The organism is Streptomyces sp. NBC_00442 (assembly GCF_036014195.1).
GTDB lineage: Bacteria > Actinomycetota > Actinomycetes > Streptomycetales > Streptomycetaceae > Streptomyces.
The window spans coordinates 284,999-342,669 of record NZ_CP107918.1; the positions used below are offsets into that span (position 1 = coordinate 284,999).

45 protein-coding genes (2 of these 45 running past the window's edge) are annotated in these 57,671 nt (G+C 71.3%); 20 read left to right on the forward strand and 25 right to left on the reverse strand.

Features of this window, described 5'->3' with window-relative positions; genetic code table 11:
- From OG432_RS01320 to OG432_RS01330, 3 genes are all read left to right on the forward strand, one after another.
- Positions 1-23, forward strand: the final stretch of a protein-coding gene (locus tag OG432_RS01320) for a transcriptional regulator (protein ID WP_328314957.1). The gene continues 727 nt to the left of window position 1, outside the view; the window shows 23 of its 750 coding nt (coding positions 728-750); the start codon falls outside the window, past its left edge; the stop codon is at positions 21-23.
- 38 nt (positions 24-61) lie between these two features.
- Positions 62-451: a roadblock/LC7 domain-containing protein gene (locus OG432_RS01325; protein ID WP_328314958.1), complete on the forward strand. Its 390-nt coding sequence runs from the start codon at positions 62-64 to the stop codon at positions 449-451.
- 74 nt (positions 452-525) lie between these two features.
- Positions 526-900: a hypothetical protein gene (locus OG432_RS01330; RefSeq protein WP_328306816.1), complete on the forward strand. Its 375-nt coding sequence runs from the start codon at positions 526-528 to the stop codon at positions 898-900.
- Between the two features lie 75 nt (positions 901-975).
- Here OG432_RS01330 and OG432_RS01335 read toward each other — a convergent pair whose 3' ends face one another.
- Complete coding sequence (locus OG432_RS01335) at positions 976-1,551, reverse strand: TetR/AcrR family transcriptional regulator (protein ID WP_328306818.1); 576 nt, start codon at positions 1,549-1,551, stop codon at positions 976-978.
- A 126-nt stretch (positions 1,552-1,677) separates the two neighbouring features.
- Here OG432_RS01335 and OG432_RS01340 point away from each other — a divergent pair, with 126 nt between their 5' ends.
- On the forward strand, positions 1,678-2,412 hold the full coding sequence (locus OG432_RS01340) for an SDR family oxidoreductase (protein ID WP_328306820.1): 735 nt from the start codon (positions 1,678-1,680) through the stop codon (positions 2,410-2,412).
- A 126-nt stretch (positions 2,413-2,538) separates the two neighbouring features.
- Here the strand turns inward: OG432_RS01340 and OG432_RS01345 are convergent, their stop codons facing one another.
- Positions 2,539-3,396 carry a helix-turn-helix transcriptional regulator gene (locus OG432_RS01345; RefSeq protein ID WP_328306822.1) on the reverse strand — a complete coding sequence of 286 codons (858 nt, stop codon included), beginning with the start codon at positions 3,394-3,396 and terminating at the stop codon, positions 2,539-2,541.
- 90 nt (positions 3,397-3,486) lie between these two features.
- Here OG432_RS01345 and OG432_RS01350 point away from each other — a divergent pair, with 90 nt between their 5' ends.
- The 3 genes from OG432_RS01350 to OG432_RS01360 all read left to right on the forward strand — a co-directional run bounded on the left by OG432_RS01350 (position 3,487) and on the right by OG432_RS01360 (position 6,781).
- Positions 3,487-4,671 (forward strand): MFS transporter, encoded by a 1,185-nt coding sequence (locus tag OG432_RS01350; RefSeq protein ID WP_328306824.1) that lies wholly within the window; start codon positions 3,487-3,489, stop codon positions 4,669-4,671.
- A gap of 67 nt (positions 4,672-4,738) precedes the next feature.
- Positions 4,739-5,953: a MalY/PatB family protein gene (locus OG432_RS01355; RefSeq protein ID WP_328306826.1), complete on the forward strand. Its 1,215-nt coding sequence runs from the start codon at positions 4,739-4,741 to the stop codon at positions 5,951-5,953.
- Positions 5,954-6,133: 180 nt separating this feature from the next.
- Positions 6,134-6,781 carry a maleylpyruvate isomerase N-terminal domain-containing protein gene (locus tag OG432_RS01360; protein WP_328306828.1) on the forward strand — a complete coding sequence of 216 codons (648 nt, stop codon included), beginning with the start codon at positions 6,134-6,136 and terminating at the stop codon, positions 6,779-6,781.
- 96 nt (positions 6,782-6,877) lie between these two features.
- Here the strand turns inward: OG432_RS01360 and OG432_RS01365 are convergent, their stop codons facing one another.
- The 6 genes from OG432_RS01365 to OG432_RS01390 form a co-directional block, all read right to left on the reverse strand.
- Positions 6,878-7,555 carry a DUF5825 family protein gene (locus OG432_RS01365; protein ID WP_328306831.1) on the reverse strand — a complete coding sequence of 226 codons (678 nt, stop codon included), beginning with the start codon at positions 7,553-7,555 and terminating at the stop codon, positions 6,878-6,880.
- 39 nt (positions 7,556-7,594) lie between these two features.
- On the reverse strand, positions 7,595-9,532 hold the full coding sequence (locus OG432_RS01370; protein WP_328306833.1) for a RiPP maturation radical SAM C-methyltransferase: 1,938 nt from the start codon (positions 9,530-9,532) through the stop codon (positions 7,595-7,597).
- Between the two features lie 205 nt (positions 9,533-9,737).
- Positions 9,738-11,612, reverse strand: a complete 1,875-nt coding sequence (locus tag OG432_RS01375) for a S9 family peptidase (protein WP_328306835.1) — start codon at positions 11,610-11,612, stop codon at positions 9,738-9,740.
- The gene (locus OG432_RS01380) at positions 11,609-13,063 is read right to left on the reverse strand and encodes an MFS transporter (RefSeq protein WP_328306837.1); all 1,455 of its coding nucleotides are present in this window, start codon (positions 13,061-13,063) and stop codon (positions 11,609-11,611) included. The genes OG432_RS01375 and OG432_RS01380 overlap by 4 nt, the downstream gene beginning before the upstream one ends.
- A 630-nt stretch (positions 13,064-13,693) precedes the next feature.
- A complete protein-coding gene (locus OG432_RS01385) occupies positions 13,694-15,418 on the reverse strand; it encodes an acyl-CoA dehydrogenase family protein (protein WP_328314959.1) in 1,725 nt (574 codons plus the stop codon).
- 282 nt (positions 15,419-15,700) lie between these two features.
- Complete coding sequence (locus OG432_RS01390; protein ID WP_328306839.1) at positions 15,701-16,258, reverse strand: PadR family transcriptional regulator; 558 nt, start codon at positions 16,256-16,258, stop codon at positions 15,701-15,703.
- Positions 16,259-16,480: 222 nt separating this feature from the next.
- On the opposite strand from OG432_RS01390, the gene OG432_RS01395 reads away from it, so the two are divergent.
- A complete protein-coding gene (locus OG432_RS01395) occupies positions 16,481-16,972 on the forward strand; it encodes a DUF5709 domain-containing protein (protein WP_328306841.1) in 492 nt (163 codons plus the stop codon).
- 227 nt (positions 16,973-17,199) lie between these two features.
- Here OG432_RS01395 and OG432_RS01400 read toward each other — a convergent pair whose 3' ends face one another.
- Positions 17,200-17,937: a dienelactone hydrolase family protein gene (locus tag OG432_RS01400; RefSeq protein ID WP_328306843.1), complete on the reverse strand. Its 738-nt coding sequence runs from the start codon at positions 17,935-17,937 to the stop codon at positions 17,200-17,202.
- Positions 17,938-18,546: 609 nt separating this feature from the next.
- Between OG432_RS01400 and OG432_RS01405 the strand changes: the two genes are divergently transcribed.
- Positions 18,547-19,176 (forward strand): DUF3887 domain-containing protein, encoded by a 630-nt coding sequence (locus tag OG432_RS01405; protein WP_328306845.1) that lies wholly within the window; start codon positions 18,547-18,549, stop codon positions 19,174-19,176.
- A 166-nt stretch (positions 19,177-19,342) separates the two neighbouring features.
- Here OG432_RS01405 and OG432_RS01410 read toward each other — a convergent pair whose 3' ends face one another.
- The gene (locus OG432_RS01410; RefSeq protein WP_328306847.1) at positions 19,343-21,175 is read right to left on the reverse strand and encodes a coagulation factor 5/8 type domain-containing protein; all 1,833 of its coding nucleotides are present in this window, start codon (positions 21,173-21,175) and stop codon (positions 19,343-19,345) included.
- A gap of 519 nt (positions 21,176-21,694) precedes the next feature.
- Between OG432_RS01410 and OG432_RS01415 the strand changes: the two genes are divergently transcribed.
- From OG432_RS01415 to OG432_RS01450, 8 genes are all read left to right on the forward strand, one after another.
- Positions 21,695-22,801 carry a DUF1996 domain-containing protein gene (locus tag OG432_RS01415; RefSeq protein WP_328306849.1) on the forward strand — a complete coding sequence of 369 codons (1,107 nt, stop codon included), beginning with the start codon at positions 21,695-21,697 and terminating at the stop codon, positions 22,799-22,801.
- 121 nt (positions 22,802-22,922) lie between these two features.
- Positions 22,923-24,677 (forward strand): discoidin domain-containing protein, encoded by a 1,755-nt coding sequence (locus OG432_RS01420; protein WP_328306851.1) that lies wholly within the window; start codon positions 22,923-22,925, stop codon positions 24,675-24,677.
- A gap of 46 nt (positions 24,678-24,723) precedes the next feature.
- A complete protein-coding gene (locus OG432_RS01425; protein WP_328306853.1) occupies positions 24,724-27,159 on the forward strand; it encodes a glycoside hydrolase family 3 C-terminal domain-containing protein in 2,436 nt (811 codons plus the stop codon).
- 86 nt (positions 27,160-27,245) lie between these two features.
- Positions 27,246-28,286 carry a LacI family DNA-binding transcriptional regulator gene (locus OG432_RS01430; protein ID WP_328306855.1) on the forward strand — a complete coding sequence of 347 codons (1,041 nt, stop codon included), beginning with the start codon at positions 27,246-27,248 and terminating at the stop codon, positions 28,284-28,286.
- A 264-nt stretch (positions 28,287-28,550) separates the two neighbouring features.
- Positions 28,551-29,867, forward strand: a complete 1,317-nt coding sequence (locus tag OG432_RS01435) for an ABC transporter substrate-binding protein (protein WP_328306857.1) — start codon at positions 28,551-28,553, stop codon at positions 29,865-29,867.
- Positions 29,868-29,881: 14 nt separating this feature from the next.
- Positions 29,882-30,874 (forward strand): carbohydrate ABC transporter permease, encoded by a 993-nt coding sequence (locus OG432_RS01440; RefSeq protein WP_328306859.1) that lies wholly within the window; start codon positions 29,882-29,884, stop codon positions 30,872-30,874.
- Complete coding sequence (locus tag OG432_RS01445) at positions 30,867-31,760, forward strand: carbohydrate ABC transporter permease (protein WP_328306861.1); 894 nt, start codon at positions 30,867-30,869, stop codon at positions 31,758-31,760. Before OG432_RS01440 ends, OG432_RS01445 begins: the two co-directional genes overlap by 8 nt.
- 32 nt (positions 31,761-31,792) lie before the next feature.
- Positions 31,793-33,148: a GH1 family beta-glucosidase gene (locus OG432_RS01450; protein ID WP_328306863.1), complete on the forward strand. Its 1,356-nt coding sequence runs from the start codon at positions 31,793-31,795 to the stop codon at positions 33,146-33,148.
- Between the two features lie 8 nt (positions 33,149-33,156).
- On the opposite strand, the gene OG432_RS01455 is transcribed toward OG432_RS01450, so the two are convergent.
- Positions 33,157-33,768, reverse strand: a complete 612-nt coding sequence (locus tag OG432_RS01455) for a DUF402 domain-containing protein (RefSeq protein WP_328306865.1) — start codon at positions 33,766-33,768, stop codon at positions 33,157-33,159.
- A 102-nt stretch (positions 33,769-33,870) separates the two neighbouring features.
- Positions 33,871-34,842, reverse strand: a complete 972-nt coding sequence (locus tag OG432_RS01460; RefSeq protein WP_328306867.1) for a glycosyltransferase family 2 protein — start codon at positions 34,840-34,842, stop codon at positions 33,871-33,873.
- A 104-nt stretch (positions 34,843-34,946) separates the two neighbouring features.
- Between OG432_RS01460 and OG432_RS01465 the strand changes: the two genes are divergently transcribed.
- Entirely contained in the window at positions 34,947-36,947 is a 2,001-nt protein-coding gene (locus OG432_RS01465) for a GtrA family protein (protein ID WP_328306869.1), read from the forward strand.
- A gap of 203 nt (positions 36,948-37,150) precedes the next feature.
- Positions 37,151-38,887, forward strand: coding sequence for an MFS transporter (locus tag OG432_RS01470; RefSeq protein ID WP_328306871.1), 1,737 nt, complete (start codon positions 37,151-37,153; stop codon positions 38,885-38,887).
- Positions 38,888-38,959: 72 nt separating this feature from the next.
- Here OG432_RS01470 and OG432_RS01475 read toward each other — a convergent pair whose 3' ends face one another.
- The 11 genes from OG432_RS01475 to OG432_RS01525 form a co-directional block, all read right to left on the reverse strand.
- Positions 38,960-39,526 carry a DUF4142 domain-containing protein gene (locus OG432_RS01475; protein WP_328306873.1) on the reverse strand — a complete coding sequence of 189 codons (567 nt, stop codon included), beginning with the start codon at positions 39,524-39,526 and terminating at the stop codon, positions 38,960-38,962.
- 201 nt (positions 39,527-39,727) lie between these two features.
- The gene (locus OG432_RS01480; RefSeq protein WP_328306875.1) at positions 39,728-40,372 is read right to left on the reverse strand and encodes a flavodoxin family protein; all 645 of its coding nucleotides are present in this window, start codon (positions 40,370-40,372) and stop codon (positions 39,728-39,730) included.
- Positions 40,373-40,379: 7 nt separating this feature from the next.
- Positions 40,380-41,624, reverse strand: coding sequence for a PP2C family protein-serine/threonine phosphatase (locus tag OG432_RS01485; protein WP_328306877.1), 1,245 nt, complete (start codon positions 41,622-41,624; stop codon positions 40,380-40,382).
- A 191-nt stretch (positions 41,625-41,815) separates the two neighbouring features.
- Positions 41,816-42,286: a Dps family protein gene (locus tag OG432_RS01490; RefSeq protein ID WP_328306879.1), complete on the reverse strand. Its 471-nt coding sequence runs from the start codon at positions 42,284-42,286 to the stop codon at positions 41,816-41,818.
- 94 nt (positions 42,287-42,380) lie between these two features.
- Entirely contained in the window at positions 42,381-42,740 is a 360-nt protein-coding gene (locus tag OG432_RS01495) for a PRC-barrel domain containing protein (RefSeq protein ID WP_328306881.1), read from the reverse strand.
- A gap of 93 nt (positions 42,741-42,833) precedes the next feature.
- Positions 42,834-43,007, reverse strand: a complete 174-nt coding sequence (locus OG432_RS01500; RefSeq protein ID WP_328306882.1) for a CsbD family protein — start codon at positions 43,005-43,007, stop codon at positions 42,834-42,836.
- 94 nt (positions 43,008-43,101) lie between these two features.
- The gene (locus OG432_RS01505; protein WP_328306883.1) at positions 43,102-43,521 is read right to left on the reverse strand and encodes an SsgA family sporulation/cell division regulator; all 420 of its coding nucleotides are present in this window, start codon (positions 43,519-43,521) and stop codon (positions 43,102-43,104) included.
- A 126-nt stretch (positions 43,522-43,647) separates the two neighbouring features.
- Positions 43,648-44,499, reverse strand: coding sequence for a SigB/SigF/SigG family RNA polymerase sigma factor (locus tag OG432_RS01510; protein ID WP_328314960.1), 852 nt, complete (start codon positions 44,497-44,499; stop codon positions 43,648-43,650).
- A gap of 204 nt (positions 44,500-44,703) precedes the next feature.
- Positions 44,704-45,120, reverse strand: a complete 417-nt coding sequence (locus OG432_RS01515) for an ATP-binding protein (protein ID WP_328306885.1) — start codon at positions 45,118-45,120, stop codon at positions 44,704-44,706.
- A gap of 181 nt (positions 45,121-45,301) precedes the next feature.
- Entirely contained in the window at positions 45,302-46,837 is a 1,536-nt protein-coding gene (locus OG432_RS01520) for an SDR family oxidoreductase (RefSeq protein ID WP_328306887.1), read from the reverse strand.
- A 240-nt stretch (positions 46,838-47,077) separates the two neighbouring features.
- Entirely contained in the window at positions 47,078-48,931 is a 1,854-nt protein-coding gene (locus OG432_RS01525; RefSeq protein ID WP_328306889.1) for a transketolase, read from the reverse strand.
- Between the two features lie 396 nt (positions 48,932-49,327).
- Here OG432_RS01525 and OG432_RS01530 point away from each other — a divergent pair, with 396 nt between their 5' ends.
- Positions 49,328-50,686: a cryptochrome/photolyase family protein gene (locus OG432_RS01530; protein ID WP_328306891.1), complete on the forward strand. Its 1,359-nt coding sequence runs from the start codon at positions 49,328-49,330 to the stop codon at positions 50,684-50,686.
- A gap of 190 nt (positions 50,687-50,876) precedes the next feature.
- Here OG432_RS01530 and OG432_RS01535 read toward each other — a convergent pair whose 3' ends face one another.
- Positions 50,877-53,276, reverse strand: coding sequence for a SpoIIE family protein phosphatase (locus tag OG432_RS01535; protein WP_443058538.1), 2,400 nt, complete (start codon positions 53,274-53,276; stop codon positions 50,877-50,879).
- Positions 53,277-53,457: 181 nt separating this feature from the next.
- Positions 53,458-57,671, reverse strand: the 3' portion of a protein-coding gene (locus tag OG432_RS01540) for a HAMP domain-containing protein (protein WP_328306893.1). Its footprint extends 367 nt past the window's final position; the window shows 4,214 of its 4,581 coding nt (coding positions 368-4,581); its start codon lies beyond the right edge, outside the window; it ends in the stop codon at positions 53,458-53,460.

Consider the following 57,671-nt stretch of genomic DNA (forward strand, 5'->3'; position numbering starts at 1 on the left):
ACGGCCTCGAGGCCACGCTGTGATCCGCGTCCGCAGGCAGCGCGCCGAAAGGAGACAGATGATGGCGGCAGAGGCGGAGGTCCTCGCCGAACTGCGCAGACTCCGGGTCCGGTTGCCTCAGCTCAGCGGGGCGATGGCGGCCAGTGTCGACGGTCTGGTGCTGGCCCAGGACTCCACGAGCGAGGCCGAGCCGCTCGCCGCACTGACCGCCGCCGCGCTCGGCGTCGCCCAGCGGCTCACCGACACGGCGGGCCAAGGCGCCTTCCGTGAACTCCTGTTACGGGGCGACGACGGCTATGTGGCCACCTACGCGGCGGGCTCGTCCGCCGTGCTCACCCTCCTCGCCCAGCCCCGCATCAACGTGGGACGGCTGCATCTCGAAGCCCGCCGCGCGGGCGCCCGGATCGGCGACCTGGTCGACGGCAGCCTCGGCCGACTGGAGACCCCATGACTCCCACCCGTCCCCGGGCCGACCGGCCGGGGAACACATCGGACGGAAAACAGCGGAAAGGAAGCACGAATCCCATGGCCAATACGGAAGCCGCGCTCAAGGAATCGATGTCCCTCATCGAGGGGACCATCGGTGTGGCCCTCGTCGACTACAGCAGTGGCATGGCCCTCGGCACCCTGGGTGGCGGCAAGGACCTCGACCTGGCGGTGGCCGCCGCCGGGAACACCGACGTGGTGCGCGCGAAGGTGCGCACCATGGAACTGCTGGGCCTGAAGGACGAGATCGAGGACATCCTGATCACCCTGGGCTCCCAGTACCACCTGATCCGGCTCCTGACCGGACGCAACCACAACGGGCTCTTCCTCTACCTGGCCCTCGACAAGAGCCGGGCCAACCTCGCCATGGCCCGGCACCAGCTCAAGAAGATCGAGGCCGAACTGGAGGTGTGAACCGCGCCGCCGTGCCAGTGCCCTGTGCGGCGCCGTCCTCCTCGGGAGGTGGCGCCCCGCAGGGCGCGGGCGTTTTCAGGCGGACGGCGAGGTCAGCCCGTCGAGCGTGAGCGTGAGCAGCCGTTCGGCCTGGTCGCGCTGGTCCGGAGCGGCCGATGTGAGGGCGATCCCGGCGAGGGCCGCGAACACGTCGGACGGGCGAATGTCCGAGCGGAGGGCTCCGGCGGCGACTCCGGCCTCCATGAGTGCGGTGATCGCCGCCTGGATCAGCGCCCGGCTATGGCCGTAGGGGTCGCTTCCCGAGGCGACGACGGCCCGCAGCGCTTCGGCCATGCCGAGTTTGGCGGTGGCGTAGTCGATGAAGCGGCCCATCCAGGCGCGCAGCGCCTCGCGCGGCGGCATCGAGGCCAGGAGGCCGGGCACGGCGTCGCACAGGCGGGACACCTCGTTGCGGTAGGCCGCCTCGATCAGGGTCTCCCGGGTCGGGAAGTTGCGGTAGAGCGTGCCCGTGCCCACGCCCGCCTCCTTCGCGATGCGCTCGTAGTGCGCGTCCAGCCCCTCCTCGGTGAACACCCGCACCGCGGCCGCGAGGATCTTGTCCCTGTTGCGCTGCGCGTCCGCCCTCAACGGGCGCCCCGTCTCCTGTGCCATCGACGGCTCACTCCCTCGTCCCTTGCTAAGTGGAGGCGCCTCCACTTAATGTGGAGTCAACCGGCGGCGCCTCCGGTTTCACCGTAGAGCATGCGCCGCACCCACTCTTCCCCGGGAGAATCCACCATGTCGCACATCGAGGGCAAGGTCGTCGCGATCACGGGCGCCAGCAGCGGGATCGGCGAGGCCACGGCCCTCCTGCTCGCCGAGCGCGGCGCCAAAGTGGTGCTCGGCGCACGCCGACCCGACCGCCTCGAGGCGCTGACCGCCCGCATCGTGAAGGCCGGCGGCCACGCCGCGTACGCACCCACGGACGTCAAGCGCCGCGAGGATCTCCACGGCCTGGTCGACCTGGCCTGCGACCGGTACGGCAGGCTGGACGTCCTGGTCAGCAATGCCGGCGTCGGCCTGATCTCCCCCATGGACGAGCTGCGCGTCGAGGACTGGGAGGAGATGATCGACGTCAATCTCAAGGGCGTCCTGTACGGGATCGCCGCGGCGCTGCCCGTGTTCCGCAGGCAGGGATTCGGACACTTCGTCAACACCGTCTCCACCGCCGGGCTGCGCATCGTGCCGCGCCAGTCGGTGTACGCCGCGACGAAGAACGCCGTCCGTACGCTCTCGGAGGGCCTGCGCCAGGAGGCCGGCGGCAATCTGCGCGTGACGGTCGTCTCGCCGGGCATGACGCGCACGGAGTTCGCGGACTCGATGACACCGGAGATGAGGAGCGAAGTCCTCGACACCATGGAGAAGATCGCGATCGCGCCCGAGGCCATCGCCCGCGCCATCGCCTTCGCCGTCGAACAGCCGGCGACCGTCGACGTGGGCGACATCGTCGTACGGCCCACGGCGCAGAGCTAGGACGCGCTTCGCCCGCCCAGGCATCCGGCTCGGACCGCGTCAGCGAAGCCGGCTGGCTGGCTGGCTGGCTGCGGATGCCCCTTTGCTCGTCACCGCAGAGCTGACCACCCCTCAGCATCCGTCAACTCACCCTGGCTGCACGGGACTTGGCGCTGCCTGCGCGTCGAGCGCGCGGCGCGTGGCAGGGTCCGCGGGGTGCCGCACGATGAGGTGCAGGCCGGGCTCCTCGGCCGCGGTCAGCTTGGCCTGACGGAACGTCAGCAGCCCGAGCCGCGGGTGGTCGAAGCGTTTGAGTGCCGGCGTGAAGCCCGCCACGTCGTGCCGTTCCCAGCGCGCGCGGAACTCCGGATCGACGCCGGCGACATCGTCGACGATCTCGTCGAATCGCGGATCGCCCGGGTGCCGGTCGGCGGAGGCCCGGAACTGCGCGAGCACCGCCCACGACTCGGTCTCCCAGTTCTTCAGGACCGTGCGCATCGGCCGCCATCCGTAGAACAGCCAGATCATGTTGCGGCGCTCGACGGGCAGTTGGTCGAGTCCGCCGTAGATGGCCGCCTCGGCCTCGTTGTGCGCGAGGACGTCCCAGTGCCGGTCGAGGAGGCAGGCCGGATGGGGGGCCAGTGCGGCGACGGTGGCGCGCAGATGGTCGCCGACGGCCGGGCAGCCGTCGGCGGCCGCGTGCGGATCGATGTCGCTCTCGCCGGCGAGGTCGAAGACGTGACGCCGCTCGGCCCGGGTCAGGCGCAGGGTGGTGGCGAGCGCATCGAGCACCTGGCGCGACGCCGCGATGGGCCGCCCCTGCTCCAGCCACGAGTACCAGGAGACGCTCACGCCGGACAGCAACGCGACTTCCTCGCGGCGCAGTCCGGGTGTTCTGCGCCGGACACCACCGGTCAGGCCGACGTCGCCCGGAGTCAGGCGCTCACGCCGCGAGCGCAGGAAGGCGCCGAGCGCGGCACGGCGTCGTGATGTGTGATCGTCCATGGTGAACGGCAGCCTATTACCCCCACTCCCAGGATGATCCGTGAGTGCCGGGTGGCCGGACCGGCCCCCGGCGGGCCCCACGATCGGATCATGACTACGCGTACTCCAGCGGCGGCACCGGCCGTACGCCCCGACACCCGCGCCCCCCTACCACTCGCCCTGGCCGCCTTCACCGCCAACTTCGACCGGTTCGCCCTCGCCCCGATCCTGGTGACCGTCGCCGCCGCCCTGCGTGTCCCCCTCACCACCACGGTGGCGCTCGCCGGCGGATACGCCCTCGCCTACGGCCTGTCGCAGCCGTTCTGGGGGATCCTCTCCGACCGGGTAGGCAGGCTTCGCGTGATCCGTTTCGCCCTGTGCGTCGCCGCGTTCGCCGGCCTGGCCTCGACGGCTGCGCCCGATCTCGCGACGCTCGCCGCGCTGCGCGTCCTCGCCGGTTTCGCCTTCGGCGCGGTGGTGCCCTCGTCGCTGAGTTTCGTCGGCGACACGGTGAGCCCCGAGCGACGTCAGGGCGCGCTCGCCGACCTGATGGCGGCGCTCGGTCTCGGCAGCGGCCTTGCGGCGCTGTTCGCCGGAGGGGTCGCGACCTGGCTGAGCTGGCGCCTGGTGTTCGCCGTTCCGGCCGTCGCGGCCCTCGCCGCCGCGGCCGCACTGCGCGGCACCACCGAACCGGAACGCGTTCGCGTCGGCAGCGTGGCCGTTCAGATCGTCACCGTCCTGCGGGCCCGCTTCGCCTACGTCGTCGCCGCGCTCGGCGTGGTCGAGGGCGCCGCCCTGCTCGGCGGCCTGACCTTCGTGGCCCCGGCCCTGCACCACCGCGGTCTGTCCGACGCCGCGGCCGGCTCGATCACCGCGCTGTACGGCGCGGGAACGCTCGTCTTCACGCGTGCCGTGAAGGCACTGGCGCCACGGATCACGCCGCAGGCTCCTGCGGCGATCGGAGGTGGGTTCGTGCTCGCGGGGTATGCGACGGCGGCCGTGGCACCCGGCGTGTGGAGCTACGCCCTCCTGGCCACGCTGCTGGGAGCGGGCTGGGCGTTCCTGCACTCGACGCTCCAGGCGTGGGCGACGTCGGTGGTGCCCGAAGCACGCGGTACCGCGGTGTCGTTCTACGTCGCCGCGCTGTTCGTCGGCAGCGCGCTCGGCACCGCGCTGGGCGGCGGGGCTGCCGCCGAGGGGCGGTTCGGGGTCGTGTTCGGCGTGGCCGCCGCCGTGACCGTTGCGCTGACCGTCGCCGTCGTCGTCGGCCGGAGGCGGTTCACCGTCCGCGGGTAAGTCCCCACGACGGCCCGTTCCCATCCCCCGGCAGTCGGTCCACGACCAGGAAAGGCACACCATATCCATGAGCACGAATCCCCCGCCCCGCACACGGACCCCGCTCACCCACTACACGCTCGCCGAACTGCGCCGCCGCACGAGCGTCAAGTGGACCGAGTTCCCGCCCGACGTCCTGCCGATGCGCATCGCCGAGATGGACACGCCGCTCGCCGAGCCGATCGGGGCCGCACTGATCCGCGCGGTGTCCGACGGCGACACGGGCTACGCCTCTCCCGGGCGCCTGCCCGCGTCGTTCGCCGCCTTCGCCGGCCGCCGATACGGCTGGCACCCCGATCCGCCGGCCATGCGGCTGGTCCCCGACGTCATGACCGGCATCGTCGAGACCCTCCGCCTGACCACCGAACCAGGCGACACGATCGTGGTGAACACCCCCGGCTATCCGCCCTATTACTCGCGGCTCGAAGGGCTCGGACTGCGGCTCGTGACCAGTCCGCCGGCCCCGGGACCACACGGGTACGCGCTGGACCTCGACAGCCTTGAGCGCCACTTCGCCGCGGGCGCCAAGGTGTACCTGCTGTGCAATCCGCACAACCCGACCGGGACGGTGTTCGCGCGCGACGAGCTGATGGCCGTGGCCGGCCTGGCCGAACGGCACGGCGTGCGGGTCGTCTCCGACGAGATCCTCGCGCCCCTCGTACATCCGGGACCCCGGCGCCACATCCCCTTCCCGTCGCTCGACCACCCGGCGGCGGCCCGTTCGGTCGCCCTCGTGTCGGCCTCCAAGGCGTGGAACCTCGCCGGGCTCAAAGCGGCGCTGGCGGTGCCGGGGCCCGAGGCCCGCGCGGTCGTCGCCGCGCTCGACGGTGAACTCGACGAGGGATCAGGGCTGTTCGGGGTCCTGGCCGGCGAGGCGGCATTCACCGAGGGCGAGGGGTGGCTCGACGAACTGCTCCGTGCGCTGGACGGAAACCGGAAGCTGCTCGCGGCCGAGCTCGCCCGCACGCTCCCCCGCGTCGTCTGCCGTCCCCCGGCCGCGGGCTTCACGGCGTGGCTCGACGTCCGTCCGCTCGGCCTGCCCGGAGACCCGGCCGAGCGGTTTCTGCGTGCGGCCAGGGTCGGAGTGTCGTCGGGGGCACGGTTCAGTCCCCTCCAACGGCCCGGGGAGCCCGGTTCGGGGCACGGTTTCGTCCGGCTCAATTTCGGGACGCGGCCGGACGTGGTCGTCGAGGCGGTGCGGCGCATGGCCAGGGCCGCGCAACTTCCGCGCCAGGACTCGTAGTTGAGTGTCAGCGAGCAGCGGACCGCGACCGGCTCGCGGCGGCGCGCGGCCCGCTGCCAGTTCTTCCACGACATCGGCGTGCACTGAGCCGCCTCGCCCGGCCGGGCGACGAGCGGGCCGGGCGGAGCCGTGCGGTGCCGCCCCGGATGAGCTGCTGGCAGCAGCCGGTAGCCTGTTCGGATGTCTTCCGAATCAGGGGGCGCCTCGGTGCGTGGTGAGCATGTACGCGAGGCCGTCGCCCACTGCGTTCGAACCGTTTCCGGCGTCCCGGCCGCCCGATGGCGCGTCCCCGCCGGTGATCTGGAGTGGACGTGCTGGGAGACCCTTGAGCACCTCGCGGACGATCTCCTGACCTACGCCCTGCGTTTCGGGCTCGCGCACCCCATGGGCGTGGACCGTGTCCCCCTGCGGATGTCGAGCGATCGCCCCGGCGGCCCGGCCAACGTCGTCTTCGGTGACCGCGCGGCGGGACCCGAGGGGCTGCTCACCGTGGTCGAGGCGTGCGGCGGGCTGCTCGCCGCCGCTGTGGACGGCGCCCCTGCGACCGTTTTGGCGCCGCACGTCTTCGGCGCCTCCGACCCCGAGGGCTTCGCGGCCATGGGGGTGACCGAAACCCTCGTCCACACCTACGACATCGCGCGGGGCGTCCAGCGCGACGGGGCCCCTCCGGAGGAGCTGAGCCGACGGGTACTGGCCCGGCTGTTCCCGGACGTCGCCATCACCGACACCGCTTCCTCCGCCCTGCTGTGGGCCACCGGACGCGTGGAGAGCCCCGAGCGCCCGCGCCGCACGGACTGGCGCTGGCACGGGGCGCCGCTCGCGCCGTGAGCGACGGCGCGAGCGGCGCCCCCGACGGCCTGGGCACCGTCGGGGGCAGCCGGGGCGCGTGGCCCGCACCCTCACGGCGTCATTTCTGACCTACCGTCAAATGGCCATCGCTTCCTGGATCCAGCGGTTCACGCGGTAGGGCAGCCACCACGCGAGGTCGCCGACCTGAAGCACCAGGCGCTCCTCCAGGAAGTCGGCCAGGACCGCGGCCGGCACCGATGCCGCGGGGGCGCCATAGGTCAGGGCCGCGATGACCTGCTGGTACTCGGGCTCCTCCGCGGTGAAGCGGCGCAGCTCGCCCCAGCGACGGTCGCGGATCTGGACGAAGCCGGGGCCCTGCCTCCACAGGCACTTGCAGAGGTAGTGGCCCTCGCGCCAGCGCCGCAGGTCGCCGGCCGCGTCGCCGGGGCCGTGCAGGCTGCCCGGCGGCTGGAGGTGGCTCAGCGCCCGCCAGGTGTCGTCGGGCGCCTCTGGGTCAAGGCGCAGATTCCACTCCACGAGGACGGCCCGCGCCGTGAGGTCCCGCACCAGGCTCAGGGTGCGGACGGCGCGGACGGCCGCGCCCGGAGCGGTGAGATCCGTGAGGTCGACGGGCTCGCGCAGCTGGACGCGTCGGGCGCCGGACTCCCACAGCCGGTCGCTCTCCTCGCCCGCGGGGCCGGTCAGTTCGATGGCACCGAGGAACATGCCCGGCAGGGCGCACGCTTCGGGGTCGTAGTCGCGCCAGGCGGAGACCGTGAGGGCATCGGTGGCGGTGGTGAGGGCGGTGCTCATCGGGCTGATCCTCCTGCTCTCGTGCCGGACACGCCGGGGTCAGACACTGACGGGCTCGGGCCGGGCGGGCTGTTGCGCGGCGTCGAGCGCGGCCTGCGCGTGGCGCATGAAGTCCAGGCGCAGCAGATCCTCGTTGACGGCGGAGGGTGCGATGTGGACGTACTGGCCGCCGTCGGTGAAGACGAGGCCCAACGCGACCCAGGCGTCGAGCAGTTGCTGCACCTCGTGCTCCTCGCGTGCGGCGCCCTTGGCGCGGGCCGCCGCCTTGCGGGTGAGCGCGGCCGTCGCGTGGGGCTGGTCGAGGAGGCGGAAGACGGCCAGTTCGAACGGGTCGGTCAGTTCCATCGCCCGCCAGGAGAACGCGCGCCGCCGGCTGACGAGGACGATGCGGTCGCCGAGGTCGGTGTGGGTGAGCCGGGCGTCGGCGTGGTGCTTCTTCCAGGCGTCGAGCGCGTTGTTGAGGGCGCCGACGGTGGGCTCGCTGATGCCGCGTTGCGGCGCTTCGAAGACGTACGCCAGGTCGTAGAGCTCGGACTCGGGCAGGTCGTAGGTGAAGCGGTAGTGCTCTTCGGGGCGCAGCCCGTCGAAGCCGAGTTCGGGCCGGTTGAAGTACGGGCTGAAGCGCTCGATGGCGATCCGCGCCGACAGGTCGACCGGCGGGTCGAGGTGTTCGAGCGCGGGTATCTGCGCGATGACGGGGTCGTAGTCCTCGGCGGTCTCGCCGGGGAAGCCGTGCAGGTAGTTCCAGGCGACGGAGAGGCCGGTCTCGGCTCCGTCGCGGAGCATCCGCACGTTCTGGCAGCCGCTGACGCCCTTGTCCATCAGGTCGAGCACCCGGTTGTTGAGGCTCTCGATGCCGGGCTGTACGTAGATGAGTCCGGCTTGGGCGAGGGTGCGCAGTTGGCTGCGGCGCATGTTGGCCTTGATCTCGATGTGCATCCTGAGGTCGTAGCCGCTCTCCATGATGCGGGGCAGCACGGTGGTGAGGTAGCCCATGTCGAGGATGTTGTCGACGAGGTACATGTCGAGCACCCGGTGCTTGCGGGCCAGTTCCATGATCTCTTCGTAGAACGTGTCGGGGCTCTTGGAACGGAACTGCATGAACGATCCGTTGAGACCGCAGAACGTGCAGTGGTGCTTCTCGCCCCACCAGCAGCCGCGCGCTCCCTCGACCACGAGCTTGGGCTCGGCCCAGTTGCGGGCCACGGAGGCGGCGAGGCGCTCGAAGTAGCCGCTGTAGTCGGGGGCGAGGATGGTGGCGGGCGGCAGGGGGCTGGTCGCCATCGGGTTGACGATGCTCTTGCCCTCGGCGTCGCGGTGGCACAGGCCCGGCACGGTGGCCAGTTCGTCCCCGCCGGCCCCTTCGGCGATGGCGGTGAGGAGCTGCGGGAAGGCGGCCTCGCCCTCGCCGCGGATGACATGGTCCACGAACGGAAAGTTGCGGTGGACGGCCTCACCCTGTTCGCCGTCGCAGTTGGCGCCACCCATCACGGTCACGATGTGCGGGGCAAGACGTTTGACGTGCTTGGCGGCCGCGAGTGCGGCGGTGTTCTGCTGGAAGGTGGAGGTGAAGCCGACGACGTCGGGCGCGTAGTCGACGATCCGCCGGGCGATCATCTCCACGAACTCCGGTACCTGGCGATGGAGTTCCCGCGACATGCGCAACCGGGACTTGCGCAGTTTGCCCTTCATCGCGGCCGCGAACTCCTCGTCGCGCCACGTGGGATCGTCGTAGAGCGCCGAGGAGAACACCCAGTCGCCACAGCCCATGAAGTAGGAGGAGAGCGAGTAGTACTCGTAGTCCTCGGCGGTGAATTCGGTGCGCTCGGTGATCCAGTCGGTGAATTCGAGATTGGCGTGCAGGACCTCGGCGCGGGCGCCGGGCACACGTTCGTCCACGCTGCGTTTGAGGATCCCCAGGGCGAGCGAGGGCAGGTCGATCGGCGACCAGGGCATATTGACCAGCAGGACACGCATGTCGGCTCCTCGGTGGGTGCGGAGACGTGACGGGACGGGGGCCAAGGGGCCGGATGCCAGGAGGCGCGGCTGTGCCGGTCCGGCGGTGCACCGCCGGACCGGCCGCGAGGATCAGTCCTCGTCGCCGTCCTCGGCGTTGCGGAACGGAACCGTGACGGTTATGCCGATGCCCGGCTTGCGGTTTTCCTCGTCACCCGCGAGCGGGTCATTGTGGATGATGTCCTTCTGCATGGCAGGAACTCCTCTCTGTGTGGGTGGTGCCTTGTCCGGCGGGCGCCGGCAAGCGCACCCGTCCGGTGTCCCCGGCCCGGTCGGAGCGGGGAGTCTGGGGGGCGGCGGCGCGGGGCCGCCGGCGCAGTTCGCGGTCGAGGAAGACCACGGCGCGGCGCAGGACGGCCACGTGGTCGCCGGCCTCGTAGCCGTCGTGGCCGGTGTCCAGCCACATCGACTCGTGCCGTACGCCCGCGTGGTGCAAGGCGGTGAGGTAGGCGCGCACCTGGCCGGGCGGGCATTTGACGTCCCGGCTCGCGGCGACGACCAGGAGGGGGGCCCGGACCGCGGCGGCGTAGTGGAGGGGCGAGCTCCGCTCGTACCGTTCGGGCACCTCGTCGGGGGTGCCGCCGAACAGCCGCTCGTCCAGGGCACGCAGGGCGGGGGTGGTGGTGCGGTGCGCGGCCGCGCAGTCGGCGACGGGTTTGACGGCCACACCCGCCTGCCACAGCGCGGGCTGCGTGCCGAGGGCGAGGAGCACCAGGTAGCCGCCCCAGGAGGTGCCCCACAGGCCGGTCGCGTCGGCGCGGACGACGCCGCGGTCGACGAGGTCGGCGCGGACCGCGGCGAGGTCGGCCACCTGGGTGAGGCCGACGCCCTCGCCGAAGGAGCGCCGCCAGCGCGGCCCGTAGCCGGTGGAACCGCGGTAGTTGACGCGGACGACGGCGAAGCCCGAGGCGACGAGGGAGTGCACCACCCCGTCGTAGGCGTCCCGGTCGTGGTCGGCGGGCCCGCCGTGCACGAGGAACACCGCGGGCACCGGGTGGCGGTGCCCGTCGGGCAGGCTGAGCAGCGAGTGCACCGGGCCGTCGGGGCCCGGCGTCCACAGGTCGCGGTGCTCGCCCGGCACCCTTGCGCCGACGCCGTGGGCGGGGGGCAGCGCGGTGCCCGCGGTGGAGATCATGCGGGGCGGGGTCGCCGTGTCCGTCCAGAGGTAGTGCACGTCGTCCCCGGTGCGGGGGGCGGCGTCCAGCAGGGTCCCGCGCGGCGTCGGTACGGGTTCGACGGTGCGCTCCGCCAGGTGGACACGGTGCAGGGTGCTGCGACCGTACCGGTCCTGACGGACCAGGACCGACCGTCCTTCGGGGTGCCAGCGTGCGGTGATCTCGGTGTCGAAGGCGCACCAGGAATGAGTGACGGTCCCGCCGTCGGGGCTCCAACTCGCCAGTTCGTAGCGGTTGTTGGTCTCACGGACGAGGAGGAGCTCGATGCGGTCGGCGACCGGCGCGAAGCCCAGGGCCCACAGGCGGCCGTCCGGGCCGTCGCCGGCGAGGACCGCGTGCGGGGTGCCGTCGGCGGCGAGCACGGTCACGGCCCGCGCCGAGCCGGCCGCGGCGCTGACCGCGAGGAGGCTCCCGTCACGGGTGATCCCGGACAAGGTGGCGTGGCCGTCCACGCGCGTCACTTCACGGGCCGTCGCGCCGCGCCGGCCGAAGTGCACGGTGGTCGACCGGGCGTCGCCCAGGCCCATGGCCACGTGCGCGTCGTCGCTGACGGCGAGACCGCGCGATTCCCCTTCGGGTACGCCCAGAAGGCCGGGCAGGTCGGGGCCGCCCGCGAACGGCTGGAACCGCCACCGTCCGCTGCCGTCGTCGTCCTCGTCGAACCACCACACATGGCCGTCGTGGTCGATCGCGCCGTGCAGCGTGCCGTGCGGGCGGTCGGTGACCCGGCGGGCGCGCAGTGCGGCCGCGTCCCAGGTGAACACCTCGCACCGGCCCTCGGCGTCGGCGGTGAACACCATCCGGGTGGGGTCCTCGGCACACACCTCGGGGAGTGCGGCCCGGTAGACCTGGTAGCGGCCTGTCATGCCGTCACCCCCGTCAGCCTGGCCCGCACCACGGTCGTCCACCAGGCCAGCGCGGCCAGGACGCCCGCGCAGACCACGGCGGGCGCGGCCGTCCCTGCGCGGGTCACGACGACGCCGGCCACCACGGGCGCCAGCGCGGCCGACCCGCCGACGGCGCTCGCGAGGACCGCGCCCGTACGGGCCTGCAGACCCGGCGGGGTCTCCTGCAGGACGCGGGACTGGAGCACGACACCGACCAGCGGCATGAGCAGGCAGAACACCCCGAACAGCGCGCCGTACGACCAGGGCCCCTCGGCGGTCGCGAGCCCAGCGGCGAGGGGGACGAGCAACCAGGTCACCGTGATCAGCAGGCGTGCGGCGCCGATCCGGCCCGCGAGGCGCGGCGCGGCCAGTGACCCGGCGAGCCCGGCGGCCCCCGACAGCGCCAGGACCAGGCCCATCGGCCAGCCGCCGTGGCCGCTCTTCTGGAGGGTGAAGACGGCGCCGTAGTAGAGGGCGACGATCACCCCGTTCACGGTGGCGGTCCAGGTGACGACGAGTCGGAGCACGGGTGACGTACGGACCAGGGCGAACCCGGCGCCCAGCTCTCCACCGATGCGGTGCAGGCGGCCGGGCCGGCGGGAACGGGCAGTCGCGGGAAGGGAATTGGGCTCGGGCTCGGCGGGGGCCAGTGCGGCGGCCGCGGCGTCGGGAGCGGCCGGTGCGGCGTCGGGAGAGTCCGGCCGCGATGCTGGAGCGGCCGGTACGGGTGCGGGCGCGTGCGATCCGGGTGCGGTGACTGACAGATCGTCAGGGAGCGCTCCGGCGGGGGCCTGTTCGGTCGCCCGCGCGGCGCTGTGGGTGCGCGGCCGCAGGTCCGATCCCAGTGCCCGTACGCATCCCGCGGCGACGGCGTAGGTCACGGCGTCCGCGACGAAGGGCAGCGCACGGGCGACCTGGTAGAGCGCGCCGCCCAGCGCGGGGCCCAGGATCAGCGCGCACTGGTCGCCCGCCGAGAGGCCGGCGACCACGCTAGGGCGGTCGGCGGGCGGGGCGATCATGGCTACGGTGCCGGCGGCGGCGGCTTCGTACACGGCGGTCGAGAAGCGTTCCACCAGGACCGCGCCGAGCAGGAGGGTGAGCGGCGGGCCGCTCGTCGCGGCGGCCGCCGCGACGCCGGCCATGGCGAGCGCCGAGACCGTCGCGGACCAGAACATCACCGGTTTGCGCGCGCCGCGGTCGGCCGGAACCGCCGCGAGGGGTGCGAGGAGCAGCCCGGCCGCGGTGGACACCCCCGCGACGAGCCCCACCAGCGCCGCCGAGTGGCCGAGACCGAGGAGCAGCAGCGGCAGCACGACTCCGGACGCCTGGGTGCCGAGCGCGTCGGAGGCGTTCGCCCACCAGAACAGGCGGACGTCACGTGCCGGGGTGCGGCGCGCCGCACTCCGAGCGGTGGCGGTGCCGGGGCTCATCAGTGCCCCGCCAGCGCCGCAGATGCCCCCGGGAACTCGGGGGACTCCGTTGCACGCACAGCCACCCCACAGTTGGTCGGGTTGCGAAGAAAATGTGCAGGAATCGAAACGAGCGGGAGCCTAACCAGGCGTCAGCCGGAGCCACAAGAGTTCTGTCCCCGAGGCCGGAATCGAACTCCGTAAGGGCCCGGCAAAGAAACCGATTGCTCCGGCCGGAGCGCACCCCCGCGCGACGGATCGTCCGTGCCGGTGGAAGCGGGGAGGAGGCGGCGCCGTGCCACTACGGCGGAGGCCTCCCTGAGATCCCGCTCCTCCGCTTCGCTCGGGCGAACTCCCGTGCCCCACACACCAGTTCGCGCACGCCACCTGGCATATGCACATTTCCGCCGGTGAAGCGCCCCCGTCCCTCCCCCGCTCGGCCGGGGCGGGAACCACGGGTCCCCGCGCCGCGTCGCGCGCGGACCCGGGGCGCTTTCCGGCACCCCGGACCGGCCCTTCCCCAGAAGGGTTCCGTCCGCCGCGCTCATTGGCTGAAAACGGATGGGCCCCGGTCGCGTCATCGACCGGGGCCCATCCTGTCGCGGCGACCGGGACGGCTGGAAACGCCGCCCCGGTGCCGCGCGGAGGGTGCTACGGCGCCATCTCGTAGGCCCCCGCCAGCGCCTCGACGCGCTGCCACACGCGAGCCGAGCGTGCCTCGTCGACCACGGGACGCCGGACCGCTCCCAGCGCCCACTTCTGCTGTTCGCCGGTGGCGGAGTCCTTGCCGTGCAGCTCGACGGCGTGCGCGGAGAAGTCGCGTACGAGGACGGCGAAGAGCTCGTCGAGCACGTCCTGCTCAAGGCCGGTCAAGTGCGCCTGCTCCAGGATCAGTTGACCGTGCACCACCAGCGCGAACAGCTGGCCGACGGCGAGGAGCAGGTCGAGGTCGCGGCTCTGCTCCTCGTCGGGCGCCGCGGTGGTGACGAACGTGCACAGCGCGTCCGCCTGCTCACGGAAGCGGGCGACGTTGGGCACCTCCGCGAAGGCGTCGAAGGCGGTGCGCCAGTCGTGGAAACGGATCGCCCCCAGACCACGGGCGGGCCCCTGCCGGAAGAGGAACGCGTCGTCGGCCGCGTCGAGCCGGCTCGGCACGGGTGCGTACGCGACCGGGTCGAGCAGGTGGTTGCCCATGAACTTCAGGATGAGTGCCAGGTTGACGTGGACGGTGCCCTCCAGCTTGGGCAGGCCGCGGATCTCGACGGCCGCCTGCGCGAAGTAGTTGTCCTTCTCGAAGCCCTTGGCGGCGATCACGTCCCACATGAGGTCGATGACCTTCTCGCCCTCCGTGGTCACCTTCATCTTCGTCATCGGGTTGAAGAGGAGGTAACGGCGGTCGTCGGGGCCCGCGGAGCGGAAGTAGTCCACGGCGCGGTCGCTGAACAGCTTCATCCCGACGAGGCGCACATACGCGTCCGTCAACTCGCGTCGCACGTGCGGGAAGGCGGTGACGGGGCGGCCGTAGAGGACACGGTGGTGGGCGTGGGTGACGGCCTCGTACATGGCGTGTTCGCAGATGCCGATCGAGGCGGTGCAGAGGTTGAACTTGCCGACGTTGACGGTGTTGAGGGCGGCGTCGAAGGCGGCACGGCCGGTGTGCAGGATGTCGCCGGCGCCGACCGGGTAGTCCACGAGGCGGAACTCGCTGACGTACTTCGAGGAGTCCACGACGTTCTTCACCAGGTGGTACGCCTCGTGGCGGCTGTCGGCGGCGAAGAAGACGTAGCCGTCGGGGCCCTCGATGTCGGTGCGGCGGCCGAAGACGGAGACGAGTCCGGCGGCGTTGCCGTTGCCGATGTAGTACTTGGAGCCGCTGGCCCGGAAGCCGCCGTCGCCGTCGGGTTCGAGCAGCATGTCGGTGGAGTAGATGTCGGCGCCGTGCGTCTTCTCGGAAAGCCCGAACGCGAACACCTCGCCCTGGCCGAGGAGTTCGGCCGCGCGGGCGCGGGCATCGGCGTTGTCGCTCTGCCAGACCGGCCCGAGCCCCAGGATGGTGACCTGCCAGGCGTACCAGTAGTCGAGCCCGTAGAAGCCGAAGATCTCGTTGAGCGCGGCGATGCGGGCGGTGTCCCAGCGCTTGTCGACCTGCCCCTCACCGGCCACGGACGCCGGGGTGAGGAAGGTGGCGAACAGCCCTTCCTCGGCCGAGAACGCGAGGAAGTCCGCGAGCCAGGCGCGCGTGCGGTAGTCCTCGATCAGCCTGCGCTTGCCGCGCCCCTCGAACCAGTCGATGGTCGCGCGCAGCAGCCTGCGGGTCTCGGGGTCGAAGTGCGTCGGGTCATAGGTGCGCGGGTTGAACAGCAGCGGGTCGGCCACGGTCATCTGCCTTTCGGGACAAGGGGGTTGGGGGGAGGTTGGGGAGCGGTGGGAATGCTGAGCGGAGATGAGTGGAGAGGCGCCAAGGGGTGCGGTTGAGGCACGGGCGGTGCGATCGCGTACGGGCTTCGAGGCCGGCAGGGATGCGGTCGCCGGGGTGGCGGCCGGCCGGATGCGCGTGACGGCGTAGCGCGCGGCCGGGATGCGGGTCACCGGCCGGCCGGAATGCGGGTCACGGCCTGACGGCCGGAGTGCGGTCCTGGTTGTCCGCCCGGCACCGGTTCAGTGGCCGGTTCTGAGCCGGTGCAGGGTGGCGATCACGTCGTCGAGCCAGGTGAGCGTCATGCGCTCGTACGCGATGCCGCCGCGCAGGACGACGTGCTGCAACTCCCGCCCCGCGTCGGGCGGCCCGGGAAGCCCGGTTTCGCCGAAGTCGCGCCGCTCGCCGGCGAGATAGCGCGCGAGCCGGTCGGCGTGCGCCTGGCGGTGGCGCTCCACCTCGCGCAGCAGCGCGGCCGGGTCGTCGAACGCGGCGCCCCGGATCTTCACGGCCAGCTCGTGCCGCACGCTCTCGGGTTCGATCGGTTCGTGCAGCCACCGCGAGAGGGCGTCACGCCCGACGGCGGCGACGGAGTACTCCTTCTTGTCGGGCCGGCTGTCCTGCGCCACCTCGCGGGCGTCGATCCAGCCGTCGCCCTCCATGCGCTTCAGGACGCGGTAGATCTGCTGGTGGGTCGCGGCCCAGAAGTAACCGATGGACCGGTCGAACCGCCGGGCCAGCTCATAGCCGGAGCCCGGCTTCTCCAACAGCGAGACGAGAATCGCGTGCTCAAGCGCCATGCTCGAATCCTTCTATGCAACGAGTTGCATAGACAAGCGACAGCGTCCAGGTGAGACACGGCTCACCCGACCGGGGCACCGGAACGCGGCCCCGGATCCCGTCGTTCCCGTTTGGGCCGCCGGGGCGCGGGCACTGGCAGGGATCGGAGCGGAAAGAGCGGAAAGCATATGAAACCGACCATCCGCGCCGAACGACCCGTACACGGAAGCACGAGGTGAGTCATGAGCGACGACGGCATGGCGGACGACGTCTACCAGCCCACGGGCGGCAACGAGGAGCAGCAGGACGCCGCTCCGCTCGACCTCCAGGACGCGGTCGACGAGCGCACCTATGACGACATGCTCGACGAGGGATACTCACCGCCCGAGAAGCCACTGGGTGTCACGAAGACCGGCGTCACGGCCGCCGAGCAGCATGAGGGCGAGTCCCATGACGAGCGGCTGAGCCAGGAGGTTCACGACGACACGGAACTCCCCGCGGACGACGGCATCGGAGATCTGCCCGGCGGCGAGGGCGAGCCGCTCGATCCGGAATCGGGCGTCGAGCGCGCCGGACGCCTGGTGGCGCCGGACGAGGGGGCCCGCCCGGACACGACGAAGGAGATGGTCGGATCCGACGAGGGCATCGACGGGGGCGCGGCGGCCGCGGAAGAGGCGGCGGTCCACGTCGTACCCGAGGACCAACTCCCTGCGGAGCCGGACGCCGCAGGCTGAACTCTCCCTCAGGCGTAGGTACCGCCCCGCGCGGTGCACGCGGCGGGCGGGGCGGGCGGGGCGGACAGGGGAGCGACCCGAGGGCGCGGCACCCGCAAGGCGCCCCCACTCCCGATGCCGGCCCCTGGTTCGCTCGTCCCGGCTGCCCCCACCTGCCCCACCCAGCCGGTCCTGCCGCCCTGCACGCGGGTGCCCCACCCAGCCGGTCCTGCCGCCCTACACGCGGGTCATGCCTCCGGATCCTCCGTCACAGGCAGGCACTCGGCGAGCAGGTCGACGACGTCGCGCCAGGCTCGCTGCGCGTGCCGCGGGTGGTAACCGACGCCGGGACGCACGGTGTGGTCGACCGACGGGTGATGGAAGGCGTGCAGGGCGCCGCCGTAGACCGTGAGGCGCCAGTCGACGCCCGCGGCCTGCATCTCAGCGGTGAACGCGTTTCGTTGCGCGGGCGACATGATGGGGTCCTCCGACCCGACTCCGGCCCACACCGGGCAGCGAATGCGCGCCGCCTCGCCCGGTCGGCCCGTGAGGGTTGCGTTGACCGTCCCGATCGCGCGCAGGTCGACGCCGTCGCGCCCGAGTTCCAGCGCGATGGCGCCCCCGGTGCCGTAGCCGACGGCGGCTGTCCGGCCGGGGTCGGTTCGCGGTTCGGCGCGCAACACGTCGAGCGCCGCGTGGCCGATGCCTCGCATCCGGTCGGGGTCGCCGAGCAGCGGCATGCAGCGGGCCAGCATGTCGTCCGGGTCGCCCAGGTAGCGCCCGCCGTGCAGGTCGAAGGCCAGCGCTACATATCCCAGCTCGGCGAGGGTATCGGCCCGGCGGCGCTCGACATCGCTGAGCCCCATGCCCTCCGGTCCGAGCAGCACCGCGGGCCGGCGGTCGACACCGGCCGGAAGCGCGAGGTGCCCGATCATCGTCAAACCGTCGGCCGGATACTCGACCGAACGTGTCGTAACCGTCGTCATGCAACTGGACCGTAGTGATCGTCGAGCCCGAACGGCCGGGGTTCCGCCGCCGGCGGAAATTACCCTCCCCAGGAGGCGGGTTCGGCCCTGTTGGGGTCGGATGCCGCACCTGTGCAGCGCGTAGAGCGATCTGGCCGCCGCCGAGCGGACGGCCTGGCCGGCACCGGGGAAGAGCCGGGGTGGAGAGCGTGGGCGAGGTTACGGCGTCCGGCCCGTGTGCGTACGAGCGTGCAGACGACGCCACGGATGCGGTCCGCAGCCAGGTGCTTCTCGGCGTTGCCGGCCAGCAGGGCGATGAGGAACTCGGCGAACGACCGGTCCTCGCCCCGGTAGCCGCGGATCGTCGACGGCGCCAGACACTTCTCACCCGCCGGGGAGGCCGACCACTCATCCAGGTGGGCCGTCGTCCATTGCCACGGTTACTCGTTGGCGAACTGAGGACCCGGCACATCAGCAGCATCTCCGGCTCGGTCGGCTCGCCCTCGATCTCACGGGCAACAGGCCTGCTCTCGCCGACGCCACGCCACGCCACGCCACGCCACGCCAGCACCACGCCCGTGCCGTAAAGGAACTCTTGACGCGAGTCGCATGTAAAGCCATCCTTTACGTGTGACCGATGCCCCTCCGTCCCTCAACGCCCTGAGCGCCCAGCTCGCCGAGCAGGCCTCGGCTCTGGCGGCCGCCGCGGGCAGCCCGCTGGCCTCCCCCGCCTATCTCGATCTGGTCCGGCGCGCCCAGCACGTCGACGCCGTGGCCGAGCAGGTCCTGAAGCTCTGCGTGCAGCAGTCCCGGGACGCGGGTCATACCTGGCAGGAGCTCGGAGACCTGCTCGGAGTCACCCGCCAGGCCGCATTCCAGCGCTTCGGCAAGCCCATCGATCCCCGGACCGGAGAACCCATGGACAAGACAGTGCACATGACGGACGCCGCGGAGCGCGCCCTCCAGATCGTCACGGATGTCCTCGAAAACCGGATGGACGCGGCGCGGCCCACCTTCAACGCGGAGGTCCTTGCCGCCTTCACCGACGAGGTGCGGGCCAACGGACTGGCCTCCGTCGCCGGACTCGTTGGCGCGTTCGAGGGCTTCGGCGACGGCGAGCCGTTCGTACGCCGCATCGGCGACCACACGGTCGTCGACATCCCGCTGCGGTACGAGGCCGGCGAGATGAAGGCGCGGGTCTCCTTCGACACGGACGAGAAGGTCGCGGGCCTCGTGATCATCCCGAAGGAAATCCCGTGACGGGAACGCTTTTCTGACGACCCGTCAATTAGTGCGCAGAGAAAGCGTGTTCCGCAGATCCAAACGTAGTCCCCTGACGGCGCGCGCCGGGCCGAAGCAAGCTCAGGCTCCGGCCCGGCGCACAACGCTGCCGGGAGACGACCCCTGGGTCGTCCGGTCGGGACTGTCAGGGGTAGGAGACCACCGTGGACGGGACCGTCGAGGTTCCCGACGTCGGGGAACCCGCCTCGTTGATGACGTGTTCGTACTGGCCGTTGCCGCCGAGGGAGACCACGAGTACGTCGTGGAACTTCACGCCCGCGGCGTTCGGCGCCGCGAAGCCGTGGTGCTGGACGATGCCCGTGTCGGCGGTGTAGTTGCAGTAGCTGCCCAGGCCCCACGCCTCGTGTGTGGTGACGTTGGGGCCGACCTTGTACGCGGCGTAGCCCTTGACGCTGCCGTCCTGAACGGCCGCCTGGTTCGGGGCGTCGTACGCCTTCTCGTTCTGGAAGAACACCGTGCGGCCGCGCTGCCCGAACCACTGCACGTCGTACTTGTTGAAGTGCTCCACGAACAGTCCGGTGCACAGCACGTCGTCCCCGTTGACGACGACGCCGTAGTCGGCGCGGTTGGTGTCCCAGCCGACGCCCGTGCCGTGGTCGGCGCGCCAGACCCAGGTGTGGTCGACGATGGTGTTCCGGCTGTTGATGACCATGCTCGTGGTGGCCTTGCCCGCGCCCGCGCCTCCGACACGTACGAACACGTCCTGCACGGTGGTGGGATTGGCCGAGTGGTCACGCGACGCGCCGGCCGGGCCGACCTCCAGCAGGGTCGCCGAGTTGACCGGCCCCGCGTCGATGAGGAAGCCCGCGAGACGTACGCCGTCCACATCCGCGACCCGCACCGCGGTCGCCCCGTTGTCCGGCACGATCGTGGCGTAACCCAGGCCGAGTACCACGGTGTTGGCGCGGTTGACCTGGATCGGCTGGTCGACGTGGTAGATGCCCGGTGTCAGCAGCAGATGCAGCCCCTGCGTGAGCGCCTGGTTGAGGGTGGCCGCGCTCACCCCGGGCTTGGCCACGTAGAACTGCGAAAGCGACAGAGAGGTGCCCCGCGGTGTGCCGCTCCCCCAGGTGACCCCGCGCGCATTGGTCCGCTTCTCGGGCAGGAAGACGCGGTACTCGCTGCCGTTGAGGTACAGGAACGGCTTCTCCCGCGAGACCGGAGTCGTGTCGAGCGTCGTGTACGACGGGTTCGGGAAGCTCTGGGCGGGGGCGCCCTGGACGCCGGAGAACACCATGTTCCACACGGCGTTGACCCAGCCGCCGATCACGCTGTCGCGGGTGTACCACTGTTGTTGTGAGTACGGCCCGACCTGGCCGTCGATCCGGCTGTCGGCGATGTAGCCGCCGCTGGCCCAGCCGTAGCCGGACGGAGCGAGGTTGAGGCCGCCCCGGACATGCATCCGGCGGAACGGCGCGGCTTGGGCGACGGCCCAGCGGTCGGTGCCGTTGACCGGCACGAGGGCCAGGTTCTCCGCGGAACGCCAGAAGTTCTGCGTCGCGTTGCCGTTGGCCCAGCCCGCGTCGACCGTGACGTCTCCGTTGATCGTGGTGTCGTCCGGGGAGAGACCGAGGCCGGCGATGGAGGTGTAGAAGCCGATCTGCGCGTTGATACCGCTGTAGGTGCCCGGCTTGAACAGCAGGGCGTAGCGGCCGGTGCCGAACTGCGCCGACTCCTGCTGCCGGAAGATCTGGTCCAGGCGGGCCTGGATGCCGGAGGTGGAGGGGTCGAAGACCACGACGTTGGGGCCGAGGTCGCCGCCGCCCGGCAGGGCGCGGGGGCTCCCGGAGACGGCGGTCCCAGGGGATGCCGGGGACGCGGGCGCCGCGGCGGCGGGCGTCGCCAGGCCCGCCACGAGGGGGGCCGAGGCGGCTGCGGCGGCGACGGCGCCGAGCACGGTGCGGCGGGCTACGGAAGAGGGGGTTCCGGACGGGGCATCGGGCGGAACAGGGGGCATGGGGAGACTCTCCTGGTTCAAGAGGTGAACGAAGGGGGGCGGGGGAGCGCTCTCTCGCCGGGGAATGCTTCATCCCGGTGAACTCAACGTCAAGGGTTGCGGCAGAAATCCCCGGGGTTCGCGTTCACATGTCGTCACATCCCTGGTGAGCGGGGTTCCGGGGACGCCGATGGTCCAACTGGGCTCAGGGGATGTGCCGTTGCGGCCGTCGCTCGGGCTCGGCGGACGTCTCGTCTTCTCGTGTCGCGCCCCTTGACACTCCCGCCCGGCCGCCCGGAGACTCCAGGACTGGGAGAGCGCTCTCCCACTCTCTCGCTCCAACCACGGACCGCGAACCACGGACCGCGAACCACGCCCCACGGGCCGTGGCAACGGCCACGGACGACAGTCCGGCGGGTTCCGATTCCCCCGGGGGCCCGGGAAGCCGCGCCACCGGCGAACCCGGTCGCACCCCCTCCCCGCTCCCTCTCGCCCTCTCCCCTCCCACCCCCCCAACTGCGCAATCTTCAGGAGGACTTCATGCCACGGAGATCGAATCTCCTCTCCGGCACCCTGATCGCGAGCGCCATGCTGCTGACCACGCTCGGTCTCGGCGGCGTCGCCATGAGCGCCGGCACGCCCGCACCGGGTGGCGCGGCCTCGGCGTCCCTCGGGACCGACCACACGGCGCACACCATGGCCATGACCATGGCCGCGTCCACCGCCACCTCGGCGGACGACCCCGACGGCGACGGCTACATCCCGGCGAACCCCCCGGTCACCGGCGTCTCGCCGTCGACACAGGACCCGCCGCACCGTTACTTCCACGAGTTCCAGGCCAACTGTTCGGTGACCCACACCGCCCCGGACGATCCCATCGTCTACCCGCAGCAGCCGGGCAAGTCCCACGACCACACGTTCATGGGCAACACCACCACCAACGCCAACAGCACCACCGCCTCGCTGGACGCGGGCTCCACGACCTGCAAGGCGCCCGGAGACAAGTCGGGGTACTGGATGCCCTCCTTGTTCAACGGCGCCCAGAAGATCCTGCCGGTCGGCCCTCAGACGATCTACTACAAGGCGGGCGTCACCGACTACACCAGCGTCCGTCCCTTCCCCAAGGGCCTCCGGTTCGTGGTGGCCAGCCCGATGCAGTCGGCCGACGAGTTCCGTCACCACCCCGGCTTCGTCGAGGGCTGGGAGTGCGGCGACAGCTTCTTCAACGTCAACTTCCCGGTCAACTGCCCCAGCCGGGCCGACGTCCAGCTCAACATCCGTTTTCAGGCGCCCAGTTGCTGGGACGGGAAGTACCTGGACACGCCCGACCACAAGAGCCACATGGCCTACCCCGTGGTCAAGCCCGGTACCAACGACAACGTCTGCCCGGCCGACCACCCCGTCGCGCTGCCGATGATCGAGTTCAAGATGGCGTTCCCGGTCAACGGGGACCTCTCCCAGGCGAAGCTCGCCAGCGGACCGAGCTACTCCTTCCACTACGACTTCTTCAACGCCTGGGACGACGCCACGCTCAAGGCACTGGTCGACCACTGCGTGGTCGGCGGTCTGCAGTGTGACGCGCGCGGCTACGACCAGACGCACCCCGAGGCGGGCGCGGCTCTGGACGCGAACTACCGGCTCCCCTGAGGGCGCGGCACCACCGCCGCCCTCCCCCCGTCCGGTCGGCCCGGCCGTTTTCCGTCCCGCCGCGGCCGGGCCGACCTCACTCCCCGCCGCACTCCCCCGCACCCCCACAGAAGAGGACACCGTGACCCCACCACCGCGTATCCGATCCCGTCGCCTGCTGGCGCCGCTGGCCGCGGGCGCCCTGACCGTCGGCGCTCTCGCCGCCCTGCCCGCGGCCACGGCGCATGCCGCGGGCAGCGTCGTCAAGGTGACCGGCTCCCAGGGCAACTGGCAGTTGTCCGTGGACGGGCAGCCGTACCAGATCAAGGGCCTGACCTGGGGACCTTCCGTCGCCGACGCCAACACGTATATGCCCGATCTGCAGTCCATGGGTGTCAACACCATCCGCACCTGGGGAACCGACGCCTCCAGCAAGCCCCTCTTCGACTCCGCCGCGGCCCATGGCATCAAGGTCATCGCCGGGTTCTGGCTCCAGCCGGGAGGCGGTCCCGGAGCGGGCGGCTGTGTCAATTACCTGACGGACACGACGTACAAGAACCAGGTGCTCGACGAGTTCCCGAAGTGGGTCCAGACCTACAAGGACAACCCCGGGGTCCTGATGTGGGACGTCGGCAACGAGTCCGTGCTCGGCCTGCAGAACTGTTACAGCGGCGACGAGCTGGAACGACAGCGCGATGCCTACACCACGCTCGTCAACGACATCACCAAGAAGATCCACGGCATCGACCCGAACCACCCGGTCACCTCGACCGACGCCTGGGTCGGCGCCTGGCCCTACTACAAGAAGAACGCCCCCGACCTGGATCTGTACGCGGTCAATTCCTACAACGCCGTGTGTGATGTCAAGTCGGCCTGGCAGCAGGGCGGTTACACCAAGCCGTACATCGTCACCGAGACCGGGCCCGCCGGCGAGTGGGAGGTGCCCGACGACGCCAACGGCGTGCCCCAGGAGCCCGGCGACCAGGCCAAGGCCGACGGTTACACCAAGGCGTGGGGCTGCATCACCGGCCACAAGGGGGTCGCGCTGGGTGCGACGATGTTCCACTACGGAACCGAGTACGACTTCGGGGGCATCTGGTTCAACCTGCTTCCGGCCGGACAGAAGCGGCTGTCGTACTACGCGGTGAAGCGGGCCTATGGCAAGGACACCTCGCACGACAACACCCCGCCCGTCATCTCGGCCCTGGACGTCGAGGGCGGCGCCGCCGGCGTGCAGGCCGGCCGCGACACCATCGTGGACGTGCGGGCCACCGACCCCAACGGCGACCCGATCACCTACGAGGTGCTCGACAACAGCAACTACGTGGACGGCAGCAAGCAGTTGGTCTCCCTGCCGTTCACCAACCTCGGCGGCGGCCGGCTGAAGTTCACGGCGCCCGACCGGACCGGCACCTGGAAGGTGTACGTCAAGGCGACCGACGGCCACGGCAACGTGGGCGTGGAGACCCGCTCGATCAAGGTCGTGCCGCCCGTGGTGAACGGGACGGACATCGCCCGCGGCAAGCCCGCCACCGCCTCGTCGTTCCAGGCCAGTTATGGCGACTGCCCGTGCACGGCGGCCAACGCGGTGGACGGCAACCCCGCCACGCGCTGGGCGAGTGACTGGAGCGACCCGCAGTGGCTCCAGGTCGACCTCGGCACACGGTCGTCCTTCAGGCACGTGCAGTTGGTGTGGGAGGCCTCCTACGCCAAGGCGTACACGATCCAGACCTCGGACGACGGCCAGAACTGGCGGACGGTCCGCACGGTGACCGACGGCAACGGCGGCGTGGACGACTTCGACGTCAGCGGCACGGGCCGTTACGTACGGGTCAACGGGACGGCGCGCGGCACCGGTTACGGCTACTCGCTGTACTCGTTCGGCGTCTACAACTGACGGTTCATCAAGGAACGGATGCAGGGTGAATGACGAGGGGGCGGGGATGAACGACGACGAGCTCGACCTGCTGATGGACAAGCTCACGCTGCGGGCCAAGGTCGGGCTGCTCACCGGCGCCGACACCTGGCGCACGGCGGCGGAGCCGGCGGTCGAACTGCGGTCGTGGGTGATGTCGGACGGGCCGGCCGGGGTGCGCGGTACGTCGTGGGACGAGCGGCACACCGCCGTCCTGCTGCCGTCGGCCACGGCGCTCGCCGCCACCTGGGACGAACCGCTGGTCGAGCGGCTCGGCTCTCTCCTCGCCGTCGAGGCGCGGCGCAAGGGCGTGCACGTGGTCCTCGCGCCCAACCTCAATCTGCATCGCAGCCCGCTGGGCGGCCGGCACTTCGAGTGCTTCTCCGAGGACCCCGAACTGACCGGCCGCATCGGTGCGGCCCTGGTGCGCGGCATCCAGGCGCACGGGGTGGCGGCCACGGCCAAGCACTTCGTGGCCAACGACTCCGAGACCGACCGGCTGACCGTGGACGTGCGGGTCGGTGAGCGCGCGCTGCGCGAGGTGTATCTCGCCCCGTTCGAGGCGGCGGTGGCGGCCGGTGTCCGGCTCGTCATGGCCGGCTACAACGCGGTCAACGGCACGACCGCGACGGCCAGTGCGCTGCTGGACGGCGTGCTCCGGGGCGAGTGGGGCTTCGACGGCGTCGTCGTCTCCGACTGGGGGGCGGTGCGTGCCATGCGGCCGGCCGCGCACGCCGGGCTCGACCTGGTGATGCCGGGGCCGGAGGGAGTGTGGGGCGAGGCGCTGGTGCGGGCGGTCGAGGCGGGGGACGTCGCCCCGGAGGCCGTGGACGAGAAGGTGCGGCACCTGCTGCGGCAGTCGCACTGGCTCGGCGAGCTGGGAGCGCCCCGTCCCCGGCCGCGGGTGAGTCCGCGCCCGGACCGGGTGCGGGCGATGCTGCGCCGTGCCGCCGCCGCGGGCACGGTCCTGCTGGCCAACAAAGGTGTCCTGCCGCTCAACGCCCACGGCCTGGCCACGGTCGCGGTCATCGGGGCACACGCCGCCCGCACCCGTACCCAGGGCGGCGGCAGCGCCGGGGTGTTCCCGCACAGCGAGGTCGGCGTCCTCGACGGTGTCCGGGCACGTCTGCGCGGCCGCGCGAAGGTCGTTCATGTGCCGGGCCCGACTCCGGCCGGGCCCCCTCCCGCGCTGGACGGCACGTGGTGCACCGATCCGGGCTCCGGGGCGTCCGGGATCCGGCTGCGCGTCCTCGACGCGGGCGGGAACGAACTCCATTCCGAACGGCGCTCCAGCGCCCGCCAGTTGGAGCCCCCGGTGCCTCCCGGCGCGCACACGGTGGAGATCAGCGCCAGGCTGCACCCGGCAGAGACGGGCCTGTGGACGCTGGGCATCGCCGGGTTCGGTCGCATGAGCCTGCGTCTGGACGGCAGGGACGTCCTGGCGGGCGACTTCGCCCGGGAGACCGACGACCCGGCGCTCGTCCACGTCACACCTCCCTTGCACACGGCGGCCGTCCACCTGGCGGCGGGCAGCGCTCCGGTGCTCGTCGCACGGCGCGAGCTGGCACCCGGCGCCGGTCGCGCGGTAGTCGTCAGCGCGGCGCCGCCGGCTCCGGAGGTGACGACGGCCGTCGCCGCGGCCGCCCGCGCCGCGGGCCGGGCTGACGTGGCGGTCGTGGTCGTCGGCACGACGGAGTACGACGAGTGCGAGGGCCGGGACCGTGCCGGCATCGCGCTCGGGCCCGAACAGGACGCCCTGGTGCGTGCGGTGGCCGCCGCCAATCCCCGTACGGTCGTCGTCGTCAACAGCGGCGGGCCCGTGGAGATGCCCTGGCGGGACGAGGTCGGCGCGCTGCTGTTGTCCTGGTTCCCCGGGCAGGAGGGCGGCACGGCGCTGGCCGACGTCCTGTTCGGCCGCGCGGAGCCCGGCGGGCGTCTTCCCACCACCTGGCCCGCGGAACTGCGGGACGCCCCCGCAGTCGACACATCTCCCGTCGACGGGCGGCTCACCTACGTCGAGGGCATCCACGTCGGACACCGCGGCTGGCTCCGGTCGTCGCGGACCCCCGCCTACTGGTTCGGACACGGGCTCGGCTATACGACGTGGGCGTACGAGGAGGTGACGGCGCCGGCCACGGTCCGCGCGGGCGATCCGTTCACGGTACGGGTGCGGGTGCGCAACACCGGTCCGCGTACGGGCCGCGAGGTCGTCCAGGTGTATCTGGCCCGGCCCGGCGCCGTGGTGGAGCATCCCGAGCGGTGGTTCGTGGGGCATGCGGCGGTGTGTGCGCGGCCCGGGGAAGCGGTGACGGCGCGGGTGGAGGTGCCGGCGCGGCTGCTGAGGCACTGGGACGAGGAGAGCGGAGAGTGGCGCGTCGAAGCGGGGCCGTGCCGGGTGCTGGCGGGCCGCTCGGCGGGGGACGTGCCGCTGGAGCACGACATGGAGCTGTATGCGCGGGACTGAGCTGGTCACACTCGCTGCGGCCCGGCGGGCCAGGAGGAGGGAGAGCGCTCTATACGGTGTCCCCGGCGTGCCGTTAGGGTGCGGGCATGAGCAGGCAGGCACCCACGTTGGAGGACGTCGCCCGCGAGGCCGGCGTCTCCCGGGCGACCGTTTCCCGTGTCGTGAACGGCGTCCGCAACGTGGACCCGGCGATCCAGGAAATGGTGCAGCGGGCGATCGAGCGGACGGGATACGCGCCCAACCGGGCCGCACGGTCGCTGGTGACCCGGCGCGCCGAAACCATCGCGCTGGTGGTGTCCGGCGCGGGCAGCGGGCCGGACGAGAGCCAGGAGGCGTTCGCCGCGCGCGTCTTCGCCGACCCCTTCTTCGGCCGGGTGGTCGCCGGTGTGGTGGGGTTTCTGCGCCCGCGCTCGATGCATCCGGTACTGATGTTCGCCGAGTCCGCCGACGACCGCCACGAGGTGCTCACGTATCTGCGGCAGGGCCGCGCGGACGGCGCGCTCGTGGTCTCCACCCACGCCGACGATCCCCTGCCCACGCTCCTGGCGGCGGCGAAGCTGCCCGCCGTGCTGTTCGCCCGCCCGGCGCGACCCGTTCCGCTGAGCTATGTGGACCTGGACCACCGGGACGGCGGCCGGCTCGCGGCGCAGCGGCTCCTGGCGCGCGGCTGCCGCCGGCCCGCGACGGTGGCGGGGCCGCTCGCGGTGACCGCGAGTCAGGAGCGGCTCGCGGGCTTCCGGGACACGATGGCCCGCAACGGCCATCCCTATGTGCCGGTCGCCGAGGGCGGTTTCACGCTGGACAGCGGCGTCGCGGCCATGGCGCGACTGCTGGACGAACTTCCCGATGTGGACGGCGTGTTCGCGGCGAACGACCTCATGGCGCAGGGCGCGTGCCAGCTCCTTCGCGAACGGGGGCGGCGGGTCCCCGACGACATCGCGGTGATCGGCTTCGACGATTCCGGCATCGCCACGGCCTGCCGTCCTCCCCTGACGACGGTGCGGCAGCCGGTCGAGGCGATGGCGGCGGAGATGGCGCGGCTGCTCGACGAGCACATCCGGGGGCAGCGCACCGATCCGACGTCGGTCGTCTTCGACCCCGAACTGATCGTGCGCGCAACGGCCTAGCGGGCGCCCGCGCAGTTACCCGCGCCCCTGGCGGGGTCGACCCTTGGCCGGGGTCCGGCCAAGGCCACCTCGGCCTGTCGTGCGGCGTGCCCGGCCTACGAGTTCGTTGGATGAGACACCTTGCTTTACCTCTTGACGCCTCACTTACGACGCCGCTTAACTCACGTCTTAAATTAAGCCATGTGGACCTTCAGGAGTCGAACGCGGTGTCGGCTCACGAAGGGGATCCCACGGCTTTCGACTCCCGGAAAGGGACACCAGGCCATGCGCACCATCAGAGCCGCGGCCGTAGGCGCCGTCACCCTCTCTCTCGCCCTTGCTGCCACGGCCTGCGGCGGCGGTTCGTCCACCGGCGGCGGATCCAACGACTCGCCCAAGACGCTCACTTACTGGGCCTCCAACCAGGGCGCCAGCATCTCGGTCGACCAGAAGGTCCTGAAGCCCGAGCTCGACAAGTTCGAGAAGCAGACGGGCATCAAGGTGAAGGTCGAGGTCGTGCCCTGGTCGGATCTGCTGAACCGGATCCTGACCGCGACCACATCGGGCCAGGGGCCCGACGTGATGAACATCGGCAACACCTGGAGCGCCTCGCTGCAGGCGACCGGTGCGCTGCTGCCGTGGGACGCCGCGAACTTCGCCAAGATCGGCGGCAAGGACCGGTTCGTCGACTCGGCGCTCGGCTCGACCGGCACCCAGGGCAAGGACCCGGCAGCGGTGCCGCTCTACTCGATGTCGTACGCCCTCTACTACAACAAGCAGATCTTCGCCGACGCCGGCATCGCCAACCCGCCGGCCACCTGGGACGAGCTCGTCGCCGACGGCAAGAAGATCGAGGCGAAGGGCAAGAACGGGCTCGGGGCCGAAGGGTCCAACCTCTCCAACAACATCCACCAGGTCTTCGTCCTGGCCAAGCAGCACGGCGCGGACTTCTTCACCGCGGACGGCAAGCCCAGCTTCACCAGTGACGGCGCGGTCGCGGCCGTCAAGGAGTACGTCGACCTGATGGCCAAGGACAAGATCGTCGGCGTGAGCAACGCCGAGTACGCCCAGAACCAGTCCTTGAGCGACTTCGCCAAGGGCAAGACGGGGATGGTGCTGTGGCAGACCGCGTCGGCCACCTTCAAGTCGCTCGGCATGAAGGATTCCGAGTGGGGCGTGGCCGCCGCACCCGTGCAGTCCGGGGCGCCGGGGACGGGCGCGCAGACCAACTCCATGGTGGCCGGCATCAACATGGCGGTCTTCAAGAACACCCACAACCTCGACGGCGCCGCGCAGTTCGTGAAGTTCATGACGAGCGACGCCGAGCAGAAGATCCTCAACACCGCCTACGGTTCCATCCCTCCGGTCAAGGCGGCCCAGTCGGACCCGGCGTTCAACGCCCAGGCCACCGCGGTGCTCCGTCAGACCCTCGCCTCCAGCGCCCAGGCGCTGCCCCAGGTGCCGGACGAGTCCCAGTTCGAGACGGCCGTCGGCACGGCGGTCAAGGACCTGTTCGCCGACGCGGCGGCCGGCCGGGCGGTGACCACCGACTCGGTGAAGGCCCGGCTGCGCAAGGCCGAGCAGCAGATGCCCGCGAAGTGAGCCCGGACACCGTCATGACGACCACAGCCCCCGAAGCCGGCACGCGCGCGGCGCCGGAAGGCTCCCCCGGTGCGGCGCGCGGCCCGCGCCGCACCGGGCGGATCCGGCGCATCGGACTGCCGTATCTGCTCCTGCTGCCCGCGCTGCTCCTCGAACTCCTCGTTCACCTGGTGCCGATGGTCATCGGCATCGCCATGAGCTTCAAGGAGCTCACCCAGTTCTACATCCGCGACTGGGGCACCGCCCCGTGGTCCGGGCTCGGCAACTACAAGCTGTCGGTGGACTTCGACGGGCCGGTCGGCGAGGCCCTGCTGCACTCCTTCCTCGTCACCGTCTCCTTCACGCTGCTCTCCGTCGGCCTGTGCTGGCTGATCGGCACCTCGGCCGCCGTCTACATGCAGGACACCTTCCGCGGCCGCGGCCTGCTCCGGGCGATCTTCCTCGTGCCGTACGCGCTTCCGGTGTACGCGGCCGTCATCACCTGGGCGTTCATGTTCCAGCACGACAACGGCCTGGTGAATCACGTCCTGCACGACCAGCTGCACCTCACCGACAAGCCCTCGTTCTGGCTGATCGGCGACAACAGCTTCTACGCCCTGCTGACCGTGTCGGTGTGGAAGGGCTGGCCGTTCGCCTTCCTCATCGTGATGGCCGGCCTGCAGAACATCCCGCGGGAGCTGTACGAGGCGGCGGCCCTGGACGGGGCGGGCCTGTGGCAGCAGATCCGCCGCATCACCCTGCCGTCGCTGCGCCCGGTCAACCAGGTGCTCGTCCTGGTGCTGTTCCTGTGGACGTTCAACGACTTCAACACGCCGTACGTCCTGTTCGGCAAGTCCGCTCCGGAGGCCGCCGACCTCATATCCATCCACATCTACCAGGCGTCGTTCGTCACCTGGAACTTCGGCACCGGGTCCGCCATGAGCGTCCTGCTGCTGCTCTTCCTGCTGATCGTGACGGGCGCCTACCTGCTGGTGACCTCCCGCGGAAGGAAGGCGGCCGATGCCTAGCACCGTCGCGGCGTCCCGGCCGCAGCACCGCACACCCACGTCTCCGATGGCGCCACCACGTTCCTTCCTGTGGTCCCGGCGGATCTTCCTCACCCTGCTCACCGGCTTCGTCCTGCTGCCCGTGTACGTCATGGTCTCCAGCTCGCTCAAGCCCCTCCAGGACGTGTCGGGCAAGTTCCGCTGGCTGCCCAGCGGTCTCACGATCCGCCCGTACATCGACATCTGGTCGACCGTGCCGCTGGCGCGGTACTTCATGAACTCGCTGGTCGTGGCGGGCACCGCCACGGTGTGCTCGGTGGCCATCGCGGTCTTCGCGGCGTACGCGGTCAGCCGCTACTCCTTCCGCGGCAAGCGGGTCTTCACGATCACCGTGCTGTCCACGCAGATGTTCCCGGGCATCCTGTTCCTGCTGCCCCTGTTCCTGCTGTACGTCAACATCGGGAACGCCACCGGGATCGCGCTGTTCGGCTCGCGCGGCGGACTGATCCTGACCTACCTCACCTTCTCGCTGCCGTTCTCCATCTGGATGCTGATCGGCTACTTCGACTCGGTACCGCGCGATCTGGACGAAGCGGCGCTCGTGGACGGCTGCGGGCCGCTCGGTGCGCTGTTCCGGGTCGTGGTGCCCGCCGCCATCCCCGGCATCGTCGCGGTCGCCGTCTACGCCTTCATGGCCGCGTGGGGCGAGGTGCTGTTCGCGTCCGTCATGACCAACGACGCCACCCGCACCCTCGCCGTGGGCCTGCAGGGCTACTCCACCCTCAACGACGTGTACTGGAACCAGATCATGGCCGCCTCACTCGTCGTCAGCGTCCCCGTCGTCGCCGGCTTCCTGCTGCTCCAGCGCTACCTCGTCACCGGCCTCACGGCGGGCGCCGTCAAGTGACCGCCAACTCGCGTATTTGGAAAGGGACTTCCGTGTCCGCACCGATCGACTTCGCCGCACTCCCGCACGACTTCCTGTGGGGCACGGCCACCTCCGCCTACCAGATCGAGGGAGCCGTCGACGAGGACGGCCGCACGCCGTCCATCTGGGACACCTTCTCGCACACCCCCGGGAAGATCGACAACGACGACCACGGGGACATCGCCTGCGACCACTACCACCGCTGGCCGCAGGACGTGGAGCTGATGCGCCAACTGGGCGTCGAAGCCTACCGGTTGTCCATCGCCTGGCCCCGCGTCGTGCCCGGCGGCGACGGGCCCGTCAACCCGAAGGGCCTCGACTTCTACGACCGGCTGATCGACGGCCTGCTCGCCGCCGGCATCACCCCCTCCGCCACGCTCTACCACTGGGACCTGCCGCAGAGCCTCCAGGACCGCGGCGGCTGGCCCGAGCGCGCGACCGCCGAGCACTTCGCCGCGTACGCCTCGGCCGTGGCCGAGCGCCTAGGCGACCGGGTCACGCACTGGGCCACCCTCAACGAGCCGCTCTGCTCGGCCTGGATCGGCCACCTGGAAGGCCGGATGGCGCCGGGGCTCACCGACCTGACCGCGGCGGTCCGCTCCTCCTACCACCTGCTCCTCGGCCACGGCCTCGCGGTCCAGGCCGTGCGCGCCGCGGCCCCGGGCGCACAGATCGGCATCGTCAACAACCTCTCCCCCGTGCACGCGGCCAGCGACCGGCCGCAGGACCTCGCCGCCGCCCGACGGATGGACGGGCACACCAACCGCTGGTGGCTCGACCCCGTCCACGGCCGCGGCTTCCCCGCCGACATGCGCGAGGTGTACGGCGTCGAACTGCCGGAGCGGCCGGGCGACTTGGCGACGATGGCCGCGCCGCTCGACTGGCTCGGGCTCAACTACTACTTCCCGGCGTACGTCACCGACGACCCCGACGGACCCGCGCCGTACGCCCGTTCGGTGGACCGCGACGGCGTGCCGCGCACGGGCATGGACTGGGAGATCGACGCGGGCGGCATCGAGAGCCTGCTGCTGCGCCTCACCGAGGACTACGGCGCCCGGAAGATCTACGTCACCGAGAACGGCTCCGCGTTCCCCGACACGGTGCGCGCCGACGGCAGCATCGACGACCACGAGCGGCAGGACTATCTGGAGCGCCACCTCGCGGCCTGCGCCTCCGCCGCCCGCAAGGGCGCCCCGCTCGCCGGCTACTTCGCGTGGTCCCTGCTCGACAATTTCGAGTGGGCGTACGGCTACGACAAGCGCTTCGGTCTCGTCCACGTCGACTACGACACCCAGGCCCGCACCATCAAGGGCAGCGGACACCGGTACGCGGACCTCATCCGTGCGCACCGCGAGCGGGCGGCCTGAGCGTCCGCCTATCCGGCCGGAGCCGGTGGTGGCGCGGCGAGGGCGACCGGGCCGGGCACCTCGAAGGCTCCCGGCTCCGGGCGCCAGTCGCGCCACCGCTCCCACCACCGCTCACCGCTCTCGATGCGCTCCACGACCTCCGCGGCGGCGTCGCGGACGGCTTCCGCCTCGCCCGGTCCGAAGCCGCCGGCACGCACCCGGTCCTCGAAGTGGCCGACGTCCTTCCACGTGTAGGAGGAACCGTCGGCGGCGATCACGAGGTCGAGTTCCTGGTCGAGCGTGTCGAAGCCGTCCGCCGTGCGGCGCAGGGGCTCCTGGAAGTTGACGTACCAGTCCTGGAGTTCATCGCCCCTGAACCGGGCCCACACGGCATACCCGTCGCCGGCCCGTTGCAGCTGGAGCACCCCGTCCGACTGCCAGGTGTGCTCCAGGTGGACCCAGGGGTGGAGGCCCCACGTGAAGGTGCCGCCGCCGAAGGTGATCGGTGTGCCCGTCGCGAGGTATGCGGCGAGCAGCACACCGTCGTCGGCGACGACGCGCAGGGGATAGACCATCCACTCGCGTCCGTCGAGTATCTCTCTTCTGACGACGACATCGCCGCTGTGAAAACGTGGCTCCATGGCGAGCCACTCTAGGTGCCGGGTTCCGCGCGGCCCGAATGGGGGCCGTATTGCCGCATGCGGCGGCATCGAATCCGGAATGCGCCGCCGGGGCGGGTGTGTTCAGGAACCGCTCGCCGTGTCCCGCAGCAATTCCGGTACGAAGTCCGCGCCACGGGACGGGGCCGGATATCTCAGGTGAGCCAGGCGGGCCTGTTCCTGGCGCATGTGCATGAAGGACTCAAGGATGTATCCGACCATCAGCACAAGGACCGCGATGATCATGATCGCGGCCGCGAGCACCGCGGTGGGCAGGCGGGGCACGGTGCCGGTCCTGACGAATTCGGTGACCAGCGGCAGGCCCAGGATCAGGGAGACCAGCGTCAGCAATGCGGCGATGACGGCATGGAATTGCGAGGGGCGCTGGCGGCGGGCGAGGCCGAGGATGAGTTTCAGAATGCGCCAGCCGTCCCGGTAGGTGCGCAGTTTGCTGACGCTCCCGGCCGGGCGGTCCTTGAAGTCGACTTCCATCTCGGCGGTGGGCAGGCGCAGGCTGAGGGCGTGCACCGTCATCTCGGTCTCGGTCTCGAACTCCCGCGAAAGCGCCGGGAAGGACTTGACGTAGCGGCGCGAGAAGACGCGGTACCCGCTGAGCATGTCGCTGACGTCGTTGCCGAAGAGCGAGCGCACCGTGCCGGTGAGCATCCTGTTGCCGACCGCGTGGCCGGCCCGGTAGGCGGTTTCCACGATCTCCCGTCGGGCGCCGACCACTTGGTCGTAGGGGCCTTCGAAGAGCAGGTCGACCATCTCGCGTGCGCGCGACGCGTCGTAGGTGTCGTCCCCGTCGATGATGAGGAGCGCGTCGGCCTCGATGTCGGCGAAGGCGCGGCGAATCACATTCCCTTTACCCTTGCGCGGCTCATGCCGCACGAGTGCGCCCGCCTTCAGGGCCTCGGCGACGGTGTCGTCCGTAGAGGCATTGTCATATACGAAGATGACCGCCTCGGGAAGGGTGGCCCGCAGGTCGCTGACGACCTTTCCGATCGCGGCTTCCTCGTTGTAACAGGGAATGACACACACAATCGCCGGATGCATCAGAGGACCCTCATTATGTGAAAAAATCCAGTGGTTCTGGGCGCCGAGTGAGCAGATGGTACCTCAGCTTGTCCATTCAGCTTGATTACCTTTACGTTCTGGTCATGCTGCAACTCACGGCCTTGAGCCGAGTGGTATCCGAATGGGTGCGGAAGATCTGGCGAGAAGTCGCGGCCTTCGGTGTCGTCGGTGCCGTCGCATTCGTGGTGGAGACCGCGAGTTTCAATCTGCTGATTCTCGGCGCGTCCTCCGCCGACGGCGGGATCATGGGGACATCGCCCGTTCTGGCCTCGGTGGTGGCCACCCTGCTCGCCATGACGGTGAGTTGGTTCGGCAATCGGTATTGGACCTACCGGGACCGGCGTGGCGCCGTGGACCGTCGCGAGGTCGCGTGGTTCGTTGCCATTAACCTCGCGGGCATGGCGGTGACCGCCGTTCCCGTGTTCGCCTCCCGTGAACTCCTCGGTACCGGTTCGCCGTTGAGCGACAATGCGGCCCGGCTCTTCGGCTGGTCGGCGGCAACGGTGCTGCGCTTCGTCGCCTACCGCACCCTGGTCTTCACTCCCGCAGGAAAGGACCCCGCCCACGTGCCCGCAACCGTGAGCAGATGGACCACCGCCTTGGACGGCGCCTGGCGGCGCGGAACCCTCTGGCCGTGGTGCCTCGGGGCCGTCGCCGCGCTGTGCGCCCTGGCGGTGAACACCGTCTTCCATCCGGGATATCTGAGCGAGGACAGCGCCGACCAGCTGCAACAGGCCCTGGGCGAGCGTCCGGTGACCGACTGGCATCCGCCGGTGATGGCCCTGCTGTGGCGGATCCTCATCCATGCCACCGGTGCGATCTCCGCCATGGCGGCGCTGCAGAGTGCCGTGCTGTGGGCGTCGCTCTGGGTCCTGGCCCGGCTGGTGTGGAAGAGGACCGGCAGCCGCGGGCTCTCCCTCGTGATGCTCGCCGTCGGCCTGGCACCCCACGTCCTGACCTTCACGGGCGTGGTGTGGAAGGACGTGCACATGGCGTACGCCCTGCTCGCGACGGTCGCCGTGGCGCTCACCGCACGTGAACTGCCGCCCGGCAGGACGGCGTCGCGCTGGGCGCTGCTGGTCCTGGGCGTGCTGTTCCTCGCCTACGCCGTCCTGGTCCGCAAGAACGGCCTGCCCGCCGTGATCCCCGTCTTCGTTCTGCTGGTCCTCGCGGTGTGGCCCTCTCCCGGCCGCCGGCGCTGGCTGGCCGCTTCGGGGATCCTCGTCGCGATCACGGCGCTCTGCAGCGTCGGCGTGTCGCAGGCCACCGACCCGGTGGCCACCCGCCAGTACGCGCAGATCCCCTTGGACGACCTCACCCATGTCCTGACCCCGGCGCAGATCGGCCCCGCGGCCGAGGAGGCCGGAGCGAGCGCGGACTTCCGGGCCCGCCTGGTCACCGCCACGGCCGTCTGCGCGCGGCGGCAGGTCCCGGCCGACGTGTACTTCAACTGCTACCCGCGGGACCGTTCGCTCGGGGCCACGGAGCTCGGCCGCAACGCCGGCGTACTCACCCGGATGTGGACGCGGCAGATCCCGGAGCACTGGCAGGGCTACGTGGCGTACCGGGCCCGCGTGTTCTCCAAGCTGCTCTTCCAGGGCAACCTGCCGTTCTTCGACGGCACCTCGACCAAGCTCGCCGCCCTGAGGAGCGCTCCGGTCAATCGGACCCTGGAGTTCACCGTGCGCAACTACGTGACGGGCTTCGTGCACGACGTGCCGATGCTCTTCCAGGGCTGGTTCTGGTTCGCGGTGTCCCTGGTGTTCGCGCTGCGCCGCCGCTGGGCCGGCCCGTACGCCAGGGAACTGCGCCTGCTCGGGGTGAGTTCGGCCCTGTACATCCTCGCCTATTTCCCGACGGCTCCGCAGTCCAACTTCCGTTATGTGTACTGGCCCGCGCTTGCCGGGACCATCGGCCTGGCGGCCGTCCTGATCGGGCATCTGGCGCGTCGCCGAGCCGCGGTGGACGGCGCCGCGGGGCCGGCGGACGCCCGTGCGCGGGCCGGGACGGCCCCGCCCGCCACGGCGCTCCCCGCCGAGGCGGAGGACGCCGGGCCGCACGAGGACGCCACCGTCGCCGGCTGACGGCGGTCGCCTCGCAAGGCGTGCGGGCACGGCTCCCCGAAGGCAATGAAAAGGTCAAGCGTTTCCCATCCGGGTCAAGATTCACGCGCGTACGGCACTTATCGGACGCCTACGGAATAGTCGCCTGGGGAAACGGGTTTATGTCGCACGTACCCCCTCGCGGGTGCCGCCGCCGACCACTCCACGCCTCCGGAGGCCCCGCAATGTCCCAGCCGACACCTCACCAGCAGGCCGCGCCCCGCGGCACCCGCGGTGTCGTCCCCGTCCTCGCCTTCGCCGGCATCACGGTCGCCGTGATGCAGACGCTGCTCGTGCCGGTCATCAAGGACCTGCCGGTCCTGCTCAGCACCTCGCCGTCCAACGCCACCTGGGTCATGACGTCGACCCTGCTCGCCGGCGCCGTGGCCACCCCGATCATGGGCCGGCTCGGCGACCTGTACGGCAAGCGCCGTATGCTCCTGGCCAGCCTCGCCATCATGGTGGTCGGCTCGCTCGTCGCCGGCTTCACCAGCCAGCTCCTCGTGATGATCGCCGGCCGCGCCCTCCAGGGCTTCGCCATGGGCGCGATCCCGCTCGGCATCGGCCTGATGCGCGACCAGCTGCCGCGCGAGAAGCTCGGCTCGGCGATGGCCCTGATGAGTTCTTCCATAGGCGTCGGCGGCGGCCTCGCACTGCCCGCCGCCGCCCTGGTCGCCCAGCACACCGACTGGCACGCGCTGTTCTTCGGCTCGGCCGGCCTGGGCGCGGTGGCCATCGCGCTCACCCTCCTGTTCGTACCGGAGAGCGAGGTCAAGGCGTCGGGCACCTTCGACGTGCTCGGGGCGGTCGGCCTGTCGGCCGGCCTGGTCCTGCTGCTGCTCCCCATCACCAAGGGCAGCGACTGGGGCTGGGGCTCGACCACCACGCTCGGCCTGCTCGGTGCGGCCGTCGTCTTCCTCGTCCTGTGGGGCGTGATGGAGCTGCGTCTCAAGGCGCCGCTGGTGAATTTGCGTACCAGCGCCCGGCGCGAGGTGCTCCTCACCAACCTCGCCTCGACGATGGTCGGCGTGGCCTTCTACGCCATCTCGCTCGTCCTGCCCCAGCTGCTCCAGCTGCCCGCCGCCACCGGATACGGCCTCGGCCAGTCGATGGTCGTGGCCGGTCTGTGCGTGGCGCCGCTCGGCCTCACGATGATGCTGACCGCTCCGGTCTACGCCCGCCTCTCCGCCAAGTACGGCCCGAAGACCACCCTCATCCTCGGCATGCTGATCATCGCGATCGGGTACGGGGCCGGCCTCGGCCTCATGAGCGCGGCCTGGCAGACCATCGTCATCTCGGTGATCGTAGGCGCGGGCATCGGCCTCGCCTACTCCTCGCTGCCGGCGCTGATCATCGGCGCGGTCGACCCGTCCGAGACGGGCGCGGCCAACGGCCTCAACACCCTGATGCGGTCCATCGGCACCTCGGTGTCCAGCGCCGTCATCGGCATGGTGCTCGCCAACACCGCGCAGCCCTTCGGGCCCGTCGCACTGCCCACCATGCACGGCTTCCGCATCTCGTTCCTGATCGCCACGGGCGCCGTCGCCGGCGGTCTCGCGCTCGCCGCGTTCCTGCCCAAGGGCCGCCCGGCCGCCAAGCCGCAGCTGCGGGCCAGCAGCGAGGAGGACGCGGTCCTGGAGCTGGTCACCGAGGCGCTGGCCGCCTTCCACGGCCAGGTCGTCGGCGCGTCCGGTACGCCGGTGGCGCACGCCAAGGTCACCCTCATCGACCGTCACGGACGCCAGGCCGGCTCCGCCCACACCGACGCGAGCGGCCGGTACGCGGTGCCGGTTCCGCAGGGCGGGGCCTACGTCCTGGCCGCGACCGCCGCGGGTCACGCGCCGTTGGCGTCGGCGGCCACGCACCACGGCGGCGAGGGCCCGGTGACCGTGGACCTGGCGCTGCCGGTCCCGGTCCAGTAGCAGGCCGCACACACCACAGACGCCCCTCAACTCCCGTACCAGACAGAGGAGTTGAGGGGCGGCTGTGTGATGTCACCGCTGGGGCGAGGCACTCGGCGAGGCCGAGGCCGAGGCCGGGGTGCGGCAGACGCCGCCCTCGACCATCTTCAGGTGCCCCGCCACGACCGGCCGTGCCGCCTTCGCGGCGGCCTGGATCTGGCTGTCCTTACCGGACTTCAGCTCCTGGTCGATCAGCGTGAGGACCTGCTGATGCCCGCTGCTCTGGATCTTCAGCCAGGCGACGTCGTACGCCTTGGTGCCGTTCATGGGCTTCAGCGAGGACAGGCTCTTCTGCTGGGCCGCGCTGGGTTCCTTCGCCAGCGAGATGTTCTTGCTCTTGGCCAGGGTCGCGCCCTTGGCGTCCAGCGTGGTGTGATCACGCACGATGACATCGGCGACCTGCTTCACACAGGCGCCGTTGGCATGCGTGCGCGCGTCCTTGCCCGCGGCGATCTCGGCCAGGTTGGCCTGGTGGACCGCCTGGAGGAACACCGCGTCGGCGGTGGCGGACGGGCTGGCCGCGCCGAACGCGGGCGCCGCGCCGGTGACGGCCAGCGCGGTGACGGCGGCCGCGGTTGCGCAGGTGTGGGTGAATCGCATGGGGACCTCCACGTGTCCGTGGACCGGATGAGGTCCACGTAGGCGTTCGGACGGCGCGTGGGGAGGGCGCCCGTCCGGACTTTGCTCAACGCGGATCATCGTAGGTCGGCATGCGCACGCCCGCCCGTCCAGATCACTCAGCGTGACGGAAGCGGCGGGCGCCGCGCGGGGACGCGTGGAGCGGCGGCACCGCCCCTCGGGTCAAGCTGCGGGGTACGGGGCCGCCTTGAGGCGCCGCGCGAGATGGCCGGCGTTCGCCGCGAGGGTGGCGGTCGTGCCCGCCGTCGTCTTGGGGGTGCTCGCGAGATCGAGGTAGTCGGTCCCCTGCATCGCCTCGCCGACCCAGTAGGTGACCGCGCCGGGTGCCAGCGTGAAGCCGACGTCGTTGAGACCCTGGAAGATGTCGGCGCCGACCTTGTGCGCGCCGTCCTCGTTGCCCACCACGCACACCGCGGCGACCTTGCCGTAGTAGAGCGGCCGGCCTTCGTCGTCCGTCTGCGAGATGTCCGCGTTGAGGCGCTCCATGACCTTCTGCGCAATGCTCGAGGGGTGGCCGAGCCAGATCGGCGTGGAGATCACGAGAATGTCCGCGCCGAGGATGCTGTCGCGGATCTCGGGCCACGCGTCGCCGTCACCCATGTCGGTCTCCACGCCCGGCTTCACGTCGTGGTCGACGACGCGGACGACCTTGCCGGTCACACCGTGCTCGGCGAGCGACTTCATGGTCTGCTCCGCAAGGAGCTGGGAGCTGGACTCGGCGGGGGACGGGGAGAGGGTGCACACGAGCGCGACGGCGCTCAGCGGGACGGTGGACGAGACATCGGTACGCGTCTGATTCATATCCATGCATCCGCTACTGCCCCGCCGCGCGTCTCCCTATCTGTCCTGTCTGTCCTGGCCCGCTCGTGGGTGGCCACCATTCGATGAGGAGCATGGTGGCGTCGTCGAGCAGGTCGCTGTCCTCGGCGTCGAGGATGGCGTGGATGAGACGACGCAGCGACTCCGCGGCCAGTTCGCCCGAGGCGGTGGCCAGAATGATGGAGTCCGTGAAGCGGTCCATGCCGAACTCACCGCCGCCGGCGGTGCGGGCCTCCGTGACGCCGTCGGTGTACAGCAGGACGCGGTCTCCCGGCTCCAGGGCCAGTTCGTGGACGGCACGCGGGTCGTCGCTGAACCTGGCCGGGAGGCCCATGGGAGGCTGGGGGGTGCGTTCGAGCGCCCCCGCCACGACGCGTCCGCCGCGGATCAGGACCGGCGGCGGGTGCCCGCAGTTGGACCAGCTGAACAGCCCCGTGGCGAGGTCGAGCTGGGTGAGGATGCCGGTGCAGTACTTGTCGGGCAGCCACTGGGCGAGCGCCTGGTCGATGGTCTCGACGAGGTCGAGAAGGCCCGCGCCGGCCCGGCGCGCGTTGCGGCAGCCGGCGAGGGCGACCGACGTGGTCAGGCCCGAGGCGAGATCGTGGCCCATGGCGTCGAGGATCGCCGCGTGGAGGGTGGACTGGGTGAGCGAGTGGTCGAAGGCGTCGCCGCCGATCTCGTACGCGGGTTCCAGCACCGCGGTGGAGACGACGTGCGCGTTGCCGATGGTGCGCGGCGGAAGGAAGGCACGGAGCATTTCCGCGGGCAGCTGCATGCGCTCGGCCCGCGCGCGGCGGGCGAAGCTGTCGCTGTAGGCACGCTTGGAGGTGATGGCCATCGCCACGATCCCGGTCAGCATGCGGCAGCGTCGCAGGCGGACGGCGTCCACGGAGCGGGTGCGGACGCCGAGCACTCCGAGCCGCTCGGCTCCGTCCACCACGGGCAGCCACAGGCACAGGAAGCCGGTCTCCACGTCCTCGATGCGCAGGGAGACGGTCCGGTAGCACCAGCCGGCGACGGACGCGTCGATGTCCAGGGTCGCGAGGCCGTCGGTGAGCCCGACGAGGCGGCGCTGCTGAAGGTCGGTCAGGTAGATGTCGATCTCGCCCAGACCGAACGCCTCGGCACATCGGTTGACCAGCACGGGGAGGTCCATCGGGGTCGCGCTGTGCGCCTGGGCGAGCAGATCCTCAAGCAGTCTCTCGCCGCAGCCCGAGTCCCGGGTGTCCTCCGCGTTCACGGCCGACCACCTCCTCTCCTGAGGCAGTCTCACATCCCGCATCCCGTCACGCCCGCTGTGTTCGGCCGCTCGCCGGGCCGCGTCGCGGGTCGTCGTGCGCGGCCCGGACGGCGGCGCACGCGGGGCGCGCGCAGGACGACACGAAGCGGGGCGGCCTCGTGGGCCGCCCCGCTTCGTGTGGCTCAGTGGCGTCAGCTGTTCTCGGCCTGGAACATCCAGGCGTGCTTCTCCAGCTCGGCCGTGAGAGCGATCAGGAGGTCCTGGCTGACCGGGTCCGGCTCGTCGGTGGCCGCGATACGCTCACGCATCCGCTCCACGATCCCGCCGAGCGCCACCACCAGGATCTCCACCGCATCCGAATCCTTGATCCAGCCCTCCGGCACCGTCCCCAGCGCACTGGCCCCCGCCACCGAACCCGCACGCCCGTCCGGATTCACACCCAGCGCCGCGGCACGCTCCGCCACCGTGTCCGAATACTCCCGCGCCGTGGTCACCACATCATCGAGCTGCAGATGCACCGACCGAAAACGCGGACCGACCACATTCCAGTGCACCTGCTTGGCCGCCAGCGACAGATCCACCAGATCCACCAGCGCCCCCTGCAAGGCCGAACCGACGACCTTCAGCTCCGCATCGGACAACGAACTCTTCACGACAGACACTGCTTTACTCCCATTCGGATTCGAGGGGGACGAGAGGGGGGTCATGGGGGTTACGGGGTTATGGGGTTATGCGGGTTACGGGGTTCAGGAGGTGTTACGCGGGGGGACCGCCGTAGTACCGGCCGATGATGTCGCGGTACGAGGGGTCGTCGAGGTGCGTGGCGGGTTCGAACTCCGGCGAGTCCTTGACCTGCTCCCTGGTGAGGGCGACGTGGATCCTGTTGTCGTCCGGGTCGAGCCTGGTCACGGTGCCGGCCGGCAGCAGCACGCGCTTGCCGAAGATCCACGGCCCGGTGTCCACCACGAGGTGCGCCGAGCCCACCTCGTCGGAATGGCTGTCGACCTTGCCGATGCTCCCGTCGGCCGCCTCGACCTTCCATCCGCGCAGATCCGCCCCGGATAGATGGCCACTGGTGTCCTTGAAACCCCAGAGATCGAGATCGCTGTTCGTCACAGGTTCGCCCCTTCCGTTCGTTGTCGCGGCGGGCTTCAGCCGCGTCGTCCGCGTCGGCCCGGCGATGCCGCGCGTCCCTCCGCGCGGCCCCGGTCAGCGCCTGAAGGCCTCGTTGGCCTTCTCCTTCTCCTCGCGCGTCTCGCCCTTGACCTGGTCGATGCGGCCCTCGGCGGTGAGCCGCTCATTGCCCGTCATGCGGCCGAGCGCTTCCTTGGCCCTGCCCTTGGCCTGCTCGGTCTTCGCCTTGGCCTTCTCGTCGCGAGCCATGTGATGTGCCTCCACCGTGGATCAACTGTGTGGACATCACTACGCCTGGCCGCTCCGGACGATTTCAAACGGGCCGGCCCGAGCCCCGTGCGGGTCAGCCCGCGGCCAGCACCTCGGTGAGGAACGCGTCCACGTCGACCTCTTCCCGGCCCGGCGGGACGACCTCGTACGTCTTCTCCAGGAAGTGGCGCAGAGCGGGTTCCCACGCGGAGAACACCGCGCACCCCCAGGTCCCGTCGAGACCGCACCCGGCGAGTTCGATACGCGTCTCCCGGCGGCCCTCGACGATCTGGGGCGCCACCCGCACGTCCCCGTCGCCCGTCGCCCGGTGCAGCCCCTGGGCCAGCAGGTCCCGCTCGATCGTCCACACGACGGCGATGTCCTGCTGCAGCTCGAAGCGGAGGCCGACCGCGAACGGGTCGTCGGCCCCGTAGGTGAGCCGGGTGACCACCGGGACGCGCTCCGCCCCGTCGGCCTCCAGGTTCATGAACACGGTCTCGCACAGGGAGTTCACAAAACGCCTCCAGCATTCGGGCTCGGGCAGGCGTCGGTTCTTCCAGGAACATCGAACGGCGGCGGGACCCCGGCCCGCATCGGGGTCCCGCCGCGGGTACCGCGGACGGCCAGGTACCGCGGGCGGTCAGGCCCGCGCGGTGGCGTCCTCGGTCATGCCGGCGCGAAGCTTGGTCAGGATGCGCGACAGCAGGCGCGAGACCTGCATCTGCGAGACCCCGAGCTCCGCCCCGATCTCCGACTGCGTCATTTCGAGGCCGAACCGCATGCTCACGATCCTGCGCTCACGCTCGCTCAGGTCTCCCATCAGGGGCGCGAGGGACTGGAGGTTCTCGACCTTCTCCATGCCCGGGTCGTCCTCGCCGAGGAAGTCGACGAGCGTGCGGCTGCGGTTTCCGGCGGCGCCGCCCGCGTCCTCCGTGTCGGCCGACATGTCGAGCGAGCCCGCGGTGTATCCGTTGGCCGCGACGAGACCCTCGACGATCTCTTCCTCGTCCCGGTCCAGGTGGGCGGCGAGCTCCCGCACGGTGGGGTCGCGGTCCAGGTCGACCGCGAGCCTCTCCTTGGCCTTCGCGATGTCCACGCGCAGCTCCTGGAGGCGCCGGGGCACGTGCACGGCCCAGGTCGTGTCCCGGAAGAAGCGCTTGATCTCGCCCACGATGTACGGGACGGCGAATGACGTGAACTCGACCTCGCGCGACAACTCGAACCGGTCGATCGCCTTGATCAGGCCGATGGTGCCGACCTGGATCACGTCCTCCATCTCGCCGCTGCCCCGGTTGCGGAAGCGGCCGGCGGCGAAGCGCACCAACGACAGGTTCATCTCGATGAGCGTGTTCCGCGCGTACTGGTATTCGGCCGTGCCCTCTTCCAGTACCTGGAGCCGCTCGAAGAAGACCTTCGACAGCTCACGGGCGTCCTTCGGCGCCACCTTCCCCGCGTCCTCGACCCACGGCAGCTCCCCTACGCCGGGGTCCATGGTCTTGGCCGCCGGCCGGTCCGTCCGCTCGCGTACCGTCACTTGCGCCGCTGCCATGAGGACAACCTCCCTAGTCGCCAAAACTATGTCCGTCGAAGCAAGCGTCTGCCCCGGGCCGTCGGGAACATGTACTCCGACCCCCAACTGGCTGAAGCAGTCGGCCGGGGACCGGCGCTCACCGGGCGCACTCGACGGCGGGAGGGTTCAGCGCGGCAGGGCGACGCAGACGTTCTTGCCGCCGTCGGCGGCCGGGGTGACGGCGACGCTCTTGGCGAGGTAGCGGACCAGGAGCCAGCCGAATCCGCCTTCGTACCCACGCAGATCAGGGGTGCGCTCCCGCGGCGGCACGGGGCTGGGGTCGCGCACGCTGATGCGCAGCGTGGCGGGGTCCGCGGCGAGGTCCAGGGACGTCGCTCCCCCGGCGTGACGCAGAGCGTTGGTGACGAGTTCGGAGACGATGAGGACGGCGTTCTCGATGCTTTCCTTCGACGGCGCCGGCACGAGTGCGGCGAGGAAGTCGCGGGCGGTGTCGCGTGCCTGGGCGGCCGTCGTCGGCCCCGTGACGGACGGGTCGAGGTCCGGCGGCGAACCGGTACCGGTGGTGGCAGGCGGGCGAGCCATGGGCAAAACCCCCAGATGATCGGTCCTGGGTCAGATGTCGTGGTGTCTGTATGTCTCGGTATCTGTGTGCTGTGCTCCTGCCCGCTATCCCCTTGACCGAACGTGTTCATCCCACGTCCTGGTCCGACCGGATCGCGTACGGGGTCCGGGCCGCCGGGCCCGGCACACGCCGGCCGAGGCGTTACGCGGGGGTCCCCGGTGCGGGATCGGGCTGTGTCTCGGCGGCCTTGGCCATGTTGCGGGCCATGCCGCCGAAGACGATGGAGTGGAAGGGCGAGACGCTCCACCAGTAGGCGTGTCCGAGCAGCCCGCGCGGATGGAAGATCGCCTTCTGCCGGTAGAGACTGCGCCCGTCCCCGTCCGGTTCGATGCGCATCTCCAGCCAGGCCAGGCCCGGCAGCCGCATCTCCGCGCGCAGGCGCAGGAGGCGGCCGGGAACGATCTCCTCGACCCGCCAGAAGTCGAGCGAGTCGCCGACCCGCAGCCGGTGCGCGTCCCGGCGGCCGCGGCGCAGGCCCACGCCGCCCGCCAGCCGGTCCAGCCAGCCCCGTACCGCCCAGGCCAGCGGGAAGGAGTACCAGCCGTTCTCGCCGCCGATGCCTTCGACCACGCGCCACAGGACGGCGGCGGGCGCGTCGACCGTGCGCTCGCGCTCGTCGGTGTAGAGGCTGCCGCCCGCCCAGTCGGGGTCGGTGGGCAGCGGGTCGCTGGGCGCGCCCGGCAGAGCGGCGTTGGACCAGCGCGTGTCGACCTGCGCCTCGCGGACGCGCCGCAGGGCCAGTTCGAGGGCGTCGTCGAAGCCGAGCGGGGCGCCCGGCTCGTCGGGCACGTACCGCGTGATGTCGTGTTCGCCGCAGACCACTTCGTGGCGCAGGGACTCCGCGAGGGGCCGGGCGATGGCGCGCGGCACCGGGGTGACCAGACCGATCCAGTGGCTGGAGAGCCTCGGGCTGAGCATCGGCACCGGCAGGATCAAGCGGTGGGGCAGACCGGCGACCTTGGCGTAGCGCTCCATCATGGCGCGGTAGGTCATGATGTCGGGGCCCCCGACGTCGAAGGCCCGGTCGACCTCCCGCGGCATGCGGGCGCTCGCTACGAGATAGCGCAGCACGTCGCGGATGGCGATGGGCTGGATCCGTGTGCCGACCCAGCTGGGCGTCACCATGACCGGCAGGCGCTCGGTCAGGTAGCGCAGCATTTCGAACGAGGCCGAGCCGGAGCCGATGACGACGGCGGCTCGGAGCACGGTGGCGGGTACCGCGCCGGCCAGGAAGACCTCGCCCACCTCGGCGCGGGAGCGCAGGTGCGGCGACAGCTGCCGCACCGGTACATCGGCCGGGGTGAGCCCGCCGAGGTAGACGATGCGGCGGACCCCGGCACCGGCCGCCCCCTGTGCGAAGGTGTGGGCGGCTTCGCGGTCGGTCTTCTCGAAGCCCGCCCCGGTGCCGAGGGCGTGCACGAGGTAGTACGCGACGTCGACGTCGTGCAAGGCGCCGGCGACCGAGTCGGCGTCGGTGACATCACCCCGTACGACCTCGACGCGGTCGGCCCACGGCTGGTCGCGCAGCTTCTCCGGGGAGCGCGCGAGGCAGCGCACGTGGTGCCCGGCCTTCAGGAGCTCGGGCACGAGCCGGCCGCCGATGTATCCCGTGGCGCCGGTCACCAGGCACGTCAGCGGCCGGGCCGCGTCGCGCTCCGTCTCGTCTCCTGATGCCACGGGGCACCCGCTCTCTGTGCTCGCGCGCCCCGGCGGTGCCCGGCTCTTGCGCCGGGCACCGGGGCACGCTGTCGACGGGGTACACGGTGGCATCCAGGATCCGGACATCGCGGCATCCCGTGTGCCACCGGTGTTGCGCGGGCCGGGCCGCCGGTGTCGCGCGGCCCGGCCGGGGCGCTGGGGAGTGTCTTCAAAGTGGCGTCGTCGCCCGCGAGTCCGACGGGACTTCGAGGACACGGCCTAGGGCACGACGACGCGTTCCACGAGGAGCCGTACGGCCGCCGCGATCGATTCGGCGTCGATGCCGGCGAGACGCAGCTGTTCCTCGGGGCCGGCCGATGACGGCATGGTCCGCACGCCGAGCCGCACCAGGCGCGGCACCGGGCGGCCGTCGGCGAACGCCTCGGCCACCGCGTCGCCGATCCCGCCCTGCACCCGGTGGTCCTCCACCGTGACGAGGCAGCCCGTCGCCTCCGCGGCTTCCTGGAGGGTCCGCGCGTCGACGGGCTTGACCGAGTACAGGTCGATGACGCGCACGGCGATGCCCTCCCGGTCGAGGAGTTCACCCGCGCGCAGCGCCTCCTGGACCGTGACGCCGGCGGCGACGACGGTCACCCGGTCCTGGTCGCTCGACCGCAGGACCTTGGACCCGCCGGGGGCGAACCGCTCGTCGGGGCCGTAGATGACGGGGGCCTCGCCGCGGCCGGTGCGCAGGTAGCGCACCCCCGGCAGGTCGGCCATCGCGGCGACCAGCTGTGCGGTCTGGTTGGCGTCGCACGGGTAGAGCACGGTGCTGCCGTGTACGGCGCGGAACATCGCCAGGTCTTCGAGGCCCATCTGCGACGGCCCGTCCTGGCCGATGGAGACCCCGGCGTGCGAGCCGACGATGTTGATCCCGGCCTGGCTGACGGCGGCCATGCGCACGAAGTCGTGGGCGCGGGTCAGGAAGGCGGCGAACGACGAGGCGTAGGGGACGTAGCCCCTGGCCTGGAGGCCGACGGCGGCGGCGACGAGCTGCTGTTCGGCGATGTAGCACTCGAAGTAGCGTTCGGGGTGGGCCTTGCCGAAGAACTCCGTGCGCGTGGAGTCGCCGACCTCGCCGTCCAGGGCCACCACGTCCTCGCGTGCCGAGCCGAGCGCGGCGAGGGCCTGGCCGAAGGCGTCGCGGGTCGCCACCGAGTCGCCGACCTCGAAGCGCGGCAGGTCGAGGTGGCCGATGTCCGCGTCGCGACGGGCGGGGGCGGAGGGCGGCGAGGACACCTCGACGCGGACGAAGCGGGGGCCGCCGAGTTCCTCGATTGCGGCGTCCGCGTCGGGCAGCGGCTTTCCGTGGTGGCCTTCGCGGTCCTCGACCTCGGCGACCCCGCGGCCCTTGAGGGTGTGGGCGATGACGGCGGTGGGCTGCGACGTCGTGGCCGACGCCTCGGCGAACGCCGCGTCCACCGCCTCGATGTCGTGTCCGTCGATCTCGATGGTGTGCCAGCCGAAGGCCTTCAGGCGGCGGGCGTACGCGTCGAGGTCCCAGCCGTGGCGGGTGGGGCCGCGCTGCCCGAGCCGGTTCACGTCGATGATCAGCGTGAGGTTGTCGAGGTTCTCGTACGCCGCGTGCTCGGCGGCCTCCCAGACGGACCTCTCGGCCATCTCGCTGTCGCCGGACAGCACCCACACCCGGTACGGCGCGTGGTCGAGCCGCTTGCCCGCGAGCGCCATGCCGACCCCGACCGGAAGCCCCTGCCCCAGCGAGCCCGTGGCCACGTCCACCCAGGGGAGCCGGGGGGTGGGGTGCCCCTCCATGCGGCTGTCGCGGCGGCGGAACGTCAGGAGTTCTTCGTCGTCCACGACACCCGCCGCCCGGTACATCGCGTACAGGAGCGGGGAGGCGTGTCCCTTGGAGAGGATGAACCGGTCGTTGCCGGGGTGCTCCGGGTGGTCGAAGTCGTAGCGCAGGTGGTGGGCGAGCAGGACCGCCGCCAGGTCGGATGCGGACATGGAGGACGTGGGGTGGCCGGAGTTCGCAGCGGCGGCCGCGCGCACGGCGTCCACCCTCAGCTGCTGCCCCAGGTCGGCGAGTTCCAGCGCGGCTTCGCGTTGCATGTCACTCCTTGCGTTCGACGGCCCGGCGGGCGGGCCCGTTGACGGGCGCGATGGCGGTGGCCGGGCGGGACCGCGGGGCCCGCGGTCCGGGCGCGCCTTCTGCGGCCACGCGCGCCGCGGGCCACTCCCGCGCCGGGTATCCCGGCGCGCCGGGCCCAAACGGCACATGGCGTCCCCACCGGAGCACGGGCGCGACGACCGGACCAATCCTTCGCCACGCCCGCGCCGAATGAGCGGTGGGACGGCCGGAGTCCAGGAGGATCGGGGCCGTCGGCACAGTGCCCCGGCATGCCGCACGACCCGCACCCGGCCGCGCCGGCGCGGCCGTTGCGGTGCGCCGACGTCCCCAGCCCGTCGCCCCCAGCCAGTCCCCCCGAGACCCGAGGAGCCCGTCCCGTGTCGGTGTCCGTAGTCCTGTTCACGTCCGATCTGCGGTTGCACGACAATCCGGTGCTGTCCGCCGCGGTGCGCGGAGCCGATCAGGTCGTCCCGCTGTTCGTGGACGACGACGGGGTGCGGGCGGCCGGATTCGACGCCGCCAATCGCCGGGCCTTCCTCGCCGACTGCCTGGCCGACCTGGACGCCGGACTGCGCGAGCGCGGCGGGCACCTGGTGGTCCGTTCCGGTGATGTCGTGGCGGAGGTGTGTTCCGTCGTGACGTCGGTGCGCGCGGAACGGGTGCACCTCGCGGGCGGCGTGAGCCGGTACGCCGTGCGGCGCGAGGAGCGGCTGCGCACGGCGCTCGACGACATCGGATGCGCCCTGTCGGTGCACGACGCGGTGGTGACGGTGCTCGCGCCGGGCGCCGTCACCCCGGCGGGCAGCGACCACTACGCGGTGTTCACGCCGTACTTCCGGCGCTGGGCCGAATCGAGCGTCCGGGATGTCGCCCCGACGCCCCGCGCCGTTTCCGTGCCCCGGATCGCGGCCGGCAGCGTGCCGCGCCGCGCCACGGCGGACGGCGTGTCCCCCGGTGTCATGGAGGGCGGTGAGACGGCGGGCAGGAAGCGGCTCCGGCAGTGGCTCGCGGGCGGCGTCGCCGGGTACGAGGACGGCCACGACGATCTGGGCGGCGACGCCACGTCGCGCCTCTCGCCCTTCCTGCACTTCGGCGCGCTCTCCGCGACCGAGCTGGTCCACCTGGCGCGACGCGAGGGGTCGTCGGGCGCAGAGGCGTTCATCAGGCAGCTGGCGTGGCGGGACTTCCACCATCAGGTGCTGGCGGCCCGGCCGCGGGCGGCGGGCGAGGACTACCGCGACCGCGGCGACCGATGGCGCTCGGACGAGCGGGAGATCGCCGCGTGGCGCGGGGGACGCACCGGATACCCGCTGGTGGACGCGGCGATGCGACAGCTCGCCCACGAGGGGTGGATGCACAACCGGGGCCGGATGCTCGTGGCGAGCTTCCTCACCAAGACGCTCTACACCGACTGGCGGATCGGCGCCCGGCACTTCCTGGAGCTGCTGGTCGACGGGGACGTCGCCAACAACCAGCTCAACTGGCAGTGGGTGGCCGGGACCGGCACCGACACCCGGCCCAACCGCGTCCTCAATCCGGTGGTCCAGGGCAAGCGCTTCGATCCGCGCGGCGACTACGTGCGCCGCTGGGTGCCCGAACTCGCCGACGTCGAGCGGAAGTTCATCCACGAGCCGTGGAAGATGGCCGAGGGCGACCGGGCGGCGCTCGACTACCCCGGCCCGGTCGTGGACCTCGCCGAGGGCCGCGCCCGCTTCGAGCAGGCCCGGGGAGCGTGATCCCGCGGGACTCCCCGAGGCGCGCACCGTAACGCAGGTCACACGCATGGGCGTATGTGCAGGGGGCACCCGGTGTGTATGCCCCCTCGGGGCCAGGCTTTCCCCCCACGCCTGGTCCGGGCCCGCGGCCCCGCCGTCCCTCCCCCCGGACGCGCGGGGCCGCTTCATGTCTCCGGCGGGTCGGCGACCGTCAGCGCACGGTGACTCCGATGAGGCACGTGTCGTCGTCCGTGTCCGCGTTGGTGTACCGCAACAGGTGGTCGAGCCGGTTCTCCAGCTGACTCCCCCGCCCCAACTGCCGTGCGCTCTGGGCGACTTGGAGCAGGTTGTCCAGGGAGTCCTGCACGGAGCGGTCGCGGCGCTCGATCAGGCCGTCGGTGTACATCATCAGGGTGTCGCCGGTCTCCAGCTGGGTCCGGCCCTCCTCGTACTCGGCCTGCCCGGTGGCGCCGAGGAGGATTCCGCGGAGCTGGGGCAGCGCGCCCGCCGTGCCGCCCCGCACGAGGACGGGCGGGAGGTGGCCGGCCCGAGCCCAGCGGAGCTGGCGCGAGACGGGGTCGTACAGTCCGCAGACCGCGGTCGCCGTGACGTTGTCGGTGAGGTGGTGGGTGACGGTGTTGAGCCACGCGAGGAGCTGCGCCGGGCCTGCGCCGGTGGTGGCAAGGCCGCGCAGCGCGTTGCGCAGCGCGACCATGCCGGTGGCCGCCTCGATGCCGTGACCGGCTACGTCGCCCACGCACAGCAGTACGTGGCCGGAGGGCAGCGCGGCCGCGTCGTACCAGTCGCCGCCGACGAGATGGTCCTTCTCGGCCGGCCGGTACCGGACGGCCACGTTCAGGTTGTGCAGGTCCACCGGGCCGTGGCTGGGCGGCATGATGGCCTGCTGCAACTGCAGGGCGAGCCGGTTGCGTTCGGCCGTTTCCTGCTGGCTCTGGGCGAGCTGGTCCCGGGTGGCCGCGAGGGCGACCTCGGTCCAGTGCTGGGCGGAGACGTCCTGGTAGGCGCCCCGCACCGCGACGACCCGGGAGTTCTCGTCGAGTACGGGTTCGGCGACGACACGGATGTGCCGGGCCACGCTGTCGGCGCGCTGCAGCCGGAAGGCGGTGGAAGCGGGCCGCTGGTGGTACAGCAGGGACCGCAGGAACCGGCCGATGGAGTGGGCGTCGTCGGGGTGGGCGTGGGCGGGGAGCTGTTCGAGGGGGATCGGTTCGGCGGTGGGCAAAAGGCCGTGGAGCTCGAAGAGGGAGTCGTTCCAGGCGATCTCGCCGGAGAGCAGGTTCTCCTCGAACCCCCCGATGCGGCCGAGGCGTTGGGCGTGCTGGAGCAGGCTGGCCACCTTGCGCGCGCCGTCGTCGAGGCGCCAGACCACGAGGACGTGGGTGCCCTGCCGGCTGATGCTGACCTGGGCCTGGGTGGTCAGCGCGACGGTGTCGACCACGGCGGCGAGCCGCATGCGCTCGGCGCGGAACGGCTCGCCCGTGGCCAGGACGTGCTCCACCTTCTCGAAGAGGCCGCCGGCCTCGGCGGCCAGCGGGTACGCGTCGAGAAGCCGGGCTCCGGCGATCGCGTTCCGCGGCCGGCCGGCGAAGTCGACGAAGCTCGGGTTGACATGCCGGATCAGGAAGTCGGCGGGGGTGTCCGCCCGGTCGAGGAGCGGTTCGAGGAGCAGGCAGGGGTCGGGCAGTCCGTCGGTGAGGTCGAGGAGTTCGGCCACCCTGGGGTCGGCGGACCGGCGCGAGGAGAGATCGGGGCCGGGAACGGGGTGGCTCTCCAGGGCGATCGCGCACAGCTCGGCCAGGACCTGCACCTGGCGTTCGATGGACTGGGACCGCTCGGGCAGCCGGTCGGGCCAGCAGATCTCCAGGACGCCGATGATCCGCCCGCCCGTGCCGGCCGGGACCGTCATGCGTCCCCCGCCCAGGTCCGGAAGGCCGATGGACGGCAGTGCGGCCTCGGTGAGCATGTCGTAATGCGTGGCGGTCCGGTTGCCGAGGGCCTGCCGGGCGGGCGTGGGGACGCCGGGCGGCACATGGCGCCAGCGCGCGGGCTCCTCCTCGGAGAATCCGGCACTGCCGGCCAGGGTCAGGGACTGGTCGGCGTGGGCGGCCCAGATGGCGACGGCGACGGCGCCCAGGGGTTCCAGGGCGTGCTGGAGGATCGACTGCGCCACGGCCTGGGCGTCCCCGGCGGCGGCCAGGGCGCCCGCCTCCGCGCTGCGCAGGCGCAGGCCCACGGACGCGCCGGCCGGCTGGGCCGTCTCGGTGACGAAGTCACGCGCCACGTCGGCGATCTTGTCGCGGGTCGCCTGGTTGACGAGATCCGCGGCCAGCTCCAGCGTGGAGAGGCCCGCCTGTGCGGCCAGGCCGTCCAGCTGCGCCGCCGCCTCGACGGGACTGCACCGCAGACGCTCGACGAGGATGCCGCTCGCGAGGTCGACGAGGGCGCGCCCCTCGGCCTCGGCCTGGGCGCGCTGGAGCTGGCCCTGCAGGCGCTGAACGGTGTCGGCGAGCCGCCCCACGGCGCTGCCCTCCCCCGTGACCGCGCCCTCCCCTGTGGCCGCGGCCTTCCCCATGACGGCGCCCTTCCCCATGGCGCTGCCCGTCCCCGTGACCCCTCTCTGGCCCGGCCACGCGGGCAGGCCGCTCCTGCGCTCGTCGGCCGTCCCGTCGGCCGTCCCTTCGGACCTGGACACAAGCTCGCTCCTCACACGTCAGGAGGTGGTTCGGTGGTGGGCGGGAAGGGGCGGCCGTCAGGGGTTCGGCCGCCGGGCGTCAGGGGTTCAACTGCCGCTTGATCCGCGCCATCAGCTCCCCCGCGTCCACGGGCTTGGTGACGTAGTCGCTGGCCCCGGAGGCCAGGCTCTTCTCCCGGTCGCCGATCATGGCCTTGGCGGTCACGGCGATGATCGGCAGGTCGACGTGCTCGGGCATGGCGCGGATCGCGGCGGTGGCCGCGTAGCCGTCCATCTCCGGCATCATCACGTCCATCAGGATCAGGTCGATCGCCGGATGCGCGGACAGCGTGTCGAGGGCGATCCTGCCGTTCTCGGCCTGAAGCACCGTCATGCCGTGCACTTCCAGGATGCCCGTGATGGCGTACAGGTTGCGGTCGTCGTCGTCGACGACCAGCACGGTGCGTCCGGCGAGCGACTTGTCGGCGTGCGGGCTGACCTCGATCGGTTCGTCGGCCCGCACCAGGGGAAGTACGTCACCGGGCTGGTCGGCGCTCAGGTGCAGGGCGATGCGCTCCCGCAGCTCGTCGAGGCTGGAGATCAGCTCCAGCGGCTGGGTGGCCGCGCGCTTCTGCAGGATGCGTTCCTGGTCCGTGCCGAGGCGGCGGTTGTTGTGGGCCAGTACCGGGACGCCGCGCAGCGCGGCGTCCCGGGCCATGTCCTCGAGGAACCTGAGCGCCGCGTCGTCCGGCAGGTCGAGTTCGAGGACCACGCAGTGGCAGGGGGCCGCGGCCAGGGCCTCGGCCGCCTCGTGGACCCCGACCGCCGCGGTGATCTCCACAGGACCGCGCGGGTCACCGAGGGTGGGGTGTGCCGCCAGGTCGCCGACGGCGCTCTCGGCGACCAGCGAAAGCAGTCCGCGCGAGCGCTCCTCGACGACCAGCAGCCGCTTGGGCTGTACGGGTTCGGGGGCGGGGACGGCCGAGTGGCGCGGGTCGGGCTCGGCGGCGGGTTCCTCCATCGGCTCGGCGGCCGGCAGAGCGGGGCGGCCGGGCTGCACGGTGAACTCGGCGTAATCGGGCCGGGCGACCGGCAGGTACAGGGTGAAGGTGCTCCCCTGTCCCAGGGTGCTCTCGGCGGTGATGGCGCCGCCCAGCAGGAAGGCGATCTCCCTGCTGATCGACAGCCCGAGCCCGGTGCCGCCGTACTTGCGGCTCGTCGTTCCGTCGGCCTGCTGGAAGGCGCCGAACACGGTCTCCAGGTGCTGCGGCGCGATGCCGATCCCGGTGTCAGCCACGTGGAAGGCGATCACCGGGCCGCCGCGCCGGGCCGCCTCCGGGGCGAGCTGTTCGGCCAGGACCTCGATCCGTAGCTCGACACCGCCCTTCTCGGTGAACTTGACCGCGTTGGACAACAGGTTGCGCAGCACCTGGCGCAGCCGGTAGTCGTCGGTGAGCAGTTCGGCGGGCAGCGTCGCGGGCGTCTTCACCGTGAAGGTCAGGCTCTTCTGGCTGGTGACCGGCCGGAAGGTGACCTCGATGTAGTCGAGGAGCTTGCGCAGGGAGATCCGCTCGGGGCTGACGTCCATCTTGCCCGCTTCGACCTTGGACAGGTCGAGGATGTCGTTGATGAGCTGGAGCAGGTCGGAGCCCGCCGAGTGGATGATGCCGGCGTACTCGACCTGCTTGGCGGTGAGGTTGCGGCTGGGATTCTGGGCGAGCAACTGGGCCAGGATGAGAAGGCTGTTGAGCGGGGTGCGCAGCTCGTGGCTCATGTTGGCCAGGAACTCGGACTTGTACTTGGAGGCGAGCGAGAGCTGGTGGGCGCGGTCCTCCAGTTCCTGGCGGGCCCGCTCGATCTCCAGGTTCTTGGTCTCGATGTCACGGTTCTGCGCGACGAGCAGTTCCGCCTTCTCCTCCAACTCGGCGTTGGACGACTGCAGTTCCTCCTGCCGGGACTGCAACTCCTGGGAGCGGACCTGGAGTTCGGCGGTGAGGCGTTGCGACTCGCCGAGGAGCTCGTCGGTGCGGGCGTTGGCGGTGATGGTGTTGACGTTGACGCCGATCGCTTCCATCAGCTGTTCGAGGAAGTCCCGGTGGATCGGCGTGAAGGCGTGCACGGTGGCCAGTTCGATGACGCCGAGCACCTGCTCCTCGACCACGATGGGCAGCACCATCAGGCAGACCGGCTCGGTGCTTCCGAGCCCCGAGGAGACCGTCACGTACCCGGGCGGCAGGTCGTCGACGGCGATGGTGCGCTTGCTGCGGGCCGCCTGGCCGACGAAGGACTCGCCGAGCCGGAAGCGGAAGCCGAGCTTGGTGTCGGGGCGCGCGTAGGAGCCGACGAGGTTGAGGTGGACTCCCTCGCCCGTCTCCTCGGCGAGGTAGAAGGCGCCGTACTGCGCCGAGACCAGGGGCGTGAGCTCGTCCATGATGAGTTCGGCGACGATCGCGAGGTCCCGCCGGCCCTGCATCAGGGCGGAGATCCGCGCCAGGTTGGATTTGAGCCAGTCCTGTTCCTCGTTGGCCCGGGTGGTCTCGCGCAGCGACTCCACCATGAAGTTGATGTTGTCCTTGAGGTCGGCGACCTCGCCGGAGGCGTCGACGGTGATCGACCGTGTCAGGTCGCCCTCGGCCACGGCCCCGGTGACCTCGGCGATCGCACGGACCTGGCGGGTCAGGTTGCCGGCGAGTTCGTTGACGTTCTCGGTGAGCCGCTTCCAGGTGCCGGAGACGCCCTCGACCTCGGCCTGTCCGCCGAGCCGCCCCTCGCTGCCGACCTCGCGGGCGACGCGGGTGACTTCGGCGGCGAAGGAGGAGAGCTGGTCGACCATCGTGTTGATGGTCGTCTTGAGCTCCAGGATCTCGCCACGCGCGTCGACGTCGATCTTGCGGGTCAGATCGCCCTGGGCGACGGCGGTGGTGACCTGGGCGATGTTGCGGACCTGGCTGGTCAGGTTGTGGGCCATGAAGTTGACGTTGTCGGTGAGGTCCTTCCAGGTCCCCGCGACGTTCGGGACGCGGGCCTGGCCGCCGAGGGTGCCCTCGGTGCCCACTTCACGGGCCACCCGGGTGACCTCGTCGGCGAACGCGGACAGGGTGTCGACCATCGTGTTGATGACCCCGGCGAGCGCGGCGACCTCGCCCTTGGCCTCGACGTTGATCTTCTGTGACAGGTCGCCCTTGGCGACGGCGGTGGCGACCTGGGCGATGGAGCGGACCTGACCGGTGAGGTTGGACGCCATCACGTTGACGTTGTCGGTGAGGTCCTTCCACGTGCCCGACACGCCCCGGACGGTGGCCTGTCCGCCGAGGTTGCCCTCGGTGCCGACCTCGCGGGCCACCCGGGTCACCTCGTCCGCGAAGGCGCCGAGCTGATCGACCATCGTGTTGATGGTCTCCTTCAGTTCCAGGATCTCGCCGCGTGCGTCCACCCGGATCTTCTGCGACAGGTCGCCCTTGGCGACCGCGGTCGTCACCTCGGCGATCGAACGGACCTGCGCGGTGAGGTTGTCGGCCATGACGTTGACGGACTCGGTGAGGTCGCGCCAGGTGCCGGACACGTCACGGACATCGGCCTGGCCGCCGAGCCGCCCTTCGGTGCCGACCTCGCGCGCCACCCGGGTCACCTCACCGGCGAAGGAGGAGAGCTGGTCGACCATCGTGTTGATGGTGTCCTTCAGTTCGAGGACCTCACCGCGTGCGGTGACCGTGATCTTCTGCGACAGATCGCCCTTCGCGACGGCGGTGGCGACCTGCGCGATGGAGCGGACCTGCGCGGTGAGGTTGCCCGCCATGCCGTTGACGGAGTCCGTCAGGTCACGCCAGGTGCCCGAGACTCCCTTCACGTCCGCCTGTCCGCCGAGGATGCCCTCGGTGCCGACCTCCCGTGCCATGCGGGTCACTTCGTCGGCGAACGCGGAGAGCTGGTCCACCATCGTGTTGACGGTGTTCTTCAGCTCCAGGATCTCGCCCCGGGCATCGACGGTGATCTTCTGCGAGAGATCGCCCCGCGCCACCGCGGTGGTCACCTGGGCGATGTTGCGGACCTGGTCCGTCAGGTTGCCCGCCATGAAGTTGACCGAGTCGGTCAGGTCCCGCCAGGTGCCGCCGACGCCGGGCACCTGGGCCTGTCCGCCCAGGCGGCCCTCGCTGCCCACCTCGCGGGCGACGCGGGTGACTTCGTCGGCGAACGCGGAGAGCTGGTCCACCATCGTGTTGACGGTGTTCTTCAGCTCCAGGATCTCGCCCCGGGCCGCCACGTCGATCTTCTGCGACAGGTCGCCCCGCGCCACCGCCGTGGCCACCTGCGCGA

Coding starts and splice junctions, on each gene's coding strand:
- OG432_RS01325 (WP_328314958.1), top strand. CDS start 62: ATGGCGGCAGAGGCGGAGGTCCTCGCCGAACTGCGCAGACTCCGGGTC.
- OG432_RS01330 (WP_328306816.1), top strand. CDS start 526: ATGGCCAATACGGAAGCCGCGCTCAAGGAATCGATGTCCCTCATCGAG.
- OG432_RS01335 (WP_328306818.1), bottom strand. CDS start 1,551: ATGGCACAGGAGACGGGGCGCCCGTTGAGGGCGGACGCGCAGCGCAAC.
- OG432_RS01340 (WP_328306820.1), top strand. CDS start 1,678: ATGTCGCACATCGAGGGCAAGGTCGTCGCGATCACGGGCGCCAGCAGC.
- OG432_RS01345 (WP_328306822.1), bottom strand. CDS start 3,396: ATGGACGATCACACATCACGACGCCGTGCCGCGCTCGGCGCCTTCCTG.
- OG432_RS01350 (WP_328306824.1), top strand. CDS start 3,487: ATGACTACGCGTACTCCAGCGGCGGCACCGGCCGTACGCCCCGACACC.
- OG432_RS01355 (WP_328306826.1), top strand. CDS start 4,739: ATGAGCACGAATCCCCCGCCCCGCACACGGACCCCGCTCACCCACTAC.
- OG432_RS01360 (WP_328306828.1), top strand. CDS start 6,134: ATGTCTTCCGAATCAGGGGGCGCCTCGGTGCGTGGTGAGCATGTACGC.
- OG432_RS01365 (WP_328306831.1), bottom strand. CDS start 7,555: ATGAGCACCGCCCTCACCACCGCCACCGATGCCCTCACGGTCTCCGCC.
- OG432_RS01370 (WP_328306833.1), bottom strand. CDS start 9,532: ATGCGTGTCCTGCTGGTCAATATGCCCTGGTCGCCGATCGACCTGCCC.
- OG432_RS01375 (WP_328306835.1), bottom strand. CDS start 11,612: ATGACAGGCCGCTACCAGGTCTACCGGGCCGCACTCCCCGAGGTGTGT.
- OG432_RS01380 (WP_328306837.1), bottom strand. CDS start 13,063: ATGAGCCCCGGCACCGCCACCGCTCGGAGTGCGGCGCGCCGCACCCCG.
- OG432_RS01390 (WP_328306839.1), bottom strand. CDS start 16,258: ATGGCGCTTGAGCACGCGATTCTCGTCTCGCTGTTGGAGAAGCCGGGC.
- OG432_RS01395 (WP_328306841.1), top strand. CDS start 16,481: ATGAGCGACGACGGCATGGCGGACGACGTCTACCAGCCCACGGGCGGC.
- OG432_RS01400 (WP_328306843.1), bottom strand. CDS start 17,937: ATGACGACGGTTACGACACGTTCGGTCGAGTATCCGGCCGACGGTTTG.
- OG432_RS01410 (WP_328306847.1), bottom strand. CDS start 21,175: ATGCCCCCTGTTCCGCCCGATGCCCCGTCCGGAACCCCCTCTTCCGTA.
- OG432_RS01415 (WP_328306849.1), top strand. CDS start 21,695: ATGCCACGGAGATCGAATCTCCTCTCCGGCACCCTGATCGCGAGCGCC.
- OG432_RS01425 (WP_328306853.1), top strand. CDS start 24,724: ATGAACGACGACGAGCTCGACCTGCTGATGGACAAGCTCACGCTGCGG.
- OG432_RS01430 (WP_328306855.1), top strand. CDS start 27,246: ATGAGCAGGCAGGCACCCACGTTGGAGGACGTCGCCCGCGAGGCCGGC.
- OG432_RS01435 (WP_328306857.1), top strand. CDS start 28,551: ATGCGCACCATCAGAGCCGCGGCCGTAGGCGCCGTCACCCTCTCTCTC.
- OG432_RS01440 (WP_328306859.1), top strand. CDS start 29,882: ATGACGACCACAGCCCCCGAAGCCGGCACGCGCGCGGCGCCGGAAGGC.
- OG432_RS01445 (WP_328306861.1), top strand. CDS start 30,867: ATGCCTAGCACCGTCGCGGCGTCCCGGCCGCAGCACCGCACACCCACG.
- OG432_RS01455 (WP_328306865.1), bottom strand. CDS start 33,768: ATGGAGCCACGTTTTCACAGCGGCGATGTCGTCGTCAGAAGAGAGATA.
- OG432_RS01460 (WP_328306867.1), bottom strand. CDS start 34,842: ATGCATCCGGCGATTGTGTGTGTCATTCCCTGTTACAACGAGGAAGCC.
- OG432_RS01465 (WP_328306869.1), top strand. CDS start 34,947: ATGCTGCAACTCACGGCCTTGAGCCGAGTGGTATCCGAATGGGTGCGG.
- OG432_RS01470 (WP_328306871.1), top strand. CDS start 37,151: ATGTCCCAGCCGACACCTCACCAGCAGGCCGCGCCCCGCGGCACCCGC.
- OG432_RS01475 (WP_328306873.1), bottom strand. CDS start 39,526: ATGCGATTCACCCACACCTGCGCAACCGCGGCCGCCGTCACCGCGCTG.
- OG432_RS01480 (WP_328306875.1), bottom strand. CDS start 40,372: ATGGATATGAATCAGACGCGTACCGATGTCTCGTCCACCGTCCCGCTG.
- OG432_RS01500 (WP_328306882.1), bottom strand. CDS start 43,007: ATGGCTCGCGACGAGAAGGCCAAGGCGAAGACCGAGCAGGCCAAGGGC.
- OG432_RS01510 (WP_328314960.1), bottom strand. CDS start 44,499: ATGGACCCCGGCGTAGGGGAGCTGCCGTGGGTCGAGGACGCGGGGAAG.
- OG432_RS01515 (WP_328306885.1), bottom strand. CDS start 45,120: ATGGCTCGCCCGCCTGCCACCACCGGTACCGGTTCGCCGCCGGACCTC.
- OG432_RS01525 (WP_328306889.1), bottom strand. CDS start 48,931: ATGCAACGCGAAGCCGCGCTGGAACTCGCCGACCTGGGGCAGCAGCTG.
- OG432_RS01535 (WP_443058538.1), bottom strand. CDS start 53,276: ATGGGGAAGGGCGCCGTCATGGGGAAGGCCGCGGCCACAGGGGAGGGC.